Origin of the sequence: Nitrosococcus wardiae (assembly GCF_004421105.1) — a bacterium.
GTDB lineage: Bacteria > Pseudomonadota > Gammaproteobacteria > Nitrosococcales > Nitrosococcaceae > Nitrosococcus > Nitrosococcus wardiae.
The window spans coordinates 799,497-857,167 of sequence record NZ_CP038033.1 but is presented as its reverse complement, the minus strand read 5'-3'; the positions used below and the strand labels follow the sequence as shown (position 1 = coordinate 857,167).

The 57,671-nt window shown below is 49.2% G+C and carries 53 protein-coding genes, 1 tRNA gene and 1 pseudogene (1 of these 55 only partly in view); 22 read left to right on the top strand and 33 right to left on the bottom strand.

The window, feature by feature from the left end; genetic code table 11:
* From atpD to rpmH, 16 genes are all read right to left on the bottom strand, one after another.
* Positions 1-6 carry the 5' portion of a F0F1 ATP synthase subunit beta gene (gene atpD / locus E3U44_RS04185; RefSeq protein ID WP_134356808.1) on the bottom strand. It extends 1,371 nt beyond the left edge of the window, so only the first 6 of its 1,377 coding nucleotides appear in the window; the start codon lies at positions 4-6; its stop codon lies beyond the left edge, outside the window.
* 77 nt (positions 7-83) lie between these two features.
* On the bottom strand, positions 84-947 hold the full coding sequence (atpG, locus tag E3U44_RS04180; RefSeq protein WP_134356807.1) for a F0F1 ATP synthase subunit gamma: 864 nt from the start codon (positions 945-947) through the stop codon (positions 84-86).
* A gap of 15 nt (positions 948-962) precedes the next feature.
* Entirely contained in the window at positions 963-2,510 is a 1,548-nt protein-coding gene (gene atpA, locus E3U44_RS04175) for a F0F1 ATP synthase subunit alpha (RefSeq protein WP_134356806.1), read from the bottom strand.
* Positions 2,511-2,536: 26 nt separating this feature from the next.
* Positions 2,537-3,073 carry a F0F1 ATP synthase subunit delta gene (locus E3U44_RS04170; protein ID WP_134356805.1) on the bottom strand — a complete coding sequence of 179 codons (537 nt, stop codon included), beginning with the start codon at positions 3,071-3,073 and terminating at the stop codon, positions 2,537-2,539.
* A gap of 15 nt (positions 3,074-3,088) precedes the next feature.
* Entirely contained in the window at positions 3,089-3,559 is a 471-nt protein-coding gene (locus E3U44_RS04165; protein WP_134356804.1) for a F0F1 ATP synthase subunit B, read from the bottom strand.
* Between the two features lie 49 nt (positions 3,560-3,608).
* Positions 3,609-3,893, bottom strand: coding sequence for a F0F1 ATP synthase subunit C (atpE, locus tag E3U44_RS04160; RefSeq protein WP_134356803.1), 285 nt, complete (start codon positions 3,891-3,893; stop codon positions 3,609-3,611).
* A gap of 73 nt (positions 3,894-3,966) precedes the next feature.
* Positions 3,967-4,770 (bottom strand): F0F1 ATP synthase subunit A, encoded by an 804-nt coding sequence (gene atpB, locus E3U44_RS04155; RefSeq protein WP_134356802.1) that lies wholly within the window; start codon positions 4,768-4,770, stop codon positions 3,967-3,969.
* A gap of 65 nt (positions 4,771-4,835) precedes the next feature.
* Positions 4,836-5,207 (bottom strand): ATP synthase subunit I, encoded by a 372-nt coding sequence (locus E3U44_RS04150; protein ID WP_134356801.1) that lies wholly within the window; start codon positions 5,205-5,207, stop codon positions 4,836-4,838.
* Positions 5,208-5,438: 231 nt separating this feature from the next.
* A complete protein-coding gene (locus tag E3U44_RS04145; protein ID WP_134356800.1) occupies positions 5,439-6,308 on the bottom strand; it encodes a ParB/RepB/Spo0J family partition protein in 870 nt (289 codons plus the stop codon).
* A 7-nt stretch (positions 6,309-6,315) separates the two neighbouring features.
* A complete protein-coding gene (locus tag E3U44_RS04140; protein ID WP_134356799.1) occupies positions 6,316-7,110 on the bottom strand; it encodes a ParA family protein in 795 nt (264 codons plus the stop codon).
* A gap of 1 nt (position 7,111) precedes the next feature.
* Positions 7,112-7,747 (bottom strand): 16S rRNA (guanine(527)-N(7))-methyltransferase RsmG, encoded by a 636-nt coding sequence (gene rsmG, locus E3U44_RS04135; protein ID WP_420812604.1) that lies wholly within the window; start codon positions 7,745-7,747, stop codon positions 7,112-7,114.
* 52 nt (positions 7,748-7,799) lie between these two features.
* Entirely contained in the window at positions 7,800-9,689 is a 1,890-nt protein-coding gene (gene mnmG / locus E3U44_RS04130) for a tRNA uridine-5-carboxymethylaminomethyl(34) synthesis enzyme MnmG (RefSeq protein WP_134356797.1), read from the bottom strand.
* 3 nt (positions 9,690-9,692) lie between these two features.
* A complete protein-coding gene (gene mnmE, locus E3U44_RS04125) occupies positions 9,693-11,072 on the bottom strand; it encodes a tRNA uridine-5-carboxymethylaminomethyl(34) synthesis GTPase MnmE (protein ID WP_134356796.1) in 1,380 nt (459 codons plus the stop codon).
* Positions 11,036-12,706, bottom strand: coding sequence for a membrane protein insertase YidC (yidC, locus tag E3U44_RS04120; protein ID WP_134356795.1), 1,671 nt, complete (start codon positions 12,704-12,706; stop codon positions 11,036-11,038). Before yidC ends, mnmE begins: the two co-directional genes overlap by 37 nt.
* Before the next feature lie 177 nt (positions 12,707-12,883).
* Positions 12,884-13,243 carry a ribonuclease P protein component gene (gene rnpA, locus E3U44_RS04115; RefSeq protein WP_134356794.1) on the bottom strand — a complete coding sequence of 120 codons (360 nt, stop codon included), beginning with the start codon at positions 13,241-13,243 and terminating at the stop codon, positions 12,884-12,886.
* 27 nt (positions 13,244-13,270) lie between these two features.
* On the bottom strand, positions 13,271-13,405 hold the full coding sequence (gene rpmH / locus E3U44_RS04110) for a 50S ribosomal protein L34 (RefSeq protein ID WP_013034820.1): 135 nt from the start codon (positions 13,403-13,405) through the stop codon (positions 13,271-13,273).
* A 292-nt stretch (positions 13,406-13,697) separates the two neighbouring features.
* On the opposite strand from rpmH, the gene dnaA reads away from it, so the two are divergent.
* From dnaA to E3U44_RS04070, 7 genes are all read left to right on the top strand, one after another.
* Positions 13,698-15,050, top strand: a complete 1,353-nt coding sequence (dnaA, locus tag E3U44_RS04105; protein ID WP_134356793.1) for a chromosomal replication initiator protein DnaA — start codon at positions 13,698-13,700, stop codon at positions 15,048-15,050.
* Between the two features lie 264 nt (positions 15,051-15,314).
* Positions 15,315-16,460: a DNA polymerase III subunit beta gene (dnaN, locus tag E3U44_RS04100; protein WP_240761728.1), complete on the top strand. Its 1,146-nt coding sequence runs from the start codon at positions 15,315-15,317 to the stop codon at positions 16,458-16,460.
* A 17-nt stretch (positions 16,461-16,477) separates the two neighbouring features.
* On the top strand, positions 16,478-17,629 hold the full coding sequence (gene recF, locus E3U44_RS04095; RefSeq protein WP_240761727.1) for a DNA replication/repair protein RecF: 1,152 nt from the start codon (positions 16,478-16,480) through the stop codon (positions 17,627-17,629).
* Between the two features lie 24 nt (positions 17,630-17,653).
* Positions 17,654-20,071 carry a DNA topoisomerase (ATP-hydrolyzing) subunit B gene (gyrB, locus tag E3U44_RS04090; protein WP_134356792.1) on the top strand — a complete coding sequence of 806 codons (2,418 nt, stop codon included), beginning with the start codon at positions 17,654-17,656 and terminating at the stop codon, positions 20,069-20,071.
* A gap of 894 nt (positions 20,072-20,965) precedes the next feature.
* Entirely contained in the window at positions 20,966-22,378 is a 1,413-nt protein-coding gene (locus E3U44_RS04080; protein ID WP_134356791.1) for a DUF6513 domain-containing protein, read from the top strand.
* A complete protein-coding gene (locus tag E3U44_RS04075) occupies positions 22,365-22,949 on the top strand; it encodes a DUF447 domain-containing protein (protein WP_134356790.1) in 585 nt (194 codons plus the stop codon). The genes E3U44_RS04080 and E3U44_RS04075 overlap by 14 nt, the downstream gene beginning before the upstream one ends.
* Positions 22,946-23,626 (top strand): (5-formylfuran-3-yl)methyl phosphate synthase, encoded by a 681-nt coding sequence (locus E3U44_RS04070; RefSeq protein WP_134356789.1) that lies wholly within the window; start codon positions 22,946-22,948, stop codon positions 23,624-23,626. Before E3U44_RS04075 ends, E3U44_RS04070 begins: the two co-directional genes overlap by 4 nt.
* A 95-nt stretch (positions 23,627-23,721) precedes the next feature.
* Here the strand turns inward: E3U44_RS04070 and E3U44_RS04065 are convergent, their stop codons facing one another.
* Complete coding sequence (locus E3U44_RS04065) at positions 23,722-24,906, bottom strand: acetyltransferase domain-containing protein (RefSeq protein WP_134356788.1); 1,185 nt, start codon at positions 24,904-24,906, stop codon at positions 23,722-23,724.
* A 317-nt stretch (positions 24,907-25,223) separates the two neighbouring features.
* On the opposite strand from E3U44_RS04065, the gene E3U44_RS04060 reads away from it, so the two are divergent.
* Positions 25,224-26,921: a multicopper oxidase domain-containing protein gene (locus tag E3U44_RS04060; protein WP_134356787.1), complete on the top strand. Its 1,698-nt coding sequence runs from the start codon at positions 25,224-25,226 to the stop codon at positions 26,919-26,921.
* Between the two features lie 138 nt (positions 26,922-27,059).
* Here the strand turns inward: E3U44_RS04060 and E3U44_RS04055 are convergent, their stop codons facing one another.
* From E3U44_RS04055 to gpmI, 12 genes are all read right to left on the bottom strand, one after another.
* Positions 27,060-28,067 carry a class 1 fructose-bisphosphatase gene (locus tag E3U44_RS04055; RefSeq protein WP_134356786.1) on the bottom strand — a complete coding sequence of 336 codons (1,008 nt, stop codon included), beginning with the start codon at positions 28,065-28,067 and terminating at the stop codon, positions 27,060-27,062.
* 345 nt (positions 28,068-28,412) lie between these two features.
* Positions 28,413-29,237: a formylmethanofuran dehydrogenase subunit C gene (locus E3U44_RS04050; RefSeq protein ID WP_134356785.1), complete on the bottom strand. Its 825-nt coding sequence runs from the start codon at positions 29,235-29,237 to the stop codon at positions 28,413-28,415.
* Between the two features lie 90 nt (positions 29,238-29,327).
* Positions 29,328-30,224 (bottom strand): formylmethanofuran--tetrahydromethanopterin N-formyltransferase, encoded by an 897-nt coding sequence (fhcD, locus tag E3U44_RS04045; RefSeq protein WP_134356784.1) that lies wholly within the window; start codon positions 30,222-30,224, stop codon positions 29,328-29,330.
* Positions 30,221-31,888, bottom strand: a complete 1,668-nt coding sequence (locus E3U44_RS04040; RefSeq protein WP_134356783.1) for a formylmethanofuran dehydrogenase subunit A — start codon at positions 31,886-31,888, stop codon at positions 30,221-30,223. The genes fhcD and E3U44_RS04040 overlap by 4 nt, the downstream gene beginning before the upstream one ends.
* A gap of 43 nt (positions 31,889-31,931) precedes the next feature.
* Positions 31,932-33,200 (bottom strand): formylmethanofuran dehydrogenase subunit B, encoded by a 1,269-nt coding sequence (locus E3U44_RS04035; RefSeq protein ID WP_134356782.1) that lies wholly within the window; start codon positions 33,198-33,200, stop codon positions 31,932-31,934.
* 8 nt (positions 33,201-33,208) lie between these two features.
* Positions 33,209-33,586 carry a 4a-hydroxytetrahydrobiopterin dehydratase gene (locus tag E3U44_RS04030; protein ID WP_134356781.1) on the bottom strand — a complete coding sequence of 126 codons (378 nt, stop codon included), beginning with the start codon at positions 33,584-33,586 and terminating at the stop codon, positions 33,209-33,211.
* A gap of 235 nt (positions 33,587-33,821) precedes the next feature.
* Positions 33,822-34,427, bottom strand: a complete 606-nt coding sequence (locus E3U44_RS04025; protein ID WP_134356780.1) for an SPOR domain-containing protein — start codon at positions 34,425-34,427, stop codon at positions 33,822-33,824.
* 3 nt (positions 34,428-34,430) lie between these two features.
* Positions 34,431-36,188 carry an arginine--tRNA ligase gene (gene argS, locus E3U44_RS04020; protein WP_134356779.1) on the bottom strand — a complete coding sequence of 586 codons (1,758 nt, stop codon included), beginning with the start codon at positions 36,186-36,188 and terminating at the stop codon, positions 34,431-34,433.
* A 99-nt stretch (positions 36,189-36,287) separates the two neighbouring features.
* Positions 36,288-38,501: a primosomal protein N' gene (locus E3U44_RS04015; RefSeq protein ID WP_134356778.1), complete on the bottom strand. Its 2,214-nt coding sequence runs from the start codon at positions 38,499-38,501 to the stop codon at positions 36,288-36,290.
* Between the two features lie 95 nt (positions 38,502-38,596).
* Positions 38,597-39,157 carry a DJ-1 family glyoxalase III gene (locus tag E3U44_RS04010; RefSeq protein WP_134356777.1) on the bottom strand — a complete coding sequence of 187 codons (561 nt, stop codon included), beginning with the start codon at positions 39,155-39,157 and terminating at the stop codon, positions 38,597-38,599.
* A 109-nt stretch (positions 39,158-39,266) separates the two neighbouring features.
* Entirely contained in the window at positions 39,267-40,592 is a 1,326-nt protein-coding gene (locus E3U44_RS04005; RefSeq protein ID WP_134356776.1) for a S41 family peptidase, read from the bottom strand.
* A gap of 495 nt (positions 40,593-41,087) precedes the next feature.
* On the bottom strand, positions 41,088-42,641 hold the full coding sequence (gpmI, locus tag E3U44_RS04000) for a 2,3-bisphosphoglycerate-independent phosphoglycerate mutase (protein WP_134356775.1): 1,554 nt from the start codon (positions 42,639-42,641) through the stop codon (positions 41,088-41,090).
* A 798-nt stretch (positions 42,642-43,439) separates the two neighbouring features.
* Between gpmI and E3U44_RS03995 the strand changes: the two genes are divergently transcribed.
* From E3U44_RS03995 to E3U44_RS03975, 5 genes are all read left to right on the top strand, one after another.
* On the top strand, positions 43,440-44,201 hold the full coding sequence (locus E3U44_RS03995; protein WP_134356774.1) for a rhodanese-like domain-containing protein: 762 nt from the start codon (positions 43,440-43,442) through the stop codon (positions 44,199-44,201).
* Positions 44,202-44,204: 3 nt separating this feature from the next.
* Positions 44,205-44,462, top strand: a complete 258-nt coding sequence (gene grxC / locus E3U44_RS03990) for a glutaredoxin 3 (RefSeq protein ID WP_134356773.1) — start codon at positions 44,205-44,207, stop codon at positions 44,460-44,462.
* Between the two features lie 61 nt (positions 44,463-44,523).
* Entirely contained in the window at positions 44,524-45,021 is a 498-nt protein-coding gene (secB, locus tag E3U44_RS03985; protein WP_134356772.1) for a protein-export chaperone SecB, read from the top strand.
* Positions 45,022-45,025: 4 nt separating this feature from the next.
* A complete protein-coding gene (locus E3U44_RS03980; protein WP_134356771.1) occupies positions 45,026-46,066 on the top strand; it encodes an NAD(P)H-dependent glycerol-3-phosphate dehydrogenase in 1,041 nt (346 codons plus the stop codon).
* A 16-nt stretch (positions 46,067-46,082) separates the two neighbouring features.
* Positions 46,083-47,045, top strand: a complete 963-nt coding sequence (locus tag E3U44_RS03975; protein ID WP_134356770.1) for an SHOCT domain-containing protein — start codon at positions 46,083-46,085, stop codon at positions 47,043-47,045.
* Here the strand turns inward: E3U44_RS03975 and E3U44_RS03970 are convergent.
* From E3U44_RS03970 to folB, 3 genes are all read right to left on the bottom strand, one after another.
* Positions 47,040-48,227, bottom strand: a complete 1,188-nt coding sequence (locus E3U44_RS03970; RefSeq protein WP_134356769.1) for a class I SAM-dependent methyltransferase — start codon at positions 48,225-48,227, stop codon at positions 47,040-47,042. The two genes, E3U44_RS03975 and E3U44_RS03970, sit on opposite strands and share 6 nt — an antisense overlap.
* A 96-nt stretch (positions 48,228-48,323) precedes the next feature.
* Complete coding sequence (gene folK, locus E3U44_RS03965) at positions 48,324-48,812, bottom strand: 2-amino-4-hydroxy-6-hydroxymethyldihydropteridine diphosphokinase (protein ID WP_134356768.1); 489 nt, start codon at positions 48,810-48,812, stop codon at positions 48,324-48,326.
* Between the two features lie 5 nt (positions 48,813-48,817).
* The gene (gene folB / locus E3U44_RS03960; protein WP_134356767.1) at positions 48,818-49,189 is read right to left on the bottom strand and encodes a dihydroneopterin aldolase; all 372 of its coding nucleotides are present in this window, start codon (positions 49,187-49,189) and stop codon (positions 48,818-48,820) included.
* A 106-nt stretch (positions 49,190-49,295) separates the two neighbouring features.
* Here folB and plsY point away from each other — a divergent pair, with 106 nt between their 5' ends.
* Positions 49,296-49,889, top strand: coding sequence for a glycerol-3-phosphate 1-O-acyltransferase PlsY (gene plsY, locus E3U44_RS03955; protein WP_134359651.1), 594 nt, complete (start codon positions 49,296-49,298; stop codon positions 49,887-49,889).
* Here plsY and tsaD read toward each other — a convergent pair.
* Complete coding sequence (tsaD, locus tag E3U44_RS03950; RefSeq protein WP_134356766.1) at positions 49,886-50,893, bottom strand: tRNA (adenosine(37)-N6)-threonylcarbamoyltransferase complex transferase subunit TsaD; 1,008 nt, start codon at positions 50,891-50,893, stop codon at positions 49,886-49,888. The genes plsY and tsaD overlap by 4 nt on opposite strands.
* A 141-nt stretch (positions 50,894-51,034) precedes the next feature.
* Between tsaD and rpsU the strand changes: the two genes are divergently transcribed.
* From rpsU to E3U44_RS03910, 8 genes and pseudogenes are all read left to right on the top strand, one after another.
* Complete coding sequence (gene rpsU, locus E3U44_RS03945) at positions 51,035-51,250, top strand: 30S ribosomal protein S21 (protein WP_013031151.1); 216 nt, start codon at positions 51,035-51,037, stop codon at positions 51,248-51,250.
* Between the two features lie 51 nt (positions 51,251-51,301).
* Positions 51,302-51,760 carry a GatB/YqeY domain-containing protein gene (locus E3U44_RS03940; RefSeq protein ID WP_166804992.1) on the top strand — a complete coding sequence of 153 codons (459 nt, stop codon included), beginning with the start codon at positions 51,302-51,304 and terminating at the stop codon, positions 51,758-51,760.
* Positions 51,761-51,868: 108 nt separating this feature from the next.
* Positions 51,869-53,584, top strand: coding sequence for a DNA primase (gene dnaG / locus E3U44_RS03935; RefSeq protein WP_134356764.1), 1,716 nt, complete (start codon positions 51,869-51,871; stop codon positions 53,582-53,584).
* A 120-nt stretch (positions 53,585-53,704) separates the two neighbouring features.
* The gene (gene rpoD / locus E3U44_RS03930; protein WP_134356763.1) at positions 53,705-55,513 is read left to right on the top strand and encodes an RNA polymerase sigma factor RpoD; all 1,809 of its coding nucleotides are present in this window, start codon (positions 53,705-53,707) and stop codon (positions 55,511-55,513) included.
* A 19-nt stretch (positions 55,514-55,532) separates the two neighbouring features.
* Positions 55,533-55,608, top strand: a tRNA-Ile gene (locus tag E3U44_RS03925).
* Positions 55,609-56,329: 721 nt separating this feature from the next.
* On the top strand, positions 56,330-56,659 hold the full coding sequence (gene cas6e / locus E3U44_RS03920; RefSeq protein WP_134356762.1) for a type I-E CRISPR-associated protein Cas6/Cse3/CasE: 330 nt from the start codon (positions 56,330-56,332) through the stop codon (positions 56,657-56,659).
* A gap of 48 nt (positions 56,660-56,707) precedes the next feature.
* A complete protein-coding gene (locus E3U44_RS03915; RefSeq protein WP_206054881.1) occupies positions 56,708-56,872 on the top strand; it encodes a hypothetical protein in 165 nt (54 codons plus the stop codon).
* A gap of 76 nt (positions 56,873-56,948) precedes the next feature.
* Positions 56,949-57,158 (top strand): annotated as a pseudogene (locus E3U44_RS03910) (type II toxin-antitoxin system HicA family toxin); the annotation flags it as partial.
* Positions 57,159-57,671 lie beyond the last annotated feature (513 nt).

The following is a 57,671-nucleotide window of genomic DNA, read 5'->3' as shown; positions in this document are numbered from 1 at the left end:
GCTCATAACTCTGTTCCTCTTAGCGATAATAGTGTGTCTCTGTTACCCGCTTTTGCCCTTGGGCTTGGAATCAGGGACAGGATCTAAAGAGCAGCAGCGCCGCCCACGATCTCTGAAAGTTCCTGGGTAATTGCCGCCTGCCTGGCCTTGTTGTAGGCCAACTGGAGATCATCAATCAGGTTTCCAGCATTATCCGAAGCGGCTTTCATAGCGACCATTCGGGCAGCCTGTTCACAAGCAATATTCTCTACCACGCCCTGATAGACCAATGATTCAATATACCGAACGAGCAATTGGTCCAGAACTTCCTTCGCTTCCGGCTCATAGAGATAGTCCCAATGATGCTCTAGCTTTTCATCCATTTCCCCAGAATCAATAGGCAACAACTGCTCGATCCCCGGGCGCTGGGTCATGGTGTTGACGAATTCATTAAATACCAAATAGAGGCGATCAATGTTCCCCTCCTGGTAATCATCCAGCATCACCTTGACAGTCCCAATCAAATCCTCCACGTGGGGGCTATCTCCAAGGTGGGTTGCCTGAGCCACAATCTTGCCGCCAAATCGGCGAAAAAAGACACTTGCCTTCTGACCGATAGTACAAAGTTCCATGGGCACGCCTTTTCCATCCCACTCCCGCATGGTTCGCAAAAGGCTTCTGAACAAATTGGTATTCAGGCCACCACATAGCCCTCTATCGCTAGAGACAACAATGAAACCGACTTTCTTGACCTCACGACTAATCAGATAGGGGTGCTGATATTCTGGATGAGCCTGAGCCAAGTGACGGATTACATTGCGGACTTTATCCGCGTAGGGGCGGGATGCCCTCATCCGATCTTGGGCTTTACGCATTTTACTCGCCGCCACCATTTCCATTGCGCGGGTAATCTTTTGCGTATTCTTTACACTGCCAATCTTACCCCGTATTTCTTTACCACTCGCCATGGATAATGCTCCCGCTTACCACGTGCTAGTGGTTTTGAAATTTTCGATGGCAGCTTTAATCTCTGCTGCAATCTCGTCGCTGTAATCACCGGTTTGGGTAATCTTGTCCAAAAGTTCCGGATGGCTGGATTTCATATAGCCCTGTAAAGCGGCTTCGAAATCCTGAATCTTATCGACCTCAATATCATCCAAAAAGCCTTCATTAGCAGCCAACAATGACACCGCCATTTGACCTACGCTCATTGGCGAATATTGAGTTTGCTTCATAAGTTCCGTCACTCGCTGGCCACGCTCAAGCTGCCTCCGGGTCGCCTCATCCAAATCGGAGGCAAACTGAGCAAAGGCTGCAAGCTCGCGATATTGAGCCAGGTCTAGGCGAACACCACCCCCTAACTTTTTGATGATTTTGGTCTGGGCTGATCCCCCCACCCGTGACACTGAAAGGCCCGCATTAATAGCTGGACGGATACCCGCGTTAAATAGATCCGTCTCCAAGAAAATCTGGCCGTCCGTAATAGAAATAACATTCGTGGGGATAAAAGCAGAGACGTCTCCCGCCTGGGTCTCAATAATAGGTAAGGCAGTCAAGGAACCAGTCTTACCTTTAACCTTTCCCTCAGTTAATTTTTCCACCTGCTCGGCATTAATCCGGGCAGCTCGCTCCAATAACCGGGAATGAAGGTAGAATACGTCACCTGGAAATGCCTCACGCCCTGGCGGACGGCGGAGCAACAAGGAGACCTGTCTATAGGCCCACGCCTGTTTGGTAAGGTCATCATAGATAATCAGGGCATCCTCTCCCCGATCACGGAAATATTCACCCATGGCACAACCGGCATAGGGCGCAATAAATTGCAGCGCAGCTGATTCAGAGGCATTTGCGGCAACGATAATGGTATGTTCAAGGGCGCCATGTTCTTCCAGTTTGCGCACCACACCTGCAACGGAGGAAGCCTTTTGGCCGATAGCCACATAAATACACTTAATACCGGTGCCTTTCTGATTGATGATGGCATCCACGGCGACCGCTGTTTTTCCCGTTTGGCGGTCTCCAATGATCAGTTCCCGCTGACCTCGACCAATAGGCACCATGGAGTCAATGGCTTTCAAACCCGTTTGCACCGGTTGCGAAACCGACTGACGGGTAATAACGCCGGGAGCTACCTTTTCAATTGGGGAAGTGGCTTCTGCCTCAATGGGCCCACCCCCATCAATGGGAATACCCAGGGAATCGACCACCCGACCGAGTAACGCTTCCCCAACAGGTACTTCTAAGATCCGGCCAGTACATTTAACTCGATCACCTTCAGAGATATGTTGGTAAGGGCCAAGTACTACAGCACCGACTGAATCCCGCTCTAAGTTCATGGCAAGACCGTAGGTGTTGCCTGGGAATTCAATCATTTCACCAAACATCACGTCGGCAAGCCCATGGACACGGACAATACCGTCGGTCACACTGACCACCGTACCTTCCGTACGGGCTTCTACTTTGGCTTCGAATCCTTCAATACGTTTTCTAATAAGTTCGCTAATTTCTGCAGCGTTGAGTTGCAGTTGCATGGCTATGTCCTCTTGTTCGGCCCGCTCTAGTGCAGCAACGAGGTGGCCAACTGATTAAGTTTTCCAATAGCAGAACCGTCAATAACCAAATCGCCGGCGCGGATAACAACACCACCTAGCAGGGATTCATCGGTTTTACAGGAGAACGTCACCTCACGTCCTAACCGACGTTTGAGGGCGGTCGCAATTTCATTCAATTGATCTTCGGTCAGCGGCTTAGCCGAAATAACCTCAGCTTCTAATGTTTCTTCGGTTTCAGCCCGCAGCTGCTCAAATAAGGTAGCGATTTCCGGAAGTACGGACAGGCGATCATTGTCGGCTAATACTTTGAGAAAATTTTTAGCAGCGTCAGTGACCGCATCGCCTCCGATTTCAACAAACAACTCAATGAGCTGTTCGGAAGTGTAGCGCGGATCGTCGATCAAAATCTGTATTTCCGGGTCTCTAACTAGGTCTGCAAATGCACTTAGCGCACCGGACCATTGATCGTAGTTCCCCTGTGCCTGGGCCAGCTCAAACACCGCATTGGCATACGGTCGAGCAATTGTTATCTTCTCAGCCATTAACTTATAAGATCCTTAAATCTGGCCTACCAATTCTTTTACCAAGGCTTTGTTCGCCTCTTCGTCAAGCTCCCGCTTGAGAATTTTGCTAGCTCCGGCGACGGCAATCGATACCACCTGGCCTCGCAAATCCTCACGGGCACGATTCATCTCCTGCTGTATCTCGGCGTTAGCCGCGGCTTTTAACCGTTCTCCCTCAGCATGGGCAGATTCCTTAGCTTCCTCAATAATTTCATTGGCACGTTTCTGGGCCTGAGTGATAATCTCGGCAGCTTTTTCTTTGGCCTCGTGCAGGGTCTCCTTGGCACGTTTTTCTGCCAGCTCCTGTTCATGCTTGCCGCGCTCGGCCGCAGCCAAGCCGTCAGCAACTCGCTTCTTCCGTTCTTCCATCAGGTGAGTCAAAGGCCCCCAAAGGTAGCGGTTGACAAACCAGATTAGAATCCCGAAGGCCACCATCTGGCCGATGAGCGTAGCAGTTACATTCATGGCGGCACTCCTCTACTTTGTATAGTTGTGGCTGATCTACTTTATTAACTTAACCCCCAAGAGCCGTCTGGGCAGCACCGGCAAAGGGATTGGCAAAGACAAACCACATGGACATACCAAGAACAATCATGGGAAAAGCTTCCATCAGACCGCCTGTAAACAACATCTGCCCCATCAACTGTGGGCGCATCTCAGGCTGCCGAGCGATGCCTTCAATATACTTGGAACAAATAAGACCCCAACCCAGGGCAGAACCAAGACCCGCAGCGGCAAGGATAATGCCCACACCAATCGCAGTAGAGGCATAAATAGAAACAAGCAATTCAGGATTCATGAAATTTCTCCTCGTAAAAAAACTAGATGGAAAAAATATTTAGAAAAAAAGTATTCAGAAAAACTGGCGTTGATTAATGTTCTTCCTCGGTATGGGCCATCCCTAGGTAAACAATGGTGAGCAACATAAAAATAAACGCCTGCAGCGTAATCACCAGAATATGGAAGATAGCCCATAGGGTATCCAGCATGATCTGCGGCACCCAAGCCGCTCCAAAACCCGCCAAGGACAATAAAGCAATGAGCAGAAAAATAAGCTCACCAGCAAACATATTGCCAAATAAACGCAAGCCAAGAGAAACGGGTTTAGCGACCTCTTCAATGGTCGTCATGACGAGATTGACAGGGACCAAATACTTACCAAATGGGTGAAAGAGAAACTGTTTGAAATAACCGAATGGGCCCTTGATTTTGACGTTGTAATAAACTATGAGGGCAAATACGGTTAACGCCAAGGCAAAGGTAGTATCAAGTTCAGTGGTTGGCACAACCTTAAGACTATGGATACCCATTACCTCAGCAAGCTTAGGCAATAGATCCACGGGAATTAAATCCATGGCGTTCATCAAAAACACCCATAAGAAAATGGTAATGGCAAGTGGCCCAATGAGTGGATTGCGCCCCGGGAAAATATCCTTAACCTGCTGATCCACAAACTCAACGACAGCCTCTAGTACATTCTGCATGCCGCCAGGTTCCGATAAATTGAGATTACGGCCAATGCGGTAGCTGGCGTAGACTAGCAGCGCTGCCAAGCCGAGACTGATAAATAGGGTATCGAGCTTAAAACTCCAGAATCCCATGCTCTCGCATTGGCCAATGCATAAATTCGTGAGATGGTGGTTGATGTATTCTACGGGGTTGCTTTCGGCACTCAACTTTTTCTTCCCACTGGTTGGTTATATGACAAGTTATTACAAATCTTCTTTGCTATCCCAAAATGCTAATCGGGTGTATTCATAGGTACACGATTAAACAGATAGCCTAATTGGGCAGCAGCAAAGCCAAGCAATAACGCTAACGGATCTAACTTTAATACTCCCATACCGATGGCCATCAAAAGTAAAGTCCCCCCAAAGCGAATGCTCGCTCCGATATAGAACTCCGCTAAAGCTCGCTTGCTGTTAGCCCGACCTACTCGCCACGCCATGACCGCGGTATTGATTAAGGCAATACCCCCACCATATCCCGCTGCCAGCGCACTATCGCCGCCCTTAATGACAGCATAAGCCAGTACCACTGGGAGTACTAAAAGCAGCTGAACAACCAGCAGTCTGCGCAAAGTTGCGCGCAGCACCCGCGCTGCATAGCTCATAACCTGTATCTTCTATAAATCCAGCAAGGCTGAGGTGTCAGCTTCTTCATCAAGGTTTCGTTAACGTTGGTTATTTTACGCCGCCCGTTACGGGGCGCGCAGTATAATGACTGGAAGCGCCAGGGTCAATGATAACTGCGCAACCTATCCTTACTATGCTGTTGAGGTTTTGTTTTAGGGCAGCTATCCTAACTTATTTTTCCTTGTTAAAACAATCCCGCACTCAAAAGATCACTTGATATGGGCCAGTATGCCATCTAACTCATCAACACTATGGTAATGAATTAAAAGCTTACCACTCCCACTAGGATGGTGCTGGAGCCGAACCACTGCCCCTAACCGCTCGGCCAGCTCTTCTTGCAAACGGCGAATATCAGGATCTAACGACTTTTCTTTAGAACGTTGGGGACGCGGTGCTTGCTGCAAGCGCTTTACTAGACGCTCTGTTTCTCGCACTGATAACCCTTGCTGGGCGACTGTACGTGCTGCTTTCCGCTGAGCCTCGTCGCTAAGCGCCAGTAGGGCGCGTGCATGTCCCATTTCAAGATTACCTTTTTCCACCAGTTGTTTGACTTCTTTTTCTAGTGTTAAGAGGCGTAACAAGTTAGATACTGCAGCCCGAGAACGACCTACTGCCTGGGAAGCTTCTTGGTGAGTTATTCCAAATTCATTAATCAACCGTTGCAAAGCATTCGCCTCTTCAATGGGATTGAGGTCCTCTCGTTGAATATTTTCAATTAGCGCCATTGCCACGGCAGTTTGATCAGGCACATCCCGTACTACGGCCGGTATTTCATCAAGGCCTACCATCTGTGCTGCCCGCCAACGGCGCTCACCGGCAATGAGTTCGAAGGTACCGCTACCTCCTGGACGGACGACAATCGGCTGAACTATTCCTTGGGCACGAATAGAGTCAGCTAATTCCTCTAGGGCCGTAGGGCATATTTCCATCCGCGGCTGATACTTTCCGAGCCGGATCTGATCTAGGGGAAGGCGCCGCAATTCCTCTTTAGCCTTGGTTTCACCAATATCAATGGGCAAGTCGGCAGCCCCCAGTAAGGCATCTAACCCCCGCCCCAATCCCCGTTTTTTTACCGCCATTATGGAATTACCTCACCTCCGCTTGTAAGGGTTCTTCTCTCACCTCCCGCATGAGCACTTCTTTTGCCAAGACCAAATAAGCAACAGAGCCGCGGGAAGCACGATCATACAGCATAACGGGTTTACCATAACTTGGTGCTTCCGCCAAACGAACGTTACGCGGGATAATGGTGCTATAGACTTGTTGCCCGAAATGACTTATCAGCTGATTGGATACCTCATTGGCGAGATTATTGCGGGGGTCGAACATCGTTCGAAGCAGGCCAGCAATATGCAATTGAGGATTGAGCCTCTGCTGGATGCCTTCAATAGTATTCAGCAAGGCCGACAAACCTTCAAGGGCATAATATTCACACTGGATAGGAATAATAACCCCATCGGCTGCGGTTAAGGCATTGATTGTTAGCATGTTAAGAGCGGGTGGACAATCAACAAGAATTTCGTCATAGTTATAACGAATTTTTTCAAGGGCTAGCCGCAATCGAAACTCCCGTTTTGATGCTGAAAGCAATTCCACCTCAGCGGCTGTTAAATCGCCATTAGCAGGCAATACAGTATAGCTTGACTCTTGCAGTTTAATCAGAGCATCACCAGGGGCAAAATCTTCCAGTAGGACATCATAGGTGGTCGCGGATAAGGAGGATTTATCGATACCACTGCCGGTGGTCGCATTCCCTTGAGGATCCATATCGATCAGCAGCACGCCGCGTTTATGGGCAGCAAGTGAAGCTGCTAGATTGACGCTGGTGGTTGTCTTGCCCACCCCCCCTTTCTGATTAGTAATGGCAATAATACGACCCATCTCAATGATCTCCTGCCCTACTTGGTCTTAACTTCACCAAATGGCGTTGAGCATTAAGCCCCGGCACCGACAAAGCACAGACTTCTACAATGTCAAAGGTTGCAGGCAATTCCTTAAGCTCTTCTTCCGGGAACCCCCCTTTCATCGCCAGCAAATACCCCGACGGCTTGCATAAGTGCCCTACCTGGACAACAAAATCAGCCAATTTGGCAAAGGCTCGAGTCACGACAACATCAAACAGATAGGGGGGGCGGTAGGCCTCAACCCGCTCACAAACGACCGAGACGTTCGATAATCCTAATTCAATGGATGCCTGAATGAGAAATCGAGTTTTTTTAGTACTCTTATCAAGTAAAGTAAATTCACGCTCAGGATAGGCTATCGCTAAGGGAATACCCGGCAATCCACCGCCGCTGCCCACATCTAGGATTCGGCCCACCCCCAAATAAGGCCCGATACTGAGGCTGTCAAGTAAGTGTTTCGAAATCATTTCCGCAGGATTTCTAATAGCCGTTAGGTTATAACGCTGGCTCCACTTCTCCAATAACCGGATATAGGCCAGCAATCCCCCTACTTGCCTCTGCTCCAGCTTGAACCCTAAGATTAACAATCCTTTCTCAAGGATTTCTGTTCCCATTAAAGCCAAGTTTATTCCTCTCTAGCTGGGGACACTAACGGGAACATGATGCCTAAACCTCCACTTCTTCTAAAACACGGGCACGCTTTAAGTAAACTAATAAAAGTGACACGGCAGCAGGAGTCACTCCTGGTATCCGCGCTGCTTGTCCTAAGGTAGCCGGCCGCACCCGGGCCAGTTTCTCCTGGACCTCGGCGGAAAGCCCTTTAACCTGATGGTAATCCAAATCTAAGGGGAGGCGTAAACCTTCATGGCGCTGCTGGCGAGTGATCTCCTGTTGTTGGCGCTCAATATAACCCGCATATTTGGCTTGAATAGCAATTTGTTCTGCCACAACTGGGTCTACTGCTACCGGCTCGCCAATCAAACGCATCAGCTTTTCATAACTGATTTGTGGCCGCCGCAACAGTTCAATAAGACGGTACTCACGGCGTAGGGGCTCACCCAAGAGGGTAGTTGCCTCTTCCTCGGCAACCTGATCCGGTCCAATTCGTTGCTGAGAAAGCCGTTGGTTTTCCCTTTCAATCGCCTCCCACTTGGCATTGAATTGCCTCCAACGGGTTTCGTCTACCACCCCCAACGCCTGTCCTTTGGGGGTCAAGCGCAGATCGGCGTTGTCTTCGCGCAGCAGCAGGCGATACTCAGCACGGCTGGTAAACATCCGATAGGGTTCACTAGTTCCGCAGGTGATCAGATCATCAATGAGCACCCCCACATAGGCCTCATCCCTTCGTGGCCACCAAGGCGCTTGATCTCGGATTTGAAGGCCGGCATTAAGTCCTGCAATCAGCCCTTGGGCCGCTGCCTCTTCATAACCTGTAGTGCCATTGATTTGCCCAGCAAAATAGAGCCCTTGCAGAAAAGAGGTTTCCAAGGAAGGCTTAAGATCCCGGGGATCAAAGAAATCATACTCAATAGCATAGCCTGGGCGAGTAATATGGGCCTGATCAAATCCCGGAATAGAGCGCACGAGAGCTTCCTGAACATCAAAGGGCAAGCTGGTGGAGATGCCATTAGGATAGACCTCGAAGGTTTCCAATCCCTCAGGTTCAATAAAAATCTGATGGGACTCTTTATCAGAAAAACGAACCACCTTATCTTCGATGGAGGGACAGTAGCGAGGTCCCATCCCTTCTATCTCCCCGCTATACATGGGAGAGCGGTCCAGATTGGCGCGGATAATCTCATGAGTCTGGGGGGTAGTCCGGGTAATATGACAATGTACCTGGGATGGATGATCCTGCACTGAACCCAGGAAAGAAAATACCGGTACCGGGCTATCCCCCGGTTGTACCTCCAGTTGAGAATAGTCAATACTCCGGCCATCGATACGGGGAGGGGTCCCGGTCTTCAAACGAGCAACCCGGAAGGGGAGTTCCCGCAACCGACAAGCCAGAGCATTGGCCGGAGGATCACCCGCCCGTCCCCCTTCATGATGAGTTAATCCCACATGAATGCGACCTCCCAGAAAAGTCCCCACGGTGAGGATAATTGCCGGAGCATAGAAAGTAAGCCCCAGTTGAGTCTTTACTCCAATCACTCGTTCCCCTTCCACTAGGAGGTCAGCGACTGCCTGCTGGAAAAGGGATAGATGAGGCTGTTGTTCTAGAGATTTGCGCACCGCCGCCTTGTATAAGGTCCGATCAGCCTGGGCTCGAGTAGCTCGGACAGCCGGACCCTTGCGCGCATTCAGCACGCGAAAATGAATTCCAGCCCGATCCGCTGCGTGGGCCATTAACCCGCCCAAAGCATCAATCTCTTTAACGAGGTGCCCTTTACCAATGCCACCGATCGCAGGATTACAGCTCATCTGGCCCAGGGTTTCAAGATTGTGGGTCAGTAGCAATGTTCGCACACCTTGCCGAGCAGCGGCCAAGGCGGCTTCGGTGCCTGCGTGGCCACCTCCCACAATGATTACCTCATATTGATAAGAAGAGGTCATAGATTATTTGCCGATACAAAAAGTTGAGAATATCTCACCCAATAAATCATCCGAACGGTATTCGCCAGTAATCTCTGCTAAGGCATTTTGAGCCTGACGCAGCTCTTCGGCAAGCATTTCCTCAGGCCCTTCCTCCCTGAGGATCTCCCCCGCCGCCGCTACAGCAGCTCCTGCCCGCTGCAAAGCTTCTAAATGACGCCGCCGGGCTGAGAAGTATCCTTCCCCTTCCCCATCAAAGCCTGCGCACTCTTTCAGCCGCTGTAGGAGCAAATCCATGCCAGCGCCGGTCAGCACAGAAAGCCGGAGCATTACTCCTTCCTGGGCATCTTCTCTGCGCTCTGCAGATGCGCCGCTCAAATCAATCTTGTTCAGTATAAGGGTATAAGTCACATTATCAGGCAATTCACTGAGAATTGCTTGCTCTAGTTCTGTTAAACCAACCTGATCATCGGCAATCAGCAACACATGGTCAGCGCTAGTAACCTCTTCACGAGTACGACGCATTCCTTCCTGCTCGATGATATCCATGGAATCATGGAGACCCGCAGTATCAGAAAGACGTATGGGCAAGCCGTCGATAGTAATATGCTCGCGCAAAAGATCCCGGGTAGTTCCGGGAACATCCGTGACAATGGCGGCTTCAAATCCCGCTAAACGATTATGCAGGCTGGATTTACCGACGTTGGGCCGGCCTACTAGCACTACCCTTATCCCTTCCCGAAGTAAAGCCCCCTGCTGGGCGCTACGATGGATTCTCCTTAATGTAGATTGAAGCCCTTGTAAACGCTCTGCCACTGCCCCTCGTTCAATAAAATCAATATCCTCGTCGCTAAAATCAATATCCGCCTCCACCAAACAGCGCAGCTCGATCAGCTGATCTCGCAGTTCCTGGATCTGGGCTGAAAATTCACCATGGAGAGAACGCAAGGCGCTGCGGGCGGCTTGCTCCGAAGCACTTTCAATAAGATCGGCAATCGCTTCAGCCTGAGCCAAATCAATTTTATTATTAAGAAAGGCCCGCTCGCTAAACTCACCAGGGCGCGCTAAACGAGCGCCTAACTGGAGAACACAACTCAGAAGCCAGTCCATCACGACAGGCCCCCCGTGCCCCTGCAACTCCAGCACATCTTCACCGGTAAAAGAGCGGGGACCAGGAAAATAGAGAGCGAGCCCCCGATCGATAGTCTCTCCCTCGCGATTACGAAAACGGCAGAAAGCAGCGTAACGGGGCGGAGGAACCCGCCCCGTAATGTGTTCCGCCACGTGACAACAAAGCGGGCCTGAAACGCGAACCACACCAATGCCACCTCGACCGGGTGGGGTGGCTATTGCAGCGATGGTATCGCTCAGCCCTCCTTTTCGATCTGGCGAGTAATGTACCATTGCTGGGCAATGGAGAGGATATTATTGACCACCCAATACAGGACCAATCCCGCCGGAAACAGGACAAAGAAGATAGTAAACATAACCGGCATCAAAGCAATGACCTTCGCCTGTATGGGGTCGGTTGGTGCTGGACTCAACTTCTGCTGGACAAACATGCTTACACCCATTAATAGGGGCAAGACATAATAAGGATCTTTCGCAGTGAGGTCCTGAATCCAAAAAGCAAATGGCGCATGCCGTAATTCAACCGATTCTATTAACATCCAATAGAGCGCAATAAATACGGGGATCTGCACCAATATGGGGAGGCATCCCCCCATGGGGTTGACCTTCTCCTTCCTATATAGCTCCATCATGGCTTGACCCATTTTGTGCCGATCGTCCCCATGCTGTTCCTTGAGAGCAAGAAGGCGGGGCTGTAATTTGCGCATGCGAGCCATGGAGCGATAACTGGTCTGGGAAAGCTTGAAGAAAATAAGTTTGACCATCACGGTCAACAGCACAATAGCCCATCCCCAGTTGCCCACCAAACTGTGGAACCAACTCATCAGCCAGAAGAGGGGCTCAGCCAGGATAGTCAGCTTACCGTAATCCACGGTTAGATTTAGTTTAGGGGCTGTAGCAGCCAGTCGATCCTGAATCTTGGGACCTGCAAATAAACTTAGTTTGAACTCTCCACTTTCTCCCGGCGCCACCGTCTGCTGGGAAGGCATTACCCCAGCAATATAGCGGGAGCCTTGCACATGCCTACCGTAATAATAATTGCTTCCCTCCTCCCGAGGGATCCAGGCGGCCACGAAATAGTGTTGGAGCATGGCTGCCCATCCCCCTGAGCTATGGCGCTCAAAGGGCTCTGAGGCCAAGTCACCAAAATCAACTTTTTGGTACTCATTCTCCTCGGTAGAAAAAACTGCGCCTATGTAGGAACGGACAAAAAAGCTGTCGGACTTAGGAGGGGTACGGATGAATTGAGCATAGGGCCGCCCCGTCCAAACTTGATCTGTTCCATTTTCGATCTTGAGGTTTAGATCAACCTCATAGCTATCCCTATGGAATATATAGGTCTTCGTCACCTTAATGCCGCTTTCGTCCTCCCAAGTGAGGGGAACAACCAGACTGTCTTCACCCGGTGCCAGTTGATAATGGCTCTTAGACGCTGAAAACTGAGCCGTTTCATGGGTGGCAGAAGGCCCTGAAATCGCCCGCAACCCTGATTGAGTAACAAAAAGATCAGGATCGGCTTGATGCAATAAAGATACTGGCTCATTGGGTTTTTTCAGAGAAACCGGATAATCCAGCAGCTGCACTTCATACAGATCACCACTCGTCATTTCAATCTTGACTGTGAGGAGATCTGTTTTCACCTCAATAGCTTGCCCTGCTAAGACGGGGCCTGTGTCCATATCAGCCATTGCAGGTGGTGCTGTACCCGAAACCCCTTCAGGCGGCGGCGTATCTAGACCCTTCTCAGGTAGAGCTGGAGCTGGAGAAGAGTCTTCCGAACTAGCCGAAGGTTGCGGCGGCGGCGGGGGCATAAGCGGGATAGGGCCATAATCCGTTTGCCAAGCATCCCACATCAAAAACAATACTAGAATCAAAGCAGAGAATAGAAGCAACCGATAGTTTTCCATGACACCTTTTCCGTTGGGTTTCCGGCATGGAGAGCAATATCCCCTAAATGCTAGCGATAGGAATTGTTAGGCCTCTATCGCAGATAACCTCAATGAATTAAACAGAATGACTAAAATTGGCAGCCTATTTGCCTTATGACAGCCTATAGAACAGCCATAACGTTGCAGGAAAAAGATTTAGGAATCATTACGCCGCTCGATTAGGCGCATCCATTGACTCTCTAGGCAACGGAGCAGATCCGAATTTGAACGCTGGTTAATACCTGGCCTCGACAACACAACCAGATCCCGCCCACCCAATACTCGTTGCCATTGGCGGAAGCTCTCTCTAATCAGGCGCTTTATCCGATTTCTATCAACTGCTCGGGAAAAGTGTTTGCGGGGAATAGCCATCCCCAGACGAGGATGTTCTAAGCTATTCGAGCGATAAAGTACAGTAAACGCTTTGCCGCTAGCCCGCTTCCCAGCCGCAAACACTTGCTTGAAGTCGCCTGGGTCCACGAGCCGCATCGAGCGAGTGAACCCGAATTGTTTCATATTGAGACAATCTATTTGGACTAAGCGTTAAGCGCTAAGGCGTTTCCGCCCCTTAGCGCGGCGCCTATTGATCACAGCGCGCCCACCCTGGGTCCGCATCCGAGCACGAAACCCATGTGTGCGTTTACGCTTTAAGTTCTTAGGTTGGAAGGTACGCTTCATCTTTGTTGAACCTATTTAGCAGCCATAGTTGGCTAGATACCCGTGCGAAATAAAGCTAATAAACTATCTGGCAGCGGTGGCTGATGTCAAGAGAGAATTAGGAATCCATTCCTCCTTGCCAAGATGGCTCGATAGGGATAAGTTTTTTATTTCCCCAGTAACAATAATCAGGGCAGAAACCTCAGTCCTTAATACGCTAAGGACACTAAGTTGCCCTTGTTTCTGGCCGCATCTCTCTTAAACGTTAGGCAATCTAGCCTAATCTCGATTGTTTACAAGGAGTATGCAATCCGTGCCATTCTCGCTTTGGGAACACTGCCTTAATCATCTAGAAGGGGAACTTGACCTCCAGGAGTTCAATACCTACATTCGCCCCTTACAAGCAATACAGCAAGATTCTAATCTGCGCCTTTACGCACCCAACCAATTTGTGGTCGATTGGGTACAAGACTGCGCTGAAAACCGCATTAATGCGTTACTCTCCCACTACAGTGACGGTCGCATCGAAAAGGCAATCCTGGAGGTGGGTTCTTGTAATCCACAACCACCAGCCTCCCCTCCTGTGCCTGAGCTACCTTCAGAGGCCGTTCTCACCTCTTCATCCAGAGACATTGATCGAATCCCCGAATCCCGACTTAACAAAAATTATACCTTCGATAATTTTGTTGAGGGCAAATCTAATCAGTTGCCTCGCGCCGCTTCCTATCAAGTTGCAGAAAACCCTGGAAGTGCCTATAACCCTTTATTTATTTACGGAGGAGTGGGCCTTGGCAAAACCCATCTGATGCATGCCGTAGGCAATTATATCCGAGCCCGCAGCCCTCACGCTCGGGTGGCTTACTTACACTCGGAACAATTCGTTGCCGAGATGATCAGAGCCTTACAGCTTAACGCCATAAACGAATTTAAGGGCCGTTATCGCTCAGTAGATGTTTTACTTATTGATGATATCCAATTTTTCGCCGGAAAAGAGCGCTCACAGGAAGAGTTTTTCTATACTTTCAATACCTTACTAGAGGTCCAACACCAAATCATTTTGACTTGTGACCGTTTCCCGAAAGAGGTTAATGGGTTGGAGGAGCGGTTGAAATCACGGTTTGGTTGGGGACTAACGGTTGCTGTTGAACCTCCGGAATTGGAAACGCGGGTTGCAATCTTAATGAATAAAGCCAGTGTCGAAAGCGTTGCCCTATCGGATGACGTCGCATTTTTTCTCGGGCGCCTCATTTATTCCAACGTCCGCGAACTGGAAGGAGCACTACGACGGGTGATTGCTTATTCTCGATTTACCCGCCGCCCCATTACGATGGAACTGACCCGTGAAGCACTTAAAGACCTACTAGCCTTACAAGAGAAACTAGTCACCATCGAGAATATCCAGAAAACAGTGGCCGAATACTACAAGATCCGGGTTTCTGATTTACCGTCAAAGCGGCGTTCCCGCGCGATCGCTCGACCTCGGCAAATCGCCATGAGCCTTTCCAAAGAACTCACAGATCACAGTTTAACGGAAATTGGAAAATCCTTCGGCGGCCGTGATCACACCACAGTTCTCCATGCCTGTCGTAAAATAGATGAGCTTAAGAGTAGTGATCGACGAGTCGCTGAAGATTACCAAAATCTACTGAAAAGGCTGTCTACCTAGGTGTGGATAAAGGTGTGGATAAGTTGTGTATAACACGTGGATAAACTGTTGAAAAGAATCAATTCACAAATTATCCACTATTTATACACAACTTATCCATAGGGTTATCCACAAAGCAAGCTATTGAATTAATTAAATAAAAGTAAGATATCCACAGATTTTCGGGTGACTCACTATCACTATTAATATAGATTCTTAAAGATAATAGTAATAGGCCTTGTGGGAAACTGAGATAATACTGTGAAGATCGCCAAACAATACTAGATGCCCTTTACCCCCCTTGTTTTAAGAGAGAAAAAGCAATTGATGCAGTTTTCCATTGAGAGAGAAGAAATCGTTAGACATTTAGCCATTGTTTGTGGTGTAGTAGAGCGACGGCATACGCTGCCTATCCTCTTCAACGTTCTTCTATCGGTTGAAGACTCAAGGCTATCCCTGACGGCAACGGATCTTGAAGTTGAGATAAGAACTACTCTTGAAGTTCTCCACCCAAAAGGAGGTAAAACCACAGTTTCAGCAAGGAAATTCTTGGATATTTGCCGTGCTTTACCTTCTCGAGCTGTACTGGAAGTACACCATGAAAAAGGACAATTTCACGTTCATTCTGGTCAGAGCCGGTTTACGCTTGGCACACTTCCAGCCGAAGACTTTCCAAGCACTGATAGCCTTGAGGAGGTGGTAGAGTTAGAATTGACTCAAGCGGAGCTAAAACAGTTATTGCACCAGACAGTCTTTTGCATGGCCCATCAAGATGTCCGTTACTATCTCAATGGTTTATTATTGGAACTTGGTGAAGAAGCTATCTATGCAGTCGCTACAGATGGGCACCGCCTTGCAGTGGCTTCTTTGGAAAAAGGACCTCGACGAGAGGGAGTGCATATCCAGTCTATCATCCCTCGTAAAGCGGTATTGGAGTTGGTGCGTTTGCTAGGGGAATCGAGTGAACCGGTACGATTAAAATTTGGTACCAATCAAATGGGGGCTGAATTTCAGGGGTTATCCTTTTCTACTAAGCTGATCGACGGGCAATTCCCTGATTATAAACGGGTAATACCTGTAGGCTGCGAGAAGCGGTTTATTGCTGATCGGGAACAATTTAAACAGGCTTTAGGGCGGGTAAATATTCTCACTAACGATAAATATCGTGGGGTACGTTTACATTTATCAAATTTAAAGCTTCAAGCGACTGTTACGAACTTGGAGCAAGAGTCCGCTGAGGAAGAGTTAGAGATCGAATATCAGGGAGAAAGCTTTGAAATTGCTTTTAATAACTCCTATCTCATTGATGTTCTTAACATTATAAATACTGAGCAGGTTAAATTAGAATTCACTAATGCCAATAGTAGTTGCCTGATTACTCCTATTGGTGAGGTTGGCAGCAAATATGTGGTGATGCCTATGAGATTGTAGCTCACTTTGGAAAAATAGTGGTTGATTGCCCCTGTGCTCACCTTTTATTTCATTCATCGGCCACCTTTCTAGCCTGTTTAATGCATATTGCTCATCTCGATATACGCAATTTCAGGAACCTAGAGCACATTGAGTTTTATCCCGCAAAAGGCCTTAATATTTTTACAGGTGCCAATGGCAGTGGTAAAACTAGCCTCTTAGAAGCTATTTATCTGCTGGGGTTGGGACGTTCTTTCCGTAGTCCTCAATTGGCCTCGGTTGTTCGGGGTAACATGAAATCGCTCCGCGTTGTGGCTAGAGTGAAGCAAGCCACAGACGCTTCCCAGGTCGTAGGAGTAGAGTTCAACTCTACCGGTTTTCGGGCCCGTATTAATGGAAACACCGTAAAGAGGCGTTCCCAACTAGCTGCCCTATTACCCTTGCTTTATATGTCCTCCTATAGCCATATCCTACTCGATGGAGGACCTCGCTATCGTAGACAATGGCTTGATTGGGGGCTGTTTCACTTGGAAGCTAATTTCCGTGATTTATGGTGGCGCTATCATCGGACGCTTAAGCAGCGGAATCATGTATTAAAAACCCAGATGCCGAGTTGGCGCCGAGAAATTGATGCCTGGGATAAGGAACTTGCCACTTATGGAGAGCAAGTGACCTCTTTCCGAGAAGCTATCCTCTCTCAGTTGCAAGACAACGTCTCTCAACTGTTTGCGGTCTTAGCCCACCAACTTAGGCCTGTTACTATGGAGTTTAAGCGAGGTTGGAGCCGTACTACCACTTTAGGACAAATCCTGAAAGCCACCCTGGATTATGATCGGGCGGCAGGTTACACGCGATATGGCCCCCATCGTGCAGAGGTGGCATTCTATGCAGGTGGGAAGGATGTTAGGGATATCCTATCGAGAGGCCAGCAGAAGGTGTTTTGCTATTCCCTGGCGCTGGGTCAGGTAGAGTTATTATGTAAAATTAAAGAACAACATTGTATTTTTCTGATTGACGATTTTACCTCAGAACTCGATGCAGATCATCGAAGCCGGGTGTTGGCGTTGCTAAACCAATTAGGGATCCAAGTCTTTGTTACTACTGTAGAAACACTAGATAATGAATTGAAGGCCTATCCCGATGCCCAACAGTTCCACGTGGAACTGGGAAAACTCAAAAAAATGGTATAATAAAGAATAACTTTAGGAGCAACAATGAAAGCCAACACCGCCTACGATTCATCTCATATTAAGGTCTTAAAAGGGTTGGATGCTGTCCGTAAACGCCCTGGCATGTATATCGGGGACACTGATGATGGTACTGGACTCCATCATATGGTGTTTGAAGTGGTGGATAATTCTGTCGACGAGGCCCTGGCAGGATTTTGTAATGAAATTAGTGTCATTGTGCATTCCAATGACAGTGTGACTATCTCCGATAATGGACGGGGGATTCCGACCGATGTCCACCATGAAGAAGGGCGTTCTGCAGCTGAGGTCATTATGACCGTATTGCATGCGGGGGGGAAATTTGACCACAACTCCTACAAAGTCTCTGGTGGATTGCATGGGGTAGGAGTATCCGTCGTTAATGCTCTTTCTTCTACTCTTTTTTTAGAGATTCACCGGGATGGCAAGATATACCAACAGCACTATTGTGATGGAGTTCCACAGGCTCCCTTAACGGCCGTGGGCACCACGGAGCGCAGTGGGACAACAATTCGGTTTTCGCCAAGTCCTAAGATTTTTTCCAACATTGTTTTTAACTTCGATATTTTTGCCAAACGATTAAGGGAACTAGCCTTCCTTAACGCTGGAGTTCGTATTTTATTAGAGGATGAGCGTACCAAACGAAAAGAAGAGTTTCTTTATGAGGGTGGAATACGAGCTTTTGTAAAGCATCTTAATAAAAATAAGACTCCTCTCCACGATAATGTTTTTTTCTTCCAAGGGGAAAGGGATGACGTGGTCGTGGAACTGGCGATGCAATGGAATGATTCTTATCAAGAGCATTTTTTCTGTTTTACGAATAACATTCCCCAGCGAGATGGAGGCACACACCTGGCTGGCTTTCGATCTGCTCTGACCCGAACGTTGAATCAATATATTGAGAGAGAGGGGTTAGCCAAAAAAACCAAAGTTAGCACAACGGGAGATGATGCTCGGGAAGGATTGACGGCAGTTCTCTCCATAAAAGTAAGAGATCCGAAGTTTTCCTCCCAGACCAAGGAAAAACTAGTCTCCTCGGAGGTTAAACCAGTGGTAGATGCCTTGGTTTCAGAATACTTTCAAAACTTCTTATTGGAGCACCCTGCCGACGCTAAAGCTATTGGCGGCAAGATGATAGATGCCGCTCGAGCCCGAGAGGCTGCTCGTAAAGCCAGAGAGTTAACACGCCGGAAGGGAGCTCTAGATATGGCAGGATTGCCGGGGAAGTTAGCAGATTGCCAAGAGCGGGATCCAACGCTCTCAGAACTATTTGTGGTAGAAGGCGATTCAGCAGGGGGATCTGCTAAGCAAGGACGTGACCGTAAAAACCAGGCTATCCTTCCTCTTAAGGGCAAAATCCTGAATGTGGAGAAAGCCCGTTTTGACAAAATGCTAAGCTCTGCAGAAGTGGCTACTCTTATTACAGCGCTAGGGTGTGGTGTTGGCCGGGAAGAATACAATCCTGATAAGTTACGGTATCATCGGGTTATTATTATGACAGATGCCGACGTTGATGGGTCCCACATACGCACGCTGTTGCTCACTTTCTTCTACCGCCAGATGCCTGAATTGGTAGAGCGTGGCCATATTTATATTGCCCAACCTCCTCTTTACAAGATCAAGAGAGGAAAGCAAGAGCGGTATATCCGGGATGACGCTGAGATGGAATATTATTTAATCAACTTAGCGATTGAGAATGCAAAAATCTATTCCGAGCCGGGCGCAATACCCATTGAGGGGGAAGCCCTGTTAACCCTGGTAACCGATTATTTTCAATTGAAAGGCGCTATTGAGCGACTTTCTCAGCGGTATGATTCTTTATTGCTCGATCAAACGTTATATCTTGATATCGTGTCTACTGAGCTGATGACAGAAGTTAAGCGGTTAGAGGCATGGGCTACTCAGCTAGAGTCGCGGGCGAATAGCGCAGCAAGAGATGGCGTACGTTATGAGATTGAGGTCACAACACCCGCTGAAAATCAGGTACCCATTCTCCAAGTGAAGATTACCCGCCATGGAGTAACCGCCTATCAGCGTTTTAGCATGGATTTCTTTGCTTCTCCTGATTACCAACATATTCAGGAGTTAGGGAAGCCTTTAGTCAAACTTATTAAGGCAGAAAGTTATGTCCAACGGAATGATAAGCAACAATCAGTTAACAGCATTCAAGGAGCGGTCAAGTGGTTAATGGAAGAAGCTAGGCGAGGTCAAACCGTACAGCGCTATAAAGGGCTTGGAGAGATGAATCCAGAGCAATTATGGGAAACCACGATGAACCCTGCTACCCGGCGTCTCAGTCAAGTTCGAATTGAGGATGCCATTGCGGCAGATGAAATATTTACTACTTTAATGGGAGATCACGTGGAACCACGACGAGATTTCATTGAAGCTAATGCGCTAAATGTGGCCCACCTTGATGTTTAGTTTAAGAGATAAGCAAAGATTATTAGTTGAAAAGTATCTTAGAGTAAAACTGGTAATATTTCCCATCAAGTTCCCCACAGTACCGTATCTTGCCAAGGATACCAGTGAGCCATAGTCACGATAGTGATATTCCTGAAGTGGTTTTCCCTCCAGCTGATTGCGTATATTTTTATATAACAATTTAGCTTGTTGGTGGACTGCTTGGGCACGAGGCGGCACTGTTCCTTCATGACTTATCCAAAGACAGACGGTGCAGCTACCAAGGGAAAAACATTCTCATCGTGGGTGGTCTGAATGTCTGTCTAAGAACCAATGGGCTGAGTTCATTGGTTTCCAGTTGGTGGGAATCAAATGTGCCTGCAGCAACTTCGTGGAGCAATAGTTTCCAAATGTGAGTAGGACTGACTTCTAAGTACCTCAGTGAAAGTTTTGAAATATTCCGGGAGCGAGCCGGTGGCGTGGAGCCAGGGGACAGGGAAGTCCCCGCCCCGATTCGCCGGGAGCGAATCGGGACATCCGCAGGAGGCCCCTCAGGGGGCGCGCCAGAAAGGGTGCACATCAAACTCCTTTTTTTAGGCAGGAAAAACGGGTTTGCGGAACACCACCGGTTCGTTCCTAAAACACCTCATATTTTATTCATAGGTACTTATTAAGGTAACCTCAGCCAATTGCATAGGAAAGGTACGATGAATGCCGATTTTCTAGCCGCTGACAGTTTTGCTTCTCCCTGTGGGGGGACTCTGCGGCGTCTTCATGCCTTGCCATTCAGAGGGCTCGCCGTATATTTGGGCACCTTCAATTGCTGTTTTTAGGATGATAGTTCTGAATAGATCATTTCCTAGGTTCTGTACCCCCAATGACTAAAATAGAGAAAAGCCTCTGAGAGATCCGCTAGTGAGGGAACATATCCTCTTTCTTACTGGAAAACTAGCTGAGCCTAGCTTGCGCAAAATCCTCAAGAGTATGGAACCGGTGGATTTTGATTACACTGTGAAGCAACTGGGGTTGAGTGTTGCTGCTTTAATGACGGCAGAAATGGTCGAACGCCGCTTGACGGAAACCGGTGAAGCCACCCGGATTTTGGTACCAGGCCGTTGCCGCGGTGATTTAGAAAAACTCTCCGCAATACTGGAATTGCCTGTGGAGCGAGGGCCAAATGAGCTCAATGAGCTTCCTACTTACTTTGGTCGCAGCGGTCCAGCCCCCGATCTCAGTCGATACGATGTATGTCTCTTTGCTGAAATCGTGGATGCTCCGCAGCAATCAGTCCAGGGTATTCTAGACCGGGCTGCCTACTATCGAAGTTGTGGTGCCGATGTTATCGATCTGGGTTTTTTTCCAAGTGAACCCTTCGGCCACCTAGAAGAGGCAATTCAGGCCCTTAAGGCGGAGGGATATTGTTTAAGTGCCGATTCCCTGGAGCCAAAGGATTTGATCCGCGCGGGAAAAGCGGGAGCAGATTATCTATTGAGCCTCACTGAGAAAACCCTTTATATTACCGATGAAGTAGGTTCTACTCCTATTCTAGTCCCAGCTGCACGAGGGGATTTATCTTCCTTGGAGCGGGCGATGGAAAGCCTGGACAAACAGGGGCGTACTTGGCTTGCTGATCCCATTTTGGAACCTATCCATTTTGGCTTCATGGATTCCCTAGCCCGTTATCATGAACTGCGTCGTCGCTATCCCCAAGCGCCCCTCCTGATGGGGGTAGGTAATCTGACGGAGCTAACAGATGCCGATACTACCGGGATTAACGCCATTCTGTTTGGTATTATTTCTGAACTTGGAATCAGTGCGATTCTAACCACAGAAGTGAGTTCCCATGCTCGGCGCGCAGTCCGGGAGGCAGATCTTGCCCGCCGTATCATGTATGCGGCACGGGAAAACAATGCCCTGCCACAGAATATTGATGATGGGCTGCTATGTCTCCATGAGCGGCGGCCTTTCCCCGATTCTCCTGAAGAGATTGCTGAGTTGGCAGCCCGAGTTAAAGATCCCAGTTACCGTATCCGCATCAGTCAGGAAGGAATCCATATTTTTAACCGGGATAGTATTCACAGGGCTCAAGATCCCTTTGATTTATTTCCCCATCTTGCCGTGACAGAAGATGCAGGCCATGCCTTTTATCTGGGGGTGGAGCTATCACGGGCACAGATTGCCTGGCAATTAGGTAAGCATTACAGCCAGGATGAAGAACTAGATTGGGGTTGTGCCTATGAGGGAGAGGCGGAAGATCTCTTGGAGCAAAAGCCACCTGGTACCACGCTGCAGAACTCTAAGCGGGGGGAGGGCAATGGCAAGGCTTGAGAGCAAGATCCATGAGGTTATTGTTACCACCTTAAGTGAAGACGGGCAGATTCATGCAGCACCCATGGGCATTTGGGAAGAGAAAGGCAATTTTATCGTGGCTCCTTTCAAGCCCTCTACCACCTACAATAATTTATTCCGCCATCCTGAGTGTGTAGTTAACTACACAGACGATGTCCGGGTATTTGCGGGCTCGGTTACGGGTCGGCGCCATTGGCCTACCCAGGTGGCCACCCATGTCTACGGGGGTGTCCTGGTACAGGCTTTGGCCCATAGTGAACTGCGGGTGACTCAATTGCAGGACAGGGATCCTCGAGCTCATTTTTATTGCCGGGTTGTACACGAAGCGAACCATAGGCCTTTTCGTGGCTTTAACCGGGCTCAAGGCGCCGTTATCGAAGCCGCCGTGCTGGTAAGCCGCTTACATCTCTTACCTTTCGATAAGATTGAAAGAGAATTGAAATATCTCCAAATTGCTGTTGACAAGGCTGCAGGGCCTCGCGAATGGGAAGCTTGGGAATGGTTGATGGAACAGGTTCAACATTATCGTGGGGAAGAAATAAAGTCATGAACCGCTGGCTGGTCAGTGTTCGTAATCTGGAAGAGGTCACCACTGTGCTTGCGGAAGGGCCTGACATCATTGATCTTAAGGAACCCAAAGAAGGGGCTTTGGGGGCTCTACCCTCAGAAACCATTTGCCAAGCTGTCGGACTGATTGGAGGTCGTTGTCCTACTAGTGCCACTATCGGTGATCTCTCCATGAAACCCGCACCCATTTGCCACGCCGTGGAACAAATTGCAGCCACGGGAGTGAACTACGTGAAAATTGGTTTGTTCCCCGATGGCCGGGTACCTGATTGCCTAGTGGCACTGCAGCCGTTGGCAGTTCAAGGAGTTTCTTTGGTGGGAGTAATGTTTGCCGACAAACAGCCCAACTTTTCTTGGATATCCTTGATGCAACAGGCAGGCTTTACAGGAGCCATGTTGGATACGGCCACTAAAGATGGCCGCAATTTGCTCAGCCATCTGTCACTGGCTGAGCTGAGTGGCTTCGTTCAAGCAGTTCGCAGTGGTGGTCTGGTGAGCGGCTTAGCAGGTTCCCTTAGTTTTGAGGATATACCCAAGCTGCTGCCTTTAGGAGCTGATTATCTGGGATTTCGCAGCGCTTTATGCTGTGCTGGGCAGCGGCAATCTAGCCTTGATCCAAAGGCTATTGTTTTGCTTAAGCGCGCTTTGAATAGGCGCTGACAATAATTTCAAAAGAAATACCTTTTAATAGATTTTGGCTTTCCCCAAATTGAGTTGGATAATTTTTCTCAAGGGGCTAGGGGGATAAGGAAAATTTAGAGGTAGCTCAGCCACCAGCTTTGGCTACGTTTTTTGAGATGAGCATACCATCGGCACAGGGGATAGAGTGCTCCCACTACTATAATCCACACTAGGTAAATCCGCAGCAGGCTGGGTTCATAACTTTCCGGAAAGTCGCCAGAGTGGGAGAGGTACCGCAGTCGATCCCAAGTACCAAATGTCCATCTGATCCAAAGCATCGCCAGGGTGTGGATGAAGAGTAGGTGCACGAGGTAGTAGAAAAAGGGGACCTGCCCGAATACCTTCACTCCATCGGCGAGCCGTCCACGCCATTTTTCAATCACGGGTAGCAAAGCAATGGCTGGGCCTAAGGTCATCAATAAATAGGCCAGTGATGGTGGGTACTTCTCGGTATTCAAAATCTCAAGAAAGCTGAACAGAAGGCCGCGCTCACTGGGTTGCCAGGGCTCCGGGTCACCATAGAGATTGAAGCCGCGAAGAATAAAAAAAGCGGCAACTAATCCTAGGCCAAGTTTATAGAGGAGAGGATTGCGGCGGTCGGCTGGCAGGATCACGAGGTGACCAAAGCCATAGCCTGCCACCATTACCCCAAGCCAAGGAATCAGCGGATAGACGACAAAAAAGTAATTGATAACTGAAACTGGCTGGCCTCCCATTTCATGTAAGATGTTCCAGAGGATGGACCAGTCGCCGAATTGTTGGGCTTGGATGGGATCGAGTAGATTATGACCCGCTATCATTGCAAGGGCGATTCCCATGGACAACCAAAACGGCAGATAGAGCATTCCGGCTAAGTAGATCATTGACCAACCGATGACCCAAATCACCTGAACAAAAAGATAGGGATACCAGCCGAAAGTCCAGGAGAGGTTGATAACTGATAACTCAATAAAGATAAGCCATAGCCCTCTGGTGACTAGAAAATATGCTAGCTCGTGATGGGAGTAACTTCGGTTGCGGCGGTAGAGGTAGGCGCTGGTTCCAGCCAGAAAGATAAACACTGGCGCACAAAAGTGAGTGATCCAGCGGGTTAAAAACAATCCGGCAGAGGCTTGGGCAAGATCCTCGGGTGGGTAAGGAAAGGGGCTGAAGAAATTACGGACATGGTCAATGGCCATGATGACCATGACAATTCCTCGCATGAGATCCACAGAGACGATGCGGGGTGCAGTGGCTGATAAGAGTCCTGACTGACTCAATGCTGGCTCCCTCTTCGGCCCACCTTTTGGGCAATTATTTTTTATCTAGAGTCGTAGTTTCCACAAAAAGTTTATCTTTTTGATCTTTTGAAAGCTATCAGGTGACTGAACTAAGGGGACATTTGTCTTTAATAAACTTTTAAATCGCCTGGAACTAATGACTTTCAGGTAGTGACTAATTAGTCACTACCTGGCTTGAGCAGGTCTTTTCAAAATCACCCACCGTCAGGAATCAGCTCTCTCCTGAGGGAACCTGAAAATTGTAATAATCCATCGGTTCGATGAGCTGGTCGAACCTTTATGAGGTTAAACCAAAGATGGTTTCACGCCGTTTTCTGGTGGTATTTTTCCTGGGCGTTACCCTGTTTGGAGCTGCGCTGCTTGCCTTCCCCCTTAGAAAAACCGCTTATCAATCTCCACCTCCTACCGCCAAATTTGATCTGTCAAAGTTGGAAACAGAACCTCTGTGTCCGGAAGTGGATCCCCTATGGCGGAAATCCCAGATTATTGATGAGGTTGAGATAGAGGAATCCTCTCTTTGTAACCCAGATAATCCTGCTTTAGTGGCTGCTTTTGTGAAAGGCACTAACAATATTTCCCATGATACTTTGATGGAATCAGGATTGGCGATGGATGCCGTCACTAAGGGGAAAGACTCGGATGGGGACGGTGACCCAGATGTTATTGAGATCCGGCTTGAAGTGGCCGAATTAAACGGACGTTCCCCCGACTATCCTGAACCTATTCCTGGTTATTTCATTGCTCCAGGTATTCAGCCTGGTTTTTGGGCCTTTGTCCCTAAAACCCACGGCATGTCTACTGAAAACTTCGAAAGTCTGAAGGCTAACCCCTTATTGCGATTACCTTCCCCCACCATCCGGGTCGAAGCAGGGGATATGATCAGAATAATCCTAGAAAATACCCATTATCTGCCTCACACGATCCATTTTCATGGGGTCGATCATCCTTACATGAATGGGATGGGCAAAGGTAATGATGGGGTGCCAGAGACCAGCCACCGCCCGGTGATGCCTGGCGAAAGTTTTGTTTATGAAATGAAGCCAAGACAGACTGGCACCATGCTTTATCACTGCCATGAACAGGCACCTGTCCATGTCATGCTAGGGCTAATGGGGATGTTCGTTGTGGAAGAGAATCGCCCCAATAACTGGGTCCAAACCTTAAATGTGGGAGCAGGACAGGTACGTCATCCTTCCGTGGCCGTTAAAGAAAATTACGATCGCGAATATGATCTAATCTACCAGGAGGTGGACCAGGATCTTAATAATTTAATCAAAACAGCAAATGATCCCCGCTTGATCGCCAAGGCCACCACCCGCGGCTATGATATGACTGAGGGTACCCCTGATTACTTTTTGCTCAATGGGCAGTCATTTCCCTATACGTTGCGAGAATCACTTATCGTTGTCAATGCCAATGAGCGTATCAAATTGCGTCTGGCCAATGGGGGAGACGATAAGTACATTGCTATCCATAGCCATGGGCACAGGATGAGAATCACCCATTACGATGGGATAGAGCATAACCCGGAGGCTCAGATTACGCGGGATGTGGCTGATCTCAGTCCAGCCCAGCGCTTGGATTTAGTCCTCACTACCATTGATGATGGTTTGCATAGCTTCGGCGAAGGGGTATGGATGTTCCACGATCACCAAGAGAAGGCGCTGACTTCGGACGGGATGTATCCAGGAGGAGGGATTACCTTGATCGTTTATCATTCCTATCTGGGTGAAAATTATATGCCGCTACTCCATGGCGTAGATATCAAGCCGTTTTTCTCTAAAGCGTTCTATGAAAGAAAAGTACCGGCTTGGAGTAGCTATGACGAAGCAGGCATATTAGGTGATCCTGAACTTGTAGTGGGCTTCGTCAGTATCCGCTCTCTATTATTAACTTTTCTTGCTGGATTACTATTAGGGGGGATTGTGATTGTAATGGGCGCATTTAAAAGACGTGCTAGTCATACTCGGCATATGGCAAAAGCAGAAAAGTAAGGCATTTTCATTTAAGTCCGAGCTCTTCTTGGAACTTTAAAGGGTAGAAGACGTAATTGGAAAGGATATTGGTCCCCGTGGAAATATCTCCCATGGGGACCAATTTAGCCAATAAAAATTTTCTTCTATGCAGAGAAGCTAGGCTTCTTTATGGTAAGCTACCACCCGTTCCACTTCATTTTTAGAGCCGAGGATGACAGGTACTCGTTGGTGAATACCTTCCGGCTCTACTTCTAAAATTCGCTGTTGGCTAGTGGAGCTGGCACCACCAGCTTGTTCCACGATGAAGCTCATGGGATTGGCTTCATACATTAAACGCAATCGGCCAGGTTTGCTTGGATCCCGGCTATCCCAGGGGTACATGAAAATCCCGCCTCGGGTTAGAATCCGGTAGACTTCTGCCACCATGGAGGCAACCCAACGCATGTTGAAATTCTTGCCTCGGGGACCTTCCTTCCCTTGTATACATTCCTCAATATACCGTTGTACCGGTGCTTCCCAGAAACGCTGATTAGACATATTGATGGCGAATTCCCCGGTATCCTTCGGGATGGTCATATTAGGATGGGTAAGGATAAATTCGCCAATGTCCTGGTCTAGGGTGAAACCATTGACGCCATGGCCGGTCGTTAACACCATCATAGTGGTAGGACCGTAGATGCAAAATCCAGCACAAACTTGTTGGGTACCCGGTTGTAGGAAATCTTTCTCGGTGGGCTCAGGCACTCCATCCGGACAGCGTAGGATGGAGAAGATGGTTCCTACCGAAATGTTGACATCAATATTGGAAGAGCCATCCAAAGGATCAAAAAGCAAAAGGTATTTACCCTTAGGATATTGGTTAGGAATTGAAATGATACCTTCAACTTCTTCTGAGGCCATGGCGGCTAGATGTCCCGTCCATTCCAGAGACTTCACCATGACCTCATTGCTGATCACATCGAGCTTTTTCTGGCCTTCACCTTGGACATTTTCAGTCCCCGCAGTCCCCAGTATATCGATGAGACCACCACGGTTAACTAAGTGGGAGATAGTTTTACAGGCAGTCACGATATCGTTAAGCAGCCCAGTAAAATCGCCTGTAGCATTGGGAATACTGCGTTGTTCCTCGAGAATGAACTGAGTTAAAAAGGTACCACTATGCATAAATTAATTACCCTCTTACGTGTTTAGCGAAAAACAAAAAAACTTAATGGAAAATAGACGGAGAAAGGGCTGTATACCCTGAGCTAAATCGTCAGAATCCAAATAACAGTGGGTTGAGTTGACACTGACATAGGGAAATGTATCCCTGCTCAATCGAACGTTATACCCAAAGATATTGTTATTCTGCCCAAATGTTGCCCCTAGATTTTGGCCCAGCTGTAGGAGTAGTCTGCTTTTAGGGCCAGATTGGGGAGGGTTGCCATGTCCATTTGGGGTACAAAAAAGGCGCTATTATACCAACAACAGGAAATAAGATTTCCATGTGAGCATTAATAGAGTATATTTTTAAGCAGTTTCTTGGATCTGGATCAAAATCTCACCATGGCCCAAAGTGGCCATATCACCGCAAAAACGATGGACCCGATCCGTTTTAGTAAGGTTGGTAAAGCGGGTTTCCAGACTCTGGTAAGATTTCAGCATGAGGGGTAAAAAACCTAGCGTGTGATAGCCGCAGTCATTAAATGTTGTGCTCAACTTAGAGGGGGCTTGCCAAAGCAAAAGAGTCCCTCGTTTCATACCATATCCTGGATAAATTCCAGTTTTCCCCAACACCGCAATCGTGCCCGCTAACATGCGTGAGCCCAAGTAATCACCTGCGTTTCCCTCGATAAGCAAAGTTCCCCGACGCATGTGGTCTCCAGCACGGGCGCCCACATTTCCAGTGACAATGATTGTTCCCCCCCACATGCCAATTTTGTTACCAGGTCGGGCAGCGCCTAGGAAATCACCACTATTACCTTCAATTCGGAGTAATCCTCCCCCCATTTCACAGCCTGCAAAAGCACCGCTATTGCCGCGGACATGGATTTGACCAGTATTCATGCCCATGCCTACATAGGCACCGCAAGGACCCTGGACCTCGATTTGGCCGCCAGAAAGATTTTTACCTAGGTAATCAAGCAGGGCAGTTTCGCCGGTGAAAACTAGGTGCTTGGTATTGTCCCCGGAAATCTCAAAGAGTTCATCTACCCGTAGGCGGCGATTGCCTGTCATCAAGGCAATAGAGCCTATTTCAGCCTTAGAGAGGTCTGCTAAATTTTCTGGAGTAAGCGGGGAGACATCCACCCCCTGGGGAGGAGTAGTTTTCAAAGTTAGAGTCAGCATATTCATGGGAGATTTCCATAAACCATCGTCCTATGGGATATCGGCAAAAAGAAAGACTCATTCTGTAACTGGGTCATTCTGCTGCTAAGCCATTCGTCATGCCATGATTTCCTGGAGGTGAAAATGAAAGGGACCAAGTCTACCACCGTAATTACCTGCGCTGATGCGAGAGATCCCATTTTGGGCTCCGAGACTACAGGCGGCGGAGATTCCGGCGCGCATGGCTTTTTGGATGTCTTCTTCAGAAAGACCATCAATGACGATTTCCATCACCGATTCAATTTCGGCCGAAAGCTCAGTTCGGGTTTGCCCTTTTAGGGTAGGACAAAAAGCTTCGTTGGTGGAGGCATTCAGCCCCTTGTACTTAGAACCTACTTTTGAGCCTGAGCGAACTATGCCGCCGGGAAAGGGCATAATGACATTGGGAATTTTTTCCATGGCTACAATAGCTGCCTCGCAGGCAGCAAGAGCTTGGGGTTGGGATTGGGCAAGAACGAGAAAGTTGCCACCTCCTATGGCAGAGATCAGGCCCACAGTTTCTTCAGTGAGAAATTCGCCGTCCATGACAGGAACCCGCCAGTAGCGGCGGCCATTAATCAGTTTTGATATCTGAAAGCCGTCGCCAAAAAAGCGAAGATTTTTTCCCAGGGGAAGGGATTCACCCTCCTGGATTCCGGCAAATAAAGCGGAAGTGGGTGAAGTGAGCACGCATTGACCAGCCCGGGTTTCAAGCTGCTTGGCCAATCCTTTGCTTCCCATAGCAAATATCAAAACGGCAACCCCGGGTCGTCCGTCCGGGGTTTCAGAAGGGGCTAATTCACGCTCAATGCCTGCTTCACAACCGCAGGCAATTACTGAAGTCGCAAACCCCGTCATGGCTTGAGCCGAATGATGGGCCCACTTGAGATTTTGAGCGGTAATAATGACCCGGGTGGCTTTCATGGGGAAAGCTTCAGCAAAAGAGGGGTCAATCTTGACGCCGTTGATGATCATTGGGATGCTCCCCCATGACAGGGATGCACCTGAATACGGCCCCGTCCAGGGTGAACAATTTCTTCATCGTCTATTTTAAAATTGCTAAGCTTCATGGAAAGATAACGATCAAAGTAGCTAGCAAGCTCTTTTTCTATGCCGTTATCGAACTCTGGCCGGACCACGTGAGTGGTTCCCCAGGTCACCTTGACGATCTCTCCATTTTTAACCACTAGTTCTCCGTCCTTAAAGACATAGTCGGGTTTAGAGAACATTTTTTCTTTGTCTTCATGTTCCGTATAGACGGTGATATCGGCTGCCGCCCCAACACCCAGATGCCCCCGGTCTGAAAGGCCAAGTAGCTTAGCGGCTCCGGCCCGAGTGATGATGGCGATTTCGTAGAGGGAGTACTCTCGGTCAATAGCGCCTAGAGTGCTTGCTAGGGCAGCATCCGGATGGATAGTGGCTAGCATGTCATTACGGAAACTACGGTCCATCAATAATCGGATGAGATGGGGGTAAGTGACAAAGGGTGCGCCATTAGGATGATCGGTGGTGAGGAATACCCGCCAAGGGTCATCCACTAAAAGAAAGATTTCTAGACCAATGGCCCACTGTAGGGCATTGACAAAGCTCTTATCCCGGTATTTAAAAGGAACAATGCCGCAGCCTGCATCACATTCAATATCCATGCAGACCCACTTCTTGGGGCGGGCATGGGTGTGGCCAGCATACTGGCGCATATTGTCACCTGAAGCCGTAACAGTTTGTCCAAAGAGAATCTGACCGACGTCAATAGTAATATTGGCGTGCTCCTTCACTGCTTCCGCGATTTGGGCTGCCCCGGAGGAGAACTTGCGGTCACCTTCAGTTCCATAGCTATGGAATTGTACATGGGTAAGATGCATGGGAAGGCCCTCAATCCCCTGGATGGTATTTAAAGTGGTCTCTATGTTGCCCGGCACACCCAGATTACAGCCATGGACATGAAGGGGGTGGGGAACGCCTAGCTCATGTACTGCACGGGCAAGATGAAGCAGGACCTGGCGCGGCGTGGCGCCGTAGTAGGGACCTGGTTCGTCGAGATCTAGCTTGCGTTGGTTGAATTTGAAGGCGCTGATGCCGCCGGGATTGACCACCTTAATCCCCAGGCATTGGCTTGCTTTCAAAGTCCAGGCCACATAGTCGTTAAAAGCTTTCTGGTCCTTGTTCGCTGCCAACATCCGCAGCACATAGTCGTCACTGCCCAATAAGACATAACCGCCTTTATCCACGATGGGAATATCCCCCATCTCCATATGGGCCTGACGGGCATTCGTAGGCAATACTGCGGGTTCGAAGGCTGCCGTATAGCCCATTTCTGCATACCGGTAACCGGTAGTAAAGGTGCTGGGGACGGCATGTCCGCATCCAGCCCGTAATAAATCAGTACGGGCTAGCGGATCAGCACGGTGGTCTTCCGGTAGCAGGGTGCGGGCGATATTGACTTTCCCCCCACCAATATGGGTATGCATATCAATAGCCCCAGCCATGACTATTTTATTGCTCAGGTTATAGTTCTGGTCGATAGGGAGATCACCGGGGGAGTCGACAATGCGGCCATCGCGTACATAAATATCACGAACTTCGCCATTGATTCCATGCATAGGATCGTAGATGGTGCCGCCAGTGAGTTTGATGAGCATGGTGGGCCTTCCTCCCGTCGGGCAGGCGATGAAATTAACGACTTTATTGGAGCATGGCGTTAACAATCTTGGCGGTGCTGGGAAGCCCTGATTGCCGCAATTGACGTAGGGGTACGGCGACAACATTGTCGCTGCGGTAGGTATGCCCCGGATGGTCGATCCCCGGCGTGCCTATGGGGATAAAGACTTCTGGCGCTTGGGTAAAGGCCATGCCAGCTCGCCCCAATACCACGGTGGGAATAGAAGTCGCCGGGGGAGTTCGGCCTTGATCGAAGGCCGAGATCCACACCAAGGCATCCGCCGCCCCTGATTCGAGTAGACGTTCAGAGCTGCAGTGATAGGGGTCATAATCAGGGTAACCTCGGGCAAAGCTGATACGTACAGGATAACCCGTCTGCCAGGTGCAGACTTGGTTAGCTGTGATCTGACCGTTCTGCCCGCCTAGAGGAAGCCCCGAGCAGCGGGTCGTTTTATTTACGGCCATGATTAATTCACAGAGCATTTGGATAGTGAGTTCGGCATGAGGGAAAGTCCACTGTCCTGCAGCCCACGCCACCACGCCATACTGGGCTTGCTTTAATCTATCTGCTAAAGCGGCTAATTCCTCCATGGCAATTCCTGCTACCGCCTCGGCTTGGAGGAGATGGCCAGCTATTTGGGCCCGCAGCGCGGCCACCACTTCTGGAAGTTCATCCTGTTTACAGTGGATGACTAGGGGGGCACGGCCATCAGGTCCGTAGGCCGCCTGTCCACTGGGCGATTTGCCTAAATAAATAATTTCTCGCTGAGCAGTGTCTTGGTTAAAGAGTGTTTCCGGGTTCCAGATATAGCGTTCGAAAAAACGGGGAAAGTGGGCTTCAATATCGCTGCCTACTACCAGCAAGAGATCGACCCGATTTTTCACTTCACTGAGGGTTGTGGTTATCCAACCGCTGTCCTGAAGAGCCAAAATGTTGCGCAGGGCCGCTTCGGAATCCATGTGATCGACCACTGCCCCATAACGATCGGCGAGAGCTAATACGGCCCGGATTCCTTCCACATCAGTAGCAAGCCCTGATATCAGGGGTAATTTCGCTTGACTGAGAATTTCAACAGCGCGCGCGATCGCTGCTTCTAAGTGGGTTGCTTTACCCTGAATCTGGGGGGTACTCTCGCCTATTTTCTGCTCAAAAGCGGGTTGGGTCACCGGGCAGCCGTTCTCTAGAACAATGAGCCGATTGCCTTCCACCTTCACCTTAAGGTCATCAGCAGCAATGCCGCAAAATGGGCTGGGGACCTCATCCCAGACTCCAGGCTGGATCTGGCGGGTCATGATCTTCTTTAGTCGTATTTAATGTATTTAAAACGAGGGTCATCTGGGGTCCCTTCTAGAGGTCCCTCCTCTTTTGCCGGTTGCCATTGAATGACCTCTTCGATTTTTTTGGCTAGGGTAAAGTCTTTGTCGGTAACACCTTTGGCATGGTGATTGACGAGTCTAACCTCCACCCAAGCGTAAGAGGCAGTAAGATCGGGGTGATGCCAAGCCGCTTCTGCTAAATGACCCACCGCATTGATAACCATTAGGGTTCCTTTCCAACTGTTGGTTCGGTATTTCCTGCGGATCCAGCCTTTTTCGTAATACCAATGGGGCAGTTCTTTTTTGAGCCGTTCCTCAATTTCTTCTTCGGTGTAAGCCTTTTCTTTCACTTGCTCAGTCATAGTGGCCTCCCTTGGATTCAGTCTCCTCTAGGCTGATAAGCATAGCCTATAGCAAGAGAAATTAGGAACCTCTGATTAATTCCCGCACGCTTGGTCCTTCGAAGAGCTACAGCTCACAGGCGCGGCTGCTATGTTACGCCGCTTACCCATAGCAGCCGCGCCTTATGCGCCTTTGAACCAATATTTTATTCGTAGGTACTTAAATCGGTTCACGAAGGAATTAATCAGCGGTTCCCTAGGACTTCACTTTAAACATCTGGCATTCGATTTGATTCTTGCGCAATTGCCGGCGGATCCGCTGGAGATTGGGGAGATTGGTGCTAGGGCCAATGCGGACTCGGTGCCAAGTCTTGTTGTTATCGATGGTCACAGTTTGAATGGTGGCCTCTACTCCCATCAGTGCCAGATCAGCCTTACGTTGGTCGGCTTGGGCATAACTGCGGAATGAGCCTGCCTGCAGAACATAAACTTGCGAGGGTACCGATTTGGAAGGTGATGGTTTAGGTGTGGGTGAGGGTTCAGGGGGTCTCTTGGGTTGAGGTTTTGGCTGTTGTTGAGGGGATAAAGGTTTAGGCTCTGGTACCGCCACCTCCATTTTGGGCAGTAGAGTATAAAACTCAAACTGGGGTGGTGGGGACTGCTCTGTGTTGATTTTTTTGGCTTCGATAGTATTTTCGATTGCAGGAGTGTGATCAGCACTCTTCCTTATCCAGGGAAGCCAATTCTGGAGGGAAGGCAAAAACATTATCAAGGCGCCAACTAGTAATCCAGCAATAAGCCAAGGCCAGCGTGGGGGTGTTTGACTAGAGGAAGTGCGTCGTCTGCGTGTATTAGGGGGCATGGATTACATGGCCTCCGGTGCCGAGACACCCAGCAATGTCAGACCATTTTTTATGACCTGCTGGGTCGCTGCAATTAATGTTAATCGCGCATTCCGTAGTTCAGGGGTATCCACAAGAAAGGTATGGGCATTGTAATAAGTATGAAAATCTCTAGCTAAATCCATAAGGTAATAGGCCAATAGGTGGGGTGCACTTTGAGTGGCAGCATCTTCAACCACCTCTGAATAACAGGAGAGGCGGTCCAGTAACGCTATCTCATGGGATTCATTAAGCTGCTGTAATTGTTCCCTGCCTTGCTTTGGATTCCAGGCAAGCCCCCGTTCTTCAAGTTGGCGGAAAACACTCGAAATACGGGCATGGGCATACTGCACATAATAGACGGGATTTTCATTGCTTTGGGACTTGGCCAGTTCCAAATCAAAATCCATATGCTGTTCAGCGCTACGGATGACATAAAAGAATCGGGCTGCATCTTTTCCCACCTCTTGGCGCAATTCTCGCAAAGTGACGAACTCACCACTGCGGGTGGACATTTGTACCTTTTCCTTGCCGCGGTAAAGAATGGCAAATTGGACCAGCCGGATCTCTAGTTGCTGGGGATCAGCACCTAGGGCCTGGAGGGATGATTTAACCCGTTGCACGTAGCCATGATGGTCGGCGCCCCAGACGTCGATTATTTTAGGATAACCCCGTTCCAGCTTATTCAAGTGGTATGCAATGTCCGAGGCAAAATAAGTAGGCTGACCATTTTCCCGTATGACGACCCGGTCTTTTTCGTCGCCGAAATCAGTGGAACGAAACCACCACGCGCCTTCTTTCTGGTAAAGATGGCTCGAAGTCTTGAGCCGTTCTACCGCCTGCTCTACCGCACCGGTTTCCATGAGATGGCGTTCGGAAAACCATTCGTCATAGGTGACGTCAAATTCAGCTAGATCCTCACGGATGTCTGCCAAAATCGAATTAAGCCCCCGATCAAAAATCTGCCGATAACCCCTTTCTCCCAAGAGATCTTTGGTTTTTTGAATAAGCGCGTCAATGTATTGTTCCTTGTCTCCCGTAGGGGCATCTGGCGGTAATCCGGCTGTGATCTCTTGCCCAGGACAATGGAAAATATCGCCTTCTTCAGTCTTTAGAACCTGGGCAATATCCCGAACGTAACCCCCTCGATAGCCATTGGCAGGAAAGGGGAGAGTCTCGCCACACAATTCTAAGTACCGTAACCAAACGCTGGCGGCAAGAATATCCATTTGGCGTCCAGCATCGTTCACATAATATTCCCGGTGAATCTTATAGCCCACAGTGGTGAGTAAGCGAGCGAGAGCGTCGCCATAAGCCGCTCCCCGGCCATGGCCGACATGGAGAGGTCCAGTAGGGTTGGCAGAGACAAACTCTAAGTGGATCGGCTTATTTTGCCCTAAATTGCTGCAGCCAAAATTTTCCCTTTGATCTAGCACTTGAGAAACTACAGCCTGAAAGGCGGGGAAAGCCAGGGTGAAATTGATAAAACCTGGGCCCGCTATCTCGACTTTTTCCACCCAAGGGTGTTCCGGCAAGCGGCTCACAATGAGTTCGGCTAGATCTCGCGGTTTTTGCCGTGCTTCCTTGGCCAACACCATGGTGATATTACTGGCAAAATCCCCATGACGTTTGTCCCGAGTCCGCTTAACCTGGATTTCATTAACCTTCCAAGGGGGCAGCACCCCTTCTTGTTGTAAAGAGGAAAGGGCAGTAGCAATAAATTTCCGAAGTTGTTCTTTCAAGAGAGGGTCTTCTTTAGTGATTGTCTTTTGAAAAACAGGAGATTCTAACCTGGCTGCCGCCGAACGAGAAGGGCTTATATAGTTGCTTTTTGTGGAGGCCTACATGAGATCGACCGGGTCCACATCTAAGGACCATTGTACCTTCCGGGCTGCTTTAAGATGTTCTAGTTTGGGTACCCAGGCAGCCAATGATCGTTGCAGATGGGTGCGAGAACTTCCTTGAAGTAGAAGTTGGGCGCGATAGCGGCCAGCCCGTCGCTCCATGGGAGCGGGTACTGGCCCAAGTAGGGTTACTCCCTGGAAATTAGACTCTGCGGCCAGGTCCCGCGCCATTTCAAGAAATATCATCGGAGCGGCAGGGGACACGGCTCTTGCGCGAAGCAGGGCCAGATAGCCCTGGGGAGGAAATCCGATTTGGCGGCGCTCTGCCAGAAGTATCTCGGCTACGTGTCGATAGCCATGGTCTACTAGCGCCGCCAGCAAAGGATGGCCCGGATGATGAGTCTGGATCAACACTTCGCCGGGCTTATTGCCTCGGCCGGCCCGTCCCATCACTTGAAGAATGAGTTGAGCCATGTGCTCTCCGGCGCGAAAGTCGCTGCCAAATAGACCCTGGTCAGCATCTAGGATTCCCACTAGCGTAATATTAGGGTAGTGGTGTCCCTTTGCTAACATCTGGGTGCCAATCAGGAGGCGATATTTTCCACTATGAACACCCTCCAGCATTTCATTCAAGGTCCCTACTCGGCGGGTGGTATCCCTATCAATACGCGCAATCTCAACCTCCGGAAAAAAAGTTTTAAGCCCAGCTTCTACCTGTTCTGTACCTAATCCCCGTGGGCGTAAGAGCGGGTTCCTGCACTGCGGGCAGCCGGTGGGTAAAGGATATTCAGCTCCGCAGTGGTGGCAAAGCAGTCGGTCGGTGCGCTGATGGACGGTCATATAAGCGTCGCAGCGGCGACAAGGCACGACAAAGCCGCATTCGTGGCAGATTAGGGTGGGCGCAAAACCCCGTCGGTTAAGAAACAGTAATGCCTGATTTCCTTGCCCTAAATGATGCTTCACCGCCGCCAGCATAGCCGGAGAGATTCCAGCCTCCAGCGAACGGGAGCGGACATCAATTAATTGAATTCTTGGCGTTTGCGCTGGGCCTGCCCGTTGTGACAGCCGTAGCAAGCTGTAGCGTCGTCGCTTGACATTATCAAGACTTTCCAAGGAAGGGGTCGCACTGCCTAATACGACCGGTATTTTAGCCTGGTAGGCCCGCATGATGGCTAAATCCCGGGCATGGTAGCGGAATCCTTCCTGTTGTTTAAAGGAAGGATCGTGTTCCTCATCAATAATAACTATCCCCAGATGCTGGAGAGGAGTCCATATGGCGGAGCGGGTTCCAATAACGACGGCAGCCCTACCCTCATAGGCGGCAAGCCAAGCGGCTAAACGCTCCCGGTCAGTTAGGGCAGAATGCAAGACTGCAATGGGAGCCTGAAGCTGGCGGCGAAAACGTTCTACGATTTGGGGAGTTAACCCGATTTCCGGAATGAGCACCAAGGCCTGGCGGTTGTGAGTGATTATCTCTTCAATGACCCGCAGGTAGACTTCTGTTTTGCCACTGCCAGTTACCCCTTCTAATAAGAAAGGTTGAAATTGTTGTTGAGCAGTGAGGATAGTGGTGACGGCTGTTTTCTGATCGTCATTGAGCTGGTGTTGAAATTGCTCCTTCAAGGGTTCTTTGTCCCTGTGGATGAATTCCTCTTGAGAATGCACCCAGCCCTTAGCGATCAGGCTGCGAAGGCTACTTTGGCAAGCACCCAATTGTTCCTTGATTTGGGATGAGGTTAAGCCTTCTGGATGGGGGCGTAGTAGCTCTACCAGTTGCTGCTGTCGAGGAGCTCGGTTAAGTGTTGCTAACTCAGCGGCGCGGCCTTTAGGGCTCAGCAACCACCGTCGGTAGACAGGGGGGGCAGCGGGTTTCCCCTGGCGTAGGTGTTGAGGTAAAGCACTAAAAAAGACTTCCCCGGGGGGGTGATGATAATACTCAGTAGCCCAAGTGAGGAGTTGGAGCAAAGAGGGGGGAATAATAGGAGTTTTGTCGAGGCAGTATTGGGCTCGCCTTAGCTTATCGGCAGTGATTGGACTTTGGGAGCCGATGCTGGTGAGGATGCCTACCACCGTGCGTCTGCCAAAAGGGACCTGTAAACGTATGCCAGGTTGCAATTGTTGACGCGGAACTCCAGCTGGCGGTAAGTAATCAAAGTAACGCCGCAAGGGGGAAGGGATGGCCAGACGCAGAATAGTTGGAGGGGTCGCCATCAGGTCATTGGCAGCGTTAGCTTGCCCGATAGGAGATTAAAGGAAACCGGAAAGTAGAGGGTGATCTTCTAAAGAACTGGATAAGTTTTATCGGGTTAGCTTCCCACTGGACGTTGTAAGGCCTTTTCAACTTCGTCGCGAGTCTCTTTACCAACGAGAAGTTCAATCAAAGTAAGAGCAAAGTCCATTGCCGTTCCTGGCCCTTTTGAAGTGACAACGGGACCATCTACAACGACGGCTTGGTCTTCTAAAGTGGTGGTGGGTAAATTAAGCTTGTCAAGGAAGCCGGGATAACCTGTTGCCCGTTTGCCATCAAGCAGTCCTGCATTCGCAAGTACGGTAGGGGCGGCACAGATAGCAGCGGTGACCTTTCCCTGTTCTACGGTGTGCTTTAACAGGGCGTGAATGCGAGGATCGGCATTGAGGTTATCAGCCCCAGGCTGGCCACCCGGTAGCACTACCATATCAAATGCTTGTTGAGCCACTTTATCCAGGGAAGTATCAGGAATCAAGCGGGTACCCCGGCTCGCAGTCACTACCTGCTCATCAAGGCCCGCTGTAACGACCTGGATTCCTGCGCGCCGTAGTAGGTCAATGAGGGTGATAGCTTCAAGTTCTTCACAACCTTGGGCCAAGGGGATAAGAACCTTGATCATTAGCGACCTCCTTTTTCATCCGCTAAAAAGATCTTAAGGACTTCCTTGTCCTTTGATTTCCATACTGCGGGTCTACCCTGAGATGTGGGACTTGCTCTGTTCCCGGTATTTATTGGTATTGTTGACCTGCTGCTAGGATGCTCAGTCCCTTGAGTAAGTTTAATGCTTCATACAAAGGATAGTCTTCCGTAGCGAGGGAATTTTTATTGTCTTCTTTTTGTGAATTGTCTTTTGTTTCTTCCATTTTATTCCCATTGCTGAGGTGGCGGGAAAGATCCGATTCTCTGACTGGATTAAAATCAGAAGGAGTAGAAGCTGAAACCTTTACGCTTTCAAGTTCAATGTCCGGGACAATTCCTTCAGCTTGGATGGAGCGTCCAGAGGGAGTGTAATAGCGGGCAGTGGTAAGTTTCAGCGCAGTGTTTTCTGTGAGTGGTAAAATAGTCTGGACCGACCCTTTGCCAAAAGTGCGTGAGCCGACTACTACTGCCCGACGATGATCCTGAAGGGCTCCAGAGACGATCTCTGAGGCGGAGGCTGAGCCTCCATTTACCAAAACTACCATAGGTGAATTGTTCAGGATATCACCAGAAGTGGCCCGAAATCTCTGTTCTGACTCCAAATCTCTACCTTCTGTATAGACAATAAGGCCCTTTTCTAAAAAGGCATCAGAAACTTCTACTGCAGCACTAAGGACCCCCCCTGGATTGTTACGTAGGTCTAGGATCAAACCTTTAAGCTTCCCACCATTTTCCTCTTTGAGTTTTTCAATAGCTTTCTGAACATTGGGTGGTGTTTGGGTTTGGAACTGGCTAATACGGATATACCCATAACCTTCTTCCAAAGTCCTATTTTTAACGCTTTTAACTTTGATAACGGCGCGAGTGATGGTGAATTTTAGAGGTTGTTCTTCACCCTCTCGGATGATAGTCAAGACGATATCTGTACCTGGTTTACCGCGCATTCGCTGCACTGCCTCGCTGAGGCTCATGCCCTTTACCGGAGTGTCATCGATGCGGATGATGAGATCCCCCGCCTTGATGCCTGCTTTTTGGGCCGGAGTATCATCGATAGGGGCAACTACACGGACAAAGCCATCTTCCATGCCAACTTCGATACCAAGCCCTCCAAATTTGCCGGAAGTTCCAATGCGAAGTTCCTTGAAGGATTCAGGGTCTAAGTAGGCAGAGTGGGGATCCAGGCCAGCGAGCATCCCGCGGATAGAATCCTCAATTAGCGTTTTGTCATCTACTAATTCGACATAACTACGCTTAATCTGCCCAAATACCTCTGAAAAGATCCGTAACTCTTCTAGAGGTAAAGGTTTCGATTCGTCCTCCGAGCGTTCAGCCAGGACCATTTGTCCAAAAACCAGGCTTACACCTAAGATAAGACCCACGGTCATTATCAATAAATCGCGTTTTGAGAATGGCATGTATCTATCGTTCCTGCGAGAAAGCGCTTAATCCAGCCAGATCGAGGATATATTTCGGATGCTAAATTTATGGTGCCTTATAGCTTTGATAATCCCGATTTTATCTAGCAAGGTCGTTTAGCCTCTATCCTATAGAGGGTAGGTTGTTCTACTCTTTTGACCATTAAAATTAAGATGGTTTCATAGTCTGGATAATAGAGAAAGGTCGGCTTCTCTTGCTAGCGAAGCGCAAAATAAACTCCTATCTGCGGGTATCCGCCGCTATAATCCTTGGATTAGCATCTTCTCTACTATCGACCCCATCCCCGAGTACCTTGAAAAACGGCTAGCTATATTCATATAGAGAACTCTCCTGACGTGGAAACCTCTCAATTTATCGGGGTGGATTTATATCCCCGTAATCCACTATACAATAATAGCCTATAATTGCGTAACCATTCAGTAAAACGGCCTGTTGGGGTGAGAGCGTTCAACGCCACAGCTCATGGCAGGATCTCATGCTGACCGTAGCTCGATCAAGCGGTGTTCGCTCATCTCAGGCGGCGGTTCAATACCTATCAGGTAAAGCATGGTTGGAGACACATCTGCGAGACTACCCTTGGCGCTGACAATAGCGGATCGTTTGCTCGCAAAAATAAGAGGTACCCCATTGTGGGTATGGGCGGTGTGAGGCTGGTTGCTTTGGGCATCGTACATTTTTTCGGCGTTGCCATGATCAGCGGTAATAATTAACTCGCCGCCGGCAGATTGGAGTGCGGCCCATACCCGCCCTAAGCATTGATCAAGGGCCTCAATTGATTTGACTGCAGCATTGAAGTTCCCCGTGTGACCGACCATGTCTGGGTTGGCGTAGTTGCAGATAATGACATCGTATTTGCCGCTCTCAATCGCTTCTACCAGACTATCCGTAATCTCCACTGCGCTCATTTCGGGCTTTTGGTCATAGGTAGCGACTTGAGGCGAGGGAATAAGAATTCGATCTTCCCCCTCAAAAGGCTGTTCCCTTCCCCCATTAAAAAAGAAGGTCACATGGGCATATTTTTCGGTTTCTGCAATCCGTAACTGGCGCAGGCCTGATTCAGCAAGTACTTGGCCCAAGGTATTCTTAGGCTTTTCACTTGGGAATGCCACTGGAATATCAAAGTCCTTACTGTACTCCGTGAGGCTGACGAATTGGGCTAAATTTGGCCAGTAAGTGCGCTTAAAGCCAGTGAAGTTAGGCTCGATGAAAGCGCGAGTAATTTGCCGTGCGCGGTCGGAGCGGAAATTCATAAATATGACCACATCACCATCCTCTACTCGAACGGGTGCTTTGCCAGGAGGTACTATCCGGGTAGCTTGGACAAACTCGTCAGTTTCACCCCGTTCGTAGGCCATGGCTAAAGCCTGTTCAGCGTTTTCTGCTTCATATTCCGCCTGGCCGGCAGCAATAAGATTATAGGCGGCCTGAATACGGGGCCAGCGATGGTCACGGTCCATTCCATAGTAGCGGCCAATAAGAGAGGCAAAACGGCCATGGCCAATCTCAGTGAATTTAGCTTGCATGGCTAAAATAGAGGCCTGGGCACTTTTGGGTGCTGTATCTCGACCATCAAGAAAGGCGTGCAAATAGACTTGATGACAGTGGCGCTTTACGGCGAGCTCCACCATAGCGTGAATATGCTCTTCGTGGCTGTGGACCCCACTGGGAGAGAGCAAACCGAGGATATGGACGGCTTTATCTGATTGGACAGCTTTATCAACGGCCTCAGTAAGCGTGTGATTGGTAAAAAAGGAATCCGTGCGGATAGCGCGATTGACTCGTGTATACTCCTGATATACGACACGCCCCGCACCTAAATTAAGGTGGCCCACTTCAGAGTTACCCATTTGTTCGTTGGGTAAGCCAACTTCGGCACCAGAAGCTCGGATCACTGTATGGGGATAATGATTCCATAAGGTATCCCAGACAGGGGTGTGCGCAGCCTGAATAGCGTTGGAAGTTGTCTCTTCACTATAGCCCCATCCATCTAAGATGACTAAGGTCAAAGGTCTAGGAGATATCGACATAGCGGTTGTTTATTTAGTACGTCCTCAAGTTTGCTCTAGCGATGGCAAAAGATTTTAATTAGCTTAAGCGCGGCATGATGATACATGGTTTTCTAATATCCGTGTATAATAAGCCGCTTTTAAAAAATGAGTGATTTTGTCCAAACCTCAGAGATAGAGTATTGATTTATGTCCCAGATTGATACGGTAGGCTAACTTACTAGGCCTGGAGCCGTTGAAGGATATGGGCATACTTGGCTTAGGGTCCGGAGACCTCCCTCTCTTTTTTGCCAAAGGAATCTCGGTTTATCCAAGGTGAGGAGTTAGCCCCCAATTATAGGGGGTATTACCCACCTGTTGTTTATTAATAATAATGCTGAGCATGTCTAGTCCGTATGCTCGATGAAGCCAACGACAAGTCTCAAACAGGTTATAAGCCTTTTGCCAGCGCTTCTGTTTCTTTATTCCTGTTTTTTTAAAACAATGCAGGATGCCCAGAAATAACATTCACACAGAACCCAGAATCGAAAAAATGTAAATTCCTTAGGGTTTAATTCTTTAGAATACCATAGATGGTAGCAAGCAAGATTAAGTTAATGATGCATGTTGAATTCTCAAGGAACCATTCGGGACTAGGGCTTGGAACTTTTATAACACATTCAGGTTAAAGCGATGCCCCCTCTTTGAATCTCGAAATTGAAGTAAAATGAAGGTTTTTTACCGTCTGTGACCCTGATACGATGCGACTACAAAATCTTTTTAGGGAATTTGCCGATCACCAAACCTGAGTAGCCGATAGTACAGAAACAGGATAACTAAATGGATACCAATCGCCTTTTTGAATTTCTCACCAACCACTGGATGTTGTCACTGCTGCTCGTGGCTATTTTGCTTGCCTTGGTTATTGATCCGGTGCTGCGTCGACTACGCGGGATTAAGAGCGTGTCTGCGGTTGAGGCCACGCGCTTGATCAATCAGGAAAACGCCCAAGTCATTGATATTCGGGAAGAAAAAGAATTCGATAAAGAGCATGTCCTGGATTCCCTACACCTTCCTTTCTCTAAGTTTCTTAAGCATTTAGATAGATTGGATAAATTCAAAGGTCGTCCCCTTTTGGTGATATGGGGAACAGGGCAGCGAGCATTCTATGTTGCCACGCAGTTGAGCAAGCGAGGGCATAAGGCCATTTATGTACTTCAGGGCGGGATCGAGACATGGAAAGAAGCGAACATGCCCTTATTTAGTGGTAATACGAAGGCCCATAGGATCAAAGCAAAGGTTCAGGCCGAAATACCTGCCCAGGCTGAAGCACCTGCCCAGGCCGAAGCACCTGCCCAGGCCGAAACACCTGCCCAGGCTGAAGCACCTGCCCAGGCCGAAACACCTGCCCAGGCCGAAACACCTGCCCAGGCTGAAGCACCTGCCCAGGCCGAAACACCTGCCCAGGCCGAAACACCTGCCCAGGCTGAAACACCTGCCCAAACCAAAGTGAGCAATCAGCCTAGAGTCAGTAAAAGGGCTAAGGGGGGCAAAGGAAAAAAGGCCAGGGGGAGCAAAAGGGCTAAAGCTAGGCGGAGTTAAACAATGCCAAAAGTCGTGATGTATACCACCGCATGGTGCCCTTATTGTATTGGAGCTCGGCGTTTATTAGATGATAAAGGGGTTGATTACAAAGAAATACGCGTTGATCTTGAGCCTGAACAGCGTGCCATTATGATCGCTAGAAGCCGCCGCCGGACTGTGCCTCAGATATTTATCGATGATCAGTCTATTGGTGGTTTTGATGATTTAGTACGACTCGAACAGGCAAGGGAACTTAATACGCTGTTAGGCCTTGCTTGAGATGAGCAATGGTCCGAGGGGGCTTTTTTTAAACATATGAGCTTTTGACAGGATGGACCAAATGGCAGAAGAAAGCGCAAGTCAACAAACTGACGAACAAAATCAACAAGCCCAGTTCGTTATCCAGAAGATTTATGTGAAAGATATTTCTTTCGAAACTCCAAATTCTCCCCAGGTTTTCACTCAAGAATGGAAGCCTGAAGTTAATCTTCAGCTTAGTAATGAAAATAAGCGCATCTCTGAAAATATATATGAGGTGGTATTGTCGCTAACCGTGACAGCGAAACTCGGTGATCAAACAGCCTTTCTTGCTGAGGTTCAGCAAGCAGGTATTTTTACGCTCAATGGTTATAGTGATCAGAATCTGGGACCTTTACTAAGTAGCTATTGCCCTAATATCCTCTTTCCCTTTGCTCGAGAGGTAGTAGCAGATCTAGTGACCAAGGGTGGTTTTCCGCCGCTACTATTGGCACCCATCAACTTTGACGCACTCTATGCCCAACGAATAAAGCAGCAGCAACAACGCCAATCGGCCGAGGCGGCTGAAATTCGGCATTGACCTTTTGGTTAATTCTTTACCAGTGCTACCTCAAAACGACAGCAAGTGCTCAAAAACCCTGGTGGTCGGTGCAGGTTCCTGGGGCACCGCCTTAGCTATTTTACTTGCTCGCAACCGGGTGCCTACGCTGCTATGGGCGCGAGACTCGGCTCAAGTAGCGGCCATGGTCCGTACCCGCCAAAATGATCATTACTTGCCGCAAGTATCTTTCCCTCCGTCTCTAGAGCCGGTTGCAGATTTGGAAGCAGCATTGCCACAGACGGAACAAGTCCTTGTGGTCGTTCCAAGCCATGGTTTCCGGTCAGTATTAGAGCGTTTAGCTGGGCATTTACCCGATGGTGTCCCCCTATCCTGGGCAACTAAGGGTTTAGAACCCGGTACGGGCCGACTGTTGCATGAGGTCGCGGCGGAAGTTTTGGGTCCTGGATGGCCAATGGCTGTGGTGTCGGGACCTACCTTTGCTCATGAAGTCGCTGCCGGGTTACCAACAGCAGTAACGGTAGCTGCTACCGAATCGGCGGTAGCTACCCGACTTGCTAGCTGTCTTCATGGAGAAACTTTTCGGGTTTATACCAGCGATGACCTCATCGGCGTACAATTGGGAGGAGCGGTAAAAAATGTCCTTGCCATTGCGGCGGGGATTGGCGATGGTTTGGGGTTTGGTGCCAATACCCGGGCGGCCTTGATTACCCGCGGGCTTGCAGAACTGATGCGTTTTGCCCTTGCTTATGGAGCCCAAAGAGAGACGCTGATGGGATTATCAGGGTTGGGTGATTTGGTATTGACCTGCACCGATAACCAATCCCGTAACCGGCGCCTTGGTCTGGCTTTAGCTCAAGGAAAGCGGTTGGACGAAGCTCTAGCGCTCATTGGCCAGGCCGTGGAGGGGGCAGCAGCTGCCAAAGTAGTGGTCGCAAAGGCCAAACAGCTTAATGTCGAGATGCCCATTGCAGAGCAAATTTACCAGGTATTGTACGCTGGACGGGCACCTCGACAAGCGGTTGAAGCCCTTTGTAGCCGGGAACAAAAACCCGAATATGTATAAAAGAGGTGTTTGCTTAATGAGAAGCAGTAGTCGCCACCGAGCTTCGTGGCTAAGGCTCCCTTTTTTTCTCATTTTTGTCCTGAGCCTAGTGGCTTGTGGTGGCGGCTCGGCAATCAAAGAGGAGGCAGAAGACAGCGAAGGGGGTCGTGTTCTCTGGGAAGCAGGTGAGCAATATGTGCGCCTCAACTCCAGCGATAGGGTAGTGAATAATCAGCATCCAGCGGCAGTGACTACAGAAGAGATGCGTGCTGCTTTGGAATCACTCTTTGTTCCAGAGCGGCGCTTTATTAGAAAAAAATTAAATCCTGTCTTCTCCCCAGGCGAAATCCAAGTACTCAGTGCAGCTTTGGCCCAAGGTTTGGCTTTAGCTCGGCCCGATCAAGATGTTACCTTTGTAAGCATTGGCATTCACCAGGGAACCTTTACCAAGGTCCGTAAGGCCAATACGGGGCGGGTATTTTTTAAAGACGATAAGCTTCATATTATTTTTGGCATGCTTCATCATGAGGTCCGCGACCAGGATCGTGAGACTGGGGCGCAGATTGATCGGCGCTTGCATCCTTTTGTGGTGGGTTCCCGCCTTTACGAAACGAAGCTTTCGTATCCTATTGCTTTGGAGGAGGGCCAAGCGTTTTACTTGGATCCAGAGAGTGGCGAGGAAAGAGAAGACTGGCTAGTGCTGGATATTCCTACCCTTGTTGCCAAAACCAGCCAAAAAACTCCAGATGAGCAGCTTGACCCGACTCTTTTGGAGGATATTGCACGTAGCAAACAGGAGACTCAAAATCTCAAGGAAGATCTTGCCAATGTCAAGGAAGTCTTATTCGAGCTCAAGGAGGACTTGCTAGAGCTCCAACGGGGAGGGAGTTATGCGACGATTGAGGCCCGTCTTCAATCCTTGAAGAAGCTCTATGATAATGGGCTCATTAGCCGTGATGAGTACCAGGTTAAACGCCGGGAACTGCTGAACGAGCTATAGGCGAGCCCGCCGGTCTCGCAAGCTAAAGCCCAGTAAGGGTGGGTCTATCCCCCGAGTCAGGGCAAGAATCTTGAAAAGTTCGCCCATCTCGCTGGGAAGGGTGAGGCGTTTGATCTGATTGCTGGTTTCCAAAGCGTGGTATCCTCCTGCTGCGATTTCAGCCATCGCTAATTCATCCAAACCGCAGGCCAGCAAGAAGTCAGCTTGGGAACAATAACCCGCGACCCTAAGCCCGCTGTTATGGCCTGCCTCGGCGAGGGCAGTAAAATCCACATGGGCGGTAATATCTTGTAATCCTGGTAAGATCAGCGGGTCTGGATGTGCCCGATGGCGATAATGGCACATGAGGGTTCCAGTTGTTCGATCCGGGTGATAATACTCTTTCCGGGGAAAGCCATAATCGATAATGAGCAGCATTCCTTGTTGTAAACGGTAAGCAATTTCAGCCACCCAGCTCTCCATGGCTAAATTGACTTCAGACGTGTAGTGGCTTACCTGTTTAAGCAACAGACGTATCTCGGTGGCGCGCTCTTTAAGTCGAGCATGGCTGAAAGGGCCTTTTTTCCAAACAAAGGTATCTCCCTCATAGCCTACATGGCGTTCCCAACTGTGCTCATCCTCTAGCTGAAAGCAATGTACAGGCATGGCATCACAGACCTCGTTGGCAAGCACCAATCCCTGAATGTTATCGGGTAGACGGTCTAACCAGCTTACTTTTGAGGCGAGGTGAGGAACTTGCTGTTGCAGCGTCTGTTGCTGCCGTTGGCGTAACTCGGCGCTAAGTTCCAAGATGAAATACTGTTCTGGTAGGTTACCTCGGTTGTCCAGCTCAGCTAGCAAATCGGCGGCCATGCAGCCCGATCCCGCCCCAAATTCCAAGATGTCACCTGATCCGAGCAACTCTAAAATTTGCTGGCATTGGCGAGAGAGACAGCGGGCAAAGAGGGGGGAGAGTTCAGGAGCAGTGGTAAAATCACCGGAAGCGCCTAACTTGTGCAGACCTGACATGTAATAGCCTAAACCCGGTGAATAAAGCGCTAGCTCCATAAAGCGGGCAAAAGAAATTTGACCACCATTTTGCTCAATAGCCTCCCGGATGAAACTTTGCAATTTTTGGCTATGGGCTAAGGCCGCCGGATTAGGGCGAGGAAGAGAGTCTCTGCGGTGATGTGGGGAAACCATGGGCAGGAGGTTAAGTACCTATGACTAAAATATGAGGTGTTTTAGAAGCGAGCCGGTGGTGTTCCGCAAACCCGTTTTTCCTCCTTGAAAAAAGGCTTATAGGTTCAAGTCGGTTGGCCATAAATGGTTTGAGGATTTATCAACGGCAGCCCAGAGATCGGCATAAGATTTGTTTAGAACAGGGTGATGCCGGTGGGGCGCAATCTCTGCTAGGGGCTGGAGTACAAAAGCATAATTAAGAATATCATCCCTGGGGATTTGGAGCCCTGGCTCATTGATGACTAAGTCATTGTAAAGTAGGAGATCCAAATCGAGAACTCGGGGGGCGAAGCGGGGACCACCACGCTTGCGGCCGCAGGCCCGCTCAATCTCATGGAGGGCATGGGCGATTGTTTGGGGTGGCTCATTGGTATCAAAGCCGATTACCGAATTGTAAAAATTATCGCCTTGAAATCCTACTGACTCGCTTTCAAATACCCGTGAAATGATAAGCGATCCATAGCGGCGGCGGAGCGCATTGACTCCAGCACGGATATTGTTCTCCCGGTTGATGTTGCTGCCTATACTAACATATGCACGGGCCATAATGTTTAAGGCTGTGCTGGCTCCTTGGGCTGGCAGCGCTCGATAATAACTCCTACACCTCGAGCACCGCGCACGGCGCCTTGCTTGTCCACCTTAAGGCGCAGCCAAGAAACTCCAAATTCATTTAATATAATCTGCGCCGCACGTTCTGCCAAAGTTTCCACCAATAGAAATTCGCTATTGCCGACGAAGTCTATCATTCGTTTGGCCACTGCTTTGTAGTCGAGGGTGTCCTCAATGTTATCGCTGGCAGCGGCTTTGGCGACATCGGTGGCCATTTCTAAATCCAGGGAAATCGTCTGCTTGATTCGACGCTCCCAATCATAAATACCAATCACAGTATCAATACGTAAATCGTTTAAATAGACGATGTCCATTGCATTTCAACAAGTAGTATAGCCGGTAACACAGAGTATCAATATAATGGATATCTTTAGCCAGGAAATTGCCCAGGCTCAGATAGAGAAAACGACCAATCATAACATGCTGACTACTTTAATTCTGCTGCTCATAGGTTATGTTGTAGGATCCTTATCCAGTGCTATTATCGTGGCACGATTGGCGGGTTTAGGAGATCCCCGCGCTCAAGGATCGGGAAATCCTGGTGCGACTAATATTTTGCGCTTGGGCAGTAAGCGGCTCGCAGCGGTAGTGCTCCTTGGGGATACCCTCAAGGGGATTTTTCCCGTGTGGTTAGCAGGGGGAATGGGAGTCGAGGCCTGGGTTATTGCTGGAGTAGGATTAGCGGCCTTCTGGGGTCATCTCTATCCGCTATTTTTTGGGTTTCATGGGGGTAAGGGAGTGGCCACCGGTTTAGGGGTATTGCTAGGCTTTTCTTGGCCCCTTGCCCTAGCCGTGCTGAGCATCTGGCTGCTGGTGTTTTGGCGCTGGCGAATCTCATCTCTTTCAGCACTTTGCGCAGCTGTGCTTGCCCCTTTCTTGGCGTGGTGGCTAGTACCGGAGACCGCAATTAGAGTGGCAGTCACCGTCCTGATGGTGTTTTTGCTTTGGCGTCATCAAGATAATATTCGACGTTTGCTCAGCGGCCAGGAAGGCCGTTTAGACAAATCGAGTTAAATCTCTGGCAAACTATCCAAGGGCCATCTCGCCTGGGCCTTAAATCCAAGGCCGGCGTGCTCTCCAGCTAAAAGACGTTGACAGCCAGCGAAAGCAATCATGGCCCCGTTATCGGTACAAAAAGCCAACCGTGGATAATAGATTTGGGCATTTTCCTGGGCTCCCATAACCTTAAGCCGTTCTCGGAGCGCTTGGTTGGCGCTAACCCCACCAGCGACGACCAGACGCTTGAGTCCTGTTTGTTGCAAGGCCCGGCGGCATTTGACGGTGAGGGTCTCCACGACGGCATCCTGAAAGGCCCGGGCAATATCGGCGCCAGCTTCAGGTCCATTCTCGTGCAAGGTGTTGAGGGCATAGGTCTTTAGCCCGCTAAAGCTAAAGTCTAAACCTGGACGGTCGAGCATAGGACGTGGGAAATGAAAACGATCCGGATTCCCCTGTTCGGCAAGTTTGGCCAGGGCGGGTCCTCCTGGATAGCCCAGCCCAAGGAGTTTTGCTGTCTTGTCAAAAGCTTCCCCCACCGCATCATCAAGGGATTCGCCGAGCACCTGGTAAGCCCCAATACGGCTTACCGCTATCAGCATGGTGTGGCCTCCGGAGACGAGGAGCGCGCAAAATGGAAAATCAGGGGGGTCAGCTTCTAACAGGGGAGAGAGTAAATGCCCTTCCATATGATGGACGGCAAGCGCCGGTTTACCCCAGGCCCAGGCCAGGCTGCGACCCACTGCAGCCCCTACTAATAGGGCACCGATTAGCCCTGGGCCTGCGGTATAGGCAACACCGTCAATATCTCGCTTGTGAAGGCCTGCCTGGTCTAGCACCTTGCGAAGCAAGGGTAATAACTTGCGAATGTGATCCCGGGAGGCCAATTCCGGGACAATCCCACCGTAGTCAGCATGGAGTTCTGCCTGACTGTAGAGGACATGGGCCAACAGTCCCCGCTTGCTGTCAAAAATGGCAACTCCTGTTTCGTCACAGGAAGTTTCAATTCCAAGTATGCGCATGGGTTTTATAGAGGGCCGGGAGCATCAGTTTTGTTGGCAAATCCTTTTTGCATTTTTGGCTTGTAATTCGTAGAATCCGCAAACTTTAACTCAAGAGTAAGTTTTTTCCTATACTAGTTGTAAGTTAACAGAGGAGATTTTATGCCAAGCATCCGAGTAAAAGAGAACGAGCCTTTTGATGTTGCTATTCGTCGCTTCAAGCGGACTTGTGAAAAGGCAGGCGTTTTATCGGAAGTCCGACGCCGGGAATTTTATGAAAAGCCTACGGCTGTTCGCAAGCGTAAAGCCGCAGCTGCAGTCAAGCGCTCCATGAAGAAGTTAGCACGTGAGAGAGCACGCCGAACCCGCCTCTATTGAATCTATTTACCCTCCTTGCCGTTTGACTGAAATTTTTTAATGGTGACTGAAATGGGTTCACTGAAAACACGCTTACAGGAAGAAGTGAAGGCTGCTATGCGGGCTAAAGATAAAGCTCGGCTGGGAGTCTTGCGGATGGTAATGGCGACCCTTAAGCAGTTTGAAGTAGACACCCGTGAGCCTTTAGAAGATACGCAAATCATTGCACTGTTAGAGAAAATGCTGAAACAGCGGCGTGAGGCTTTGGAGCAATACGAAGCCGCGGGAAGAGAAGATTTGGCTGAAAAAGAGCGTTTTGAGTTGGAGGTGATTCAAAGTTATATGCCAACGCCACTCAGCGAGGCTGAAATTGAACAGCTCATTGAGGAGGCGATTAGGCAGTCTCAGGCGGCGACAATAAAGGATATGGGCAAGGTAATGGGGATTCTGAAACCCCGCATACAGGGCCGCGCCGATATGGCGGTGGTGAGCGCTAAAGTCAAGTCGCGATTAACGGCAGCGCCTAGCTGACTTTGGATTCCCTCGACAAGCTTTTAATATTCAGCTATTTTTTGTCCGGATAGGCACTATATTTGTTAATGTTTTTGTGTCTGTTTCTATGCCTAGGTACTAGGGGGTATGGGGGAGCGGATCCCGCAAGAGTTCATTGACGAGCTGGTGGCGCGTACGGATATCGTGGAATTGATAGATTCCCGTATTCCTTTACGCAAGGCTGGCCGCGAATATGTTGCCTGTTGTCCTTTTCACAACGAAAAGACCCCATCCTTTACGGTTAGCCCACAAAAACAGTTCTATCACTGCTTTGGTTGTGGTGTCCATGGGACGGTCATCGGTTTCTTAATAGCCTTTGACCGTCTTAGTTTTATTGAGGTGGTAGAGGAACTAGCGCAACGGGTGGGAATGACTATTCCCCAGGGTTCCGGTTCAACCCCTCGCAGTTGCCACCAGGGCCTGTATGAAGTGTTGTCCTATACTGCAGAGTTTTACCAGCAGCAGCTAAAAATAGGGGTCCATCAGGGGCGAGTCAAAGCTTATTTGCGGGAACGGGGTCTAAGCCACTCTATTATTACTGAGTTTGGACTGGGTTTTGCCCCCTCCCGTTGGGATGCATTGCTACGCCATATGCCATTGCCGCTTAGATCCCATCTTCAGACAGCGGGTTTAGTGATCGATAAAGGGAATGGCCGTTGTTACGATCGGTTTCGAGATCGGATAATGTTCCCCATTCATGATTATCGGGGGCGAGTGGTTGGCTTTGGCGGTCGTCTTTTGGGTGAGGGATCTCCAAAATACCTTAATTCACCTGAAACGCCGTTATTTCATAAAGGGCGGGAGCTTTATGGCTTGTACCAAGTACGACAATCAGTCCGCCACTGTGATAGGTTGTTGGTAGTGGAGGGGTACATGGATGTCTTGGCCTTGGCTGAGCATAATATTCGTTATGCTGTGGCGACCTTAGGAACGGCAACTACTTCGGATCATTTGACCCAGTTATTCCGGATGACGTCAGTGGTCGTATTTTGTTTTGACGGAGATCGAGCTGGCTACCGAGCAGCTTGGCGGGCGCTGGAAACAACACTTCCCTTATTGAGTCAAGGACGGCAGGTGCAGTTTTTGTTTTTACCTCAAGGAGAAGATCCGGATACCGTAGTGCGCGCTGAGGGTCAGGTTGCTTTTGAGGCCCGCCTTGAAAAGGCTACGCCATTATCAGATTTTTTGCTAAATAGTTTGCGGCAAAAGGTTAACCTTGGCAGTATGGATGGACGGGCACGCCTAGTAGAATTAGCCCGGCCCCTTGTATCTAAGATCCCGTCAGGGGTTTATCGGGATATGTTGCTTGCTCGTCTAGCGGAAGTTGCCCGCGTAGATCAGGCAGCTCTCACTCGTCACTTAAGTCAAGGAAAAGTTTCCCCAGTAGTGCCCCCTCGGCGGTTGGCTCGAGATATGGCGCCTCTAGCACGAAAAGCAGTGGCTATTTTGCTCCAGCGACCTAATTTAATTCAATCGGTAGAGGAGAACTTCTCCTTGCGGGGATTAGAGGGGACAGGGGCAAAATTACTCCAGGAGTTGATTGAATTATTGCAAAGCAGTCCACATTTAAATACGGCAGCCTTGCTTGAACGCTGGCGGGATTCGGAAATGGGTCGATATCTGGAGCAATTAGCTAGCTGGGAATTATTTTTGACTGATGAGAATATGGTATTGGAGTTACAAGCCGCTTTAAAGCGTTTGCAGGCCCAAGCAGCGGAGCAGCGGATGACAATGCTTTCCAATCAGCCTTCCTTGACTGCTGCGGAGCAACAAGAGTTACTTGCTTTGCTGGCGGCCAAGTAGGTCTACCTGGTATGTAAAGCTTGGCTAGGCAGTTAAGGTGAAAATAGTGTATACTTTTCAGATTTGGTTTTCGGTTTAGCAGGTAGTTATTTTTGAGCCTCTTGATAGCAAGTTGAGAATATGGAGCAAGATCGCCAGTCACAATTAAAGCTCTTGATCGCTAGGGGTAAGGATCGGGGGTATCTATCCTACAGCGAAGTGAATGATCACTTGCCTGACGATGTCATCGATCCAGAACAGATCGAAGATATCATTACTATGTTCAATGACATGGGTATTTCCGTGCATGAAGATATGGCGGAAGCAGATGCCCTAGCCATTATGGATGCCGCTGTTGCCGATGAGGAGGCCGCTGAGGAAGCCGCTGCCGCCCTGGTCTCTGTGGATGGAGAGTTTGCCCGGACTTCGGATCCGGTCCGCATGTATATGCGGGAAATGGGCAGCGTCGAGCTTTTGACCCGAGAAGGGGAGATTCGCATTGCTAAGCGGATCGAAGAGGGAATGCGTCAAGTTCATACTGCCCTTTCTCTTTTCCCTGGTAGTGTCGCTGAATTATTGCGCCAATATGAAAGGGTGGAGACAGGTGAAACCCGCTTGGCTGACATGATTTCCGGATTTCATGAGTCAGAGGAAGAGGATATCAAGGAAGCTATTGCGGAAGAGGAGGCTGTTGCCGACTCGGCTGAAGATAGTGCAGAGGAAGAAAATGATGGCGGTCCTGATCCTGAGAGGGCCCGGGAACAGTTTATCCAACTGCGTGAATTGCACCAGTTGCGCCAGGAAGCCGCTTCCAAGGACGATAGTAAAGCGCTAGCTGAGCTATCGGAGGTAATGAGCGAATGTTTCCTCCAATTCAAGCTCGTACCTCGTTTGTCTCACCAGTTGATAGAAAACCTCCGTGCAGTAGTGGCAAAGATTCGTGCGCTTGAGCGGACTATCATGCAAATTGCGGTGAATCAAGCACATATGCCGCGCCAGGATTTCTTATCTTCATTCCAAGGGCAGGAAACGAACCTGACCTGGGTAGAAAAGCATATTCGGGCGAAAAAACATTATTCTTCCGTACTCAGAAAAAAAGGGGAGGCGATTCGACAAGCTCAAGAGAAGCTTGTTGCCCTAGAGCGGGAAGCGGGCATGAGTATTGCCGAGATTAAGGAGGCTAATCGCTCCTTGTCTATTGGGGAAGCACGGGCTCGACGGGCGAAAAAGGAGATGGTCGAGGCAAATTTGCGCTTGGTAATCTCCATCGCCAAAAAATATACTAACCGTGGCCTCCAGTTTTTGGATTTAATCCAGGAAGGCAACATTGGTCTCATGAAAGCGGTTGATAAATTTGAATATCGCCGTGGTTATAAGTTTTCCACTTATGCTACTTGGTGGATAAGACAGGCAATTACCCGCTCAATTGCTGATCAAGCCCGCACTATCCGGATTCCAGTACACATGATTGAGACTATCAATAAGCTCAACCGCGTCTCACGCCAAATGTTACAAGAAATGGGCCGGGAGCCAACCCCCGATGAGTTGGCTGAGCGGGTGGATATGCCGAAAGATAAAGTGCGGAAGGTTCTGAAGATTGCTAAAGAACCTATCTCAATGGAAACTCCCATTGGCGACGATGAAGATTCCCACTTGGGAGATTTTGTCGAGGATACTGAGGTTATGTCCCCGCCTGATGCAGCGATCTTCTCCGGCTTGCGGGAAACCACGCAACAAATATTGGCGGGTTTGACCCCACGCGAAGCTAAAGTGCTGCGGATGCGCTTTGGGATTGATATGAACACCGACCATACTCTGGAAGAAGTGGGCAAGCAGTTTGATGTAACCCGGGAGCGAATCCGCCAGATTGAGGCTAAGGCCCTGCGTAAATTGCGCCATCCTTCCCGTTCGGAGCAGTTGCGCAGCTTCTTGGACATGGAGAGCCAGTAACCTAACAGAAGATATTATTGGGCCTATAGCTCAGTCGGTAGAGCAGGGGACTCATAATCCCTGGGTCGTAGGTTCGAGTCCTACTGGGCCCACCAAAAAGAATCAGCGGTTTATGCAACCATGCAGGGCCGCTGTTTTTGTTTATGTAAGCAGAAAGTAAGCACCAGAAGGAAAAATAGCCACCCCAGCGGCTAACCGCTTAGCCGCCATCGCTCTGATCCGCCAGGGGGTAATCTCTCTATTGTCGGGGTGTTTTCCCATCTACTCCATTCCACCAGGGCAATAAGTACACTTACCCTATAAAAAAAGGGCACACAGCAAAGGAGCTACGTGCCCATTACTTACTTATGCCCGTATTAAGGGAAGGTGCGGTTAATGAGCCGAATTAACGCGCACCTAAAATTAAAAATAGTTTTTGCTTGGACATGTGCAAATTCACTTGCCCAAAGTGTGATATGGATCACATTTTAAGCGCATAAGGCAAAAAATAGCCCGGGGGAGAGCCAGGCTAGGGTATGGACGCTGGAATTCACCACGAAACTTCCGCCTCGTGGCCAGGCGGTGTGAGTGAAACTCTTATATATGAGTGTATCTCCTGCTTGGGTGTTGCGAGACAAACCGGTGGCTTGCGCCACGGCAAAGATCCCAGCCTAGCCCATCATGCTCGCTTCAGTCGCCACCCAGCACCTTTTGCTCCTCTCGTCCAAGAGCGGAGCGAGAGACTCGTATTTGGTACGGATTTGGAGAACAGTCTCCACTTTTGCCATAAGGGTGGTTATAAAAGTAACTTGAATTTGCTCAAGTTATTTCTTGACAATGCTTAAGGATAAGTTAAAAAAGGATGGCATCCCTAAGAAACATTGGCCGCAATTACCCGAGCTAATACAAAGTACAGGTTTTAACTGGTTGGCTACCCGTGCCAAAAAGCTTGGTTTTGTAGTTCAGGAAAGCCAGGTAAACGTCGATGGCTACCGGCAATATCGCTTGCATAAACACCGACAGAGTCGACCGATACGCTTCAGCACCCTAGAGTTTAATGGTGTCCTAACCGTAGCCGATCCAAAGCGTTTCCAACAGACCTTATATGAAGGTATAGGTCCAGCCAAAGGGTTCGGGTGTGGGCTATTAATGGTAAGACGGATTTAATCATGCTTATTAATTCCCATTCCATTGAAGTGACCGGGTGAAAAATTGATGAACGAAATTATTTTTATTGTGGAAGAAGCCCCTGAGGGTGGATACCAAGTGCGGGCGCTTGGGGAATCGATTTTACCGAAGCCGATGATTTGGAAAGCCTGCATGCTCAAGTACGGGAGGCTGTATCTTGCCATTTTGAGGAAGACGAAGCCCCAAAAATAATTCGTCTCCATTTTGTCAAAGAAGAAGTCATTGCGCTGTAAAGCTTCCTCGTGACGTTAGCGGGACTGACTTAGTAAAAGCCCTCCATCGAGTTGGTTATCGAGTGACTCGGCAGACAGATAGCCATATTCGACTGACCAGAGAAGGAGAAGGTGCTCGACAACATCATATTACTATCCCCAACCATAGCCTATTGAGGGTGGGAACGCTATCTGCCATCATTACTGATGTTGCCACGAATTTAAGAATTTCCAGGGATGAGACGATAAAGCATCTATTTGGCTAATTATTTAATTAGTTAGTGGATGGATCCAATATGCTTTCGCCTCTCAAGCCGATCGCTATGAAAGAATGTGTATATCTCTTAGTACATTCGCTTCTTATGAAAAAGGGTGTTTATTTTTCCTATACACTATGCCGCCCACTTTTCCTGGTCGTGTCTCGCGGTCTGTTTCGATAATGCGAGCTCCGAACCTGCTCGTGTCGAGGGCATCCAAACGGGGCCTTTGGGTTCGCGCCATTAGCGTAGACCCGATCTCGGCGCTGGTCGAGACTCGCGACGGGTCAGGCTTGGGCTCGATCTCGCCCAATCCGAGCCCAAGCTCCCTCAGTCTCGCAGACATACGGTGCCGATTCGCTCTCCCGGGCGTAGCGCGCGAGCACTTTTCATGCTGCGGCGCGCCTGGCTCGCCCGCGCTGGTACGCAGCTTGCTAATTCCTCGAAGCAAGAAACCCGCTATCCAGCAGGGCCGCGAGGCGTTCGCCAGGGCCCGGAGCATGGACCGTATCGGGCTGTCAC

Excerpts from the sequence above, each read along its gene's own strand:
- E3U44_RS04140 (WP_134356799.1), bottom strand. The coding sequence starts at position 7,110 with ATGGGTCGTATTATTGCCATTACTAATCAGAAAGGGGGGGTGGGCAAG.
- yidC (WP_134356795.1), bottom strand. The coding sequence starts at position 12,706 with ATGGAAAACTATCGGTTGCTTCTATTCTCTGCTTTGATTCTAGTATTG.
- E3U44_RS04010 (WP_134356777.1), bottom strand. The coding sequence starts at position 39,157 with ATGATCAAGGTTCTTATCCCCTTGGCCCAAGGTTGTGAAGAACTTGAA.
- E3U44_RS03995 (WP_134356774.1), top strand. The coding sequence starts at position 43,440 with ATGGATACCAATCGCCTTTTTGAATTTCTCACCAACCACTGGATGTTG.
- E3U44_RS04170 (WP_134356805.1), bottom strand. The coding sequence starts at position 3,073 with ATGGCTGAGAAGATAACAATTGCTCGACCGTATGCCAATGCGGTGTTT.
- E3U44_RS03975 (WP_134356770.1), top strand. The coding sequence starts at position 46,083 with ATGAGAAGCAGTAGTCGCCACCGAGCTTCGTGGCTAAGGCTCCCTTTT.
- E3U44_RS04060 (WP_134356787.1), top strand. The coding sequence starts at position 25,224 with ATGGTTTCACGCCGTTTTCTGGTGGTATTTTTCCTGGGCGTTACCCTG.
- atpE (WP_134356803.1), bottom strand. The coding sequence starts at position 3,893 with ATGAATCCTGAATTGCTTGTTTCTATTTATGCCTCTACTGCGATTGGT.
- rpoD (WP_134356763.1), top strand. The coding sequence starts at position 53,705 with ATGGAGCAAGATCGCCAGTCACAATTAAAGCTCTTGATCGCTAGGGGT.
- gyrB (WP_134356792.1), top strand. The coding sequence starts at position 17,654 with ATGAAAGCCAACACCGCCTACGATTCATCTCATATTAAGGTCTTAAAA.
- mnmG (WP_134356797.1), bottom strand. The coding sequence starts at position 9,689 with ATGACCTCTTCTTATCAATATGAGGTAATCATTGTGGGAGGTGGCCAC.
- E3U44_RS03915 (WP_206054881.1), top strand. The coding sequence starts at position 56,708 with ATGAACGAAATTATTTTTATTGTGGAAGAAGCCCCTGAGGGTGGATAC.
- tsaD (WP_134356766.1), bottom strand. The coding sequence starts at position 50,893 with ATGCGCATACTTGGAATTGAAACTTCCTGTGACGAAACAGGAGTTGCC.
- E3U44_RS04055 (WP_134356786.1), bottom strand. The coding sequence starts at position 28,067 with ATGCATAGTGGTACCTTTTTAACTCAGTTCATTCTCGAGGAACAACGC.
- E3U44_RS04165 (WP_134356804.1), bottom strand. The coding sequence starts at position 3,559 with ATGAATGTAACTGCTACGCTCATCGGCCAGATGGTGGCCTTCGGGATT.
- E3U44_RS04050 (WP_134356785.1), bottom strand. The coding sequence starts at position 29,237 with ATGAATATGCTGACTCTAACTTTGAAAACTACTCCTCCCCAGGGGGTG.
- rnpA (WP_134356794.1), bottom strand. The coding sequence starts at position 13,243 with ATGAAACAATTCGGGTTCACTCGCTCGATGCGGCTCGTGGACCCAGGC.
- E3U44_RS04005 (WP_134356776.1), bottom strand. The coding sequence starts at position 40,592 with ATGCCATTCTCAAAACGCGATTTATTGATAATGACCGTGGGTCTTATC.
- cas6e (WP_134356762.1), top strand. The coding sequence starts at position 56,330 with ATGCTTAAGGATAAGTTAAAAAAGGATGGCATCCCTAAGAAACATTGG.
- grxC (WP_134356773.1), top strand. The coding sequence starts at position 44,205 with ATGCCAAAAGTCGTGATGTATACCACCGCATGGTGCCCTTATTGTATT.
- E3U44_RS04145 (WP_134356800.1), bottom strand. The coding sequence starts at position 6,308 with ATGGCGGTAAAAAAACGGGGATTGGGGCGGGGGTTAGATGCCTTACTG.
- E3U44_RS03940 (WP_166804992.1), top strand. The coding sequence starts at position 51,302 with ATGGGTTCACTGAAAACACGCTTACAGGAAGAAGTGAAGGCTGCTATG.
- E3U44_RS04035 (WP_134356782.1), bottom strand. The coding sequence starts at position 33,200 with ATGACCCGCCAGATCCAGCCTGGAGTCTGGGATGAGGTCCCCAGCCCA.
- E3U44_RS04150 (WP_134356801.1), bottom strand. The coding sequence starts at position 5,207 with ATGAGCTATGCAGCGCGGGTGCTGCGCGCAACTTTGCGCAGACTGCTG.
- E3U44_RS04075 (WP_134356790.1), top strand. The coding sequence starts at position 22,365 with ATGGCAAGGCTTGAGAGCAAGATCCATGAGGTTATTGTTACCACCTTA.
- folK (WP_134356768.1), bottom strand. The coding sequence starts at position 48,812 with ATGGCCCGTGCATATGTTAGTATAGGCAGCAACATCAACCGGGAGAAC.
- atpG (WP_134356807.1), bottom strand. The coding sequence starts at position 947 with ATGGCGAGTGGTAAAGAAATACGGGGTAAGATTGGCAGTGTAAAGAAT.
- rpsU (WP_013031151.1), top strand. The coding sequence starts at position 51,035 with ATGCCAAGCATCCGAGTAAAAGAGAACGAGCCTTTTGATGTTGCTATT.
- E3U44_RS04070 (WP_134356789.1), top strand. The coding sequence starts at position 22,946 with ATGAACCGCTGGCTGGTCAGTGTTCGTAATCTGGAAGAGGTCACCACT.
- rsmG (WP_420812604.1), bottom strand. The coding sequence starts at position 7,747 with ATGGGAACAGAAATCCTTGAGAAAGGATTGTTAATCTTAGGGTTCAAG.
- E3U44_RS04040 (WP_134356783.1), bottom strand. The coding sequence starts at position 31,888 with ATGCTCATCAAACTCACTGGCGGCACCATCTACGATCCTATGCATGGA.
- dnaG (WP_134356764.1), top strand. The coding sequence starts at position 51,869 with ATGGGGGAGCGGATCCCGCAAGAGTTCATTGACGAGCTGGTGGCGCGT.
- E3U44_RS04025 (WP_134356780.1), bottom strand. The coding sequence starts at position 34,427 with ATGCCCCCTAATACACGCAGACGACGCACTTCCTCTAGTCAAACACCC.
- rpmH (WP_013034820.1), bottom strand. The coding sequence starts at position 13,405 with ATGAAGCGTACCTTCCAACCTAAGAACTTAAAGCGTAAACGCACACAT.
- folB (WP_134356767.1), bottom strand. The coding sequence starts at position 49,189 with ATGGACATCGTCTATTTAAACGATTTACGTATTGATACTGTGATTGGT.
- atpA (WP_134356806.1), bottom strand. The coding sequence starts at position 2,510 with ATGCAACTGCAACTCAACGCTGCAGAAATTAGCGAACTTATTAGAAAA.
- gpmI (WP_134356775.1), bottom strand. The coding sequence starts at position 42,641 with ATGTCGATATCTCCTAGACCTTTGACCTTAGTCATCTTAGATGGATGG.
- mnmE (WP_134356796.1), bottom strand. The coding sequence starts at position 11,072 with ATGGTACATTACTCGCCAGATCGAAAAGGAGGGCTGAGCGATACCATC.
- secB (WP_134356772.1), top strand. The coding sequence starts at position 44,524 with ATGGCAGAAGAAAGCGCAAGTCAACAAACTGACGAACAAAATCAACAA.
- E3U44_RS03970 (WP_134356769.1), bottom strand. The coding sequence starts at position 48,227 with ATGGTTTCCCCACATCACCGCAGAGACTCTCTTCCTCGCCCTAATCCG.
- fhcD (WP_134356784.1), bottom strand. The coding sequence starts at position 30,224 with ATGATCATCAACGGCGTCAAGATTGACCCCTCTTTTGCTGAAGCTTTC.
- plsY (WP_134359651.1), top strand. The coding sequence starts at position 49,296 with ATGCTGACTACTTTAATTCTGCTGCTCATAGGTTATGTTGTAGGATCC.
- E3U44_RS04030 (WP_134356781.1), bottom strand. The coding sequence starts at position 33,586 with ATGACTGAGCAAGTGAAAGAAAAGGCTTACACCGAAGAAGAAATTGAG.
- dnaN (WP_240761728.1), top strand. The coding sequence starts at position 15,315 with ATGCCCTTTACCCCCCTTGTTTTAAGAGAGAAAAAGCAATTGATGCAG.
- E3U44_RS04015 (WP_134356778.1), bottom strand. The coding sequence starts at position 38,501 with ATGGCGACCCCTCCAACTATTCTGCGTCTGGCCATCCCTTCCCCCTTG.